The following is a 57671-nucleotide window of genomic DNA, read 5'->3' as shown; positions in this document are numbered from 1 at the left end:
TTCTGCATGGTTAAAATATTATTACCCAGCCGAATTTTACACTGCATTGTTGAACAGCCAACCAATGGGATTTTATAGCCCGTCGCAATTAGTACAAGATGCTCGCCGACATGGCGTCGAAGTATTGCCGGTGTGCGTCAATCATTCAAAATATCAACATCATCTCGTCTCACGTCCGAATGGCAGGCTCGGCGTGCAACTTGGTTTTCGCTTGGTGAAAGGCTTTAACGCAGAAAGCGCACAAAGGCTTATTGAGCGCAAACCACTTAATGGTTACCGATCGATTCAAGAAGTAAAGCAGATATTAAGAAGCCGAAGTGACATTGAATTATTGGCTTCAGCCAATGCATTTCAAGCCTTATCGGGAAATCGTTATAACGCTCGCTGGGCAGCAATGGATTCCTTATCTGACCTACCATTGTTTCACAAGGTCGAAGAACCCAATGTTAGCTACCAGACTCAACCCTCTGAATATGAAAATTTAATTGAGGATTACGCAAGCACGGGACTATCTCTTAGCCGCCATCCAATTAAATTATTAGAAGAAACGGGCAAACTCCCTCACTTTACCCGCATGAGGCAACTGACAGAGAAACCGCATAAGTCACTGGTCACAGTGGTAGGTGTGGTAACAGGAAGACAATCTCCAGGCACCGCCGCTGGCGTGACATTTTTTACGTTAGAAGATGACACGGGCAACATTAATGTGGTCGTTTGGCAAGCGACAGCACGAGCCCAAAAGCAAGCGTATTTAGGCGCTAAAGTATTAATGGTGAAAGGCATTCTTGAAAAAGAGGGAGAAGTCACACACGTTATTGCTGGCAAGTTGATGGATTGCACGCACTACTTGAACAATCTACAAAGTAAATCTCGGGATTTCCATTAGTACAGAGGAATTAAGGAGAGAAATGTTAAAAATCAGAGAGAGGTGCGCTCCCTCTGATTTCACTAGATCTAATCATGCACTTTTAGAAAGCATCTGGCGTAATCGGTCTTGAGCAACTTCAACCAGCAGATCCGGTTGGAATTTAGATATAAAGCGATCACAGCCTACTTTTTGTACCATGGCTTCATTAAAACTACCGCTCAGAGAAGTGTTCAATGTGATAAACAACTTAGACATACGTGGATCTTGGCGCACTTCATGGGTCAGTTTATAACCGTCCATTTCAGGCATTTCAGCATCCGTAATCATCATCAACAGCTCTTTTTCTACATCTTTACCTTCATCACACCAACGTTTTAAAACCGTTAACGCTTCTAGCCCGTCACGGCACTCGATGATATTCATACCCAATTGAGAAAGCGTATCGCGAACTTGATTACGAGCTGTAGAGGAATCATCCACAATCAGAACATTACGCCCGACCATTGCTTGGGCCAATTCTTGATCGAGAATGTCCTCCGAGATAGTCACGTCGTAATGTACGATCTCTGCTAAAACTTTTTCAACGTCAATAATTTCGACAATTTGAGAGGCATCCCCCTCTTTGATTTGCGTGATAGCCGTGAGGTAATTCGAGCGACCAGACGTGGAAGGAGGCGGCTGAATTTCAGTCCATGCCGTATTAATAATGTTTTTAACCGGACCGACTAAGAAGCCCTGCACCGTGCGGTTGTACTCTGTCACGATCAAATTTTCTTCTTCCGCTTCACCACGTAAAGCAGGAAAACCAATTGCGCCTCGTAAATCAATCACTGGTACCGCTTCACCTCGTAGAGAAGCAACCCCACGAATATTGTAGTGCGATCCAGGGAGCTTGGTTAACGGTGGAAGCTTGATGACCTCTTTCACTTTGAACACATTAATCGCAAATAATTGGCGACTATTTAAAGTGAACAGCAGAAGCTCTAGTCGATTTTCACCAACCAAGTTTGTACGCTGGTCAACCGTATTTAACACTCCGGACATACTACTACCTAAATTATGGATAATTCTTATTTTACTCGAAATCAGTACAGACACAGCAAGGTTATATAACCAAATAACCTTAAAATATTTGGCTTTTCGAGCACAGCTTTAAAGTACAACAGTTTTAGCGTATTACTTCTCTTTGCATCAGACGCAAAGTCACGCAGCACATTGAAAGCCATTTTGTTTATTTACTTGAGCTTTTTAGGAAATTACATGAATGGCGCAGATATAGCAATGCAACATAACTCAAATTCCCATTCTAGTAATAGGCGATCAAAAAGGGTGAGCCGTTAAGTCTCACCCTAAATCACCTACAAATGTAGTCTCAACAGCCAGGCACATCATCATGTTAAAAAGTACTTAACCTTCCACAACCTTCATCAATAGTTGACCATCGTACAACGCTTGCTTAATCAACGCGGCACCAGGCATTGTGGCTTGCTTATAGAAACGAGACTCCACCAGCTCAAGATCTTGGTGATAAACAGGTAAACTCTGCTCTTCGATACAGCGACGAACCGCAGGATAAAGCACATCTTTTGCTTGGTTAATCACACCACCGATCAAGATTTTCTCAGGGTTAAATAAGTTGATCACAATAGCAATTGCAGAGCCTAAGTAGCCTCCAAGTTTTTCAATCACATCGACGGCCAAAGGATCACCGTTTGCAGCGGCTTCACAAATGCTCTCAATACTCATTTCTTCTTGTTTAGCAAGAATAGAGTCTTCGCCATCAGCGATTCGTCTTACGACTTCTTCACGAATTGCCTGAGAACTGGCAACGGTTTCCAAACAGCCAATATTGCCGCAATGACAACGTTTTCCATTTGGGTCAATTTGAATATGCCCGAGTTCACCAATGTTACCGTGACGGCCTTGCAAAACGCGCCCATCCAGAATGATGCCCGCACCTAAACCGTGGTGGATAGAGATAAGAACGGAGTTGTCATTATCTTGAGAATGACCAAAAAGCTTTTCTGCTAATGCCCAAGCTCGCGTGTCATTGGCAATGAAAACTGGCAAGCCTGTTGCTTTGTATATCTCTGGTCCAAGAGCAAGATTTTCGACATTGTAATGAGGCATCTGCAAAACGACACCTTGCTCTGAGTTCACGAGACCAGGCAGCGTAAGGGCAATACTGGTAACCCGATCCAGTTGATCCGCGTAAGTCTGAAAAAATTCATCAATTTCGTAAAGCAGGCGCTCAAGCACATCGTCTTGATCAAGCTCGTGTATCTCGATTTTAGTATCGATCAGTACATCACCGCCTAACTCATGCAAAGCAATGGTTAAATAACCCCGCCCCAAACGCATTGACAAAAATTGCCAGCCTTCATTATTGACCTGCAAACCGACAGCAGGTCGACCACGACTCGTCGCTTCTTGTACTGTCGTTTCATGAATCAAGTGCGCTTCAATTAATTCTCGAGTGATTTTGGTGATACTAGCAGGAGCAAGCTCACTCTGCTTGGACAAATCAATTCGAGAAATAGGACCTTTTAGGTCAATTAGTTTATATACACGACCAGCATTGACCTGTTTGATATGATCAATATGGCCCGGTTGAGCCATGTACATCTTGCACTCCGAAATTCTATAACGGGACAATTTTTTTACTTTGCGAACTAATTGTGAAGTGAATTAATAAATCCCCGTGACAAGCATCACGTATAAACCTGTTTGTTTGTGTATTCAATCAAATAACGAAGAATCTACTCCTGTTAAATTGTTTGAAAAATAACTTATTTTTATTCACTAAATTATGAAGTAGTGCCTTTAAAGCAGCGCATTTTTATCAATAAGGCCATTGCCTGTCGAATATCTGTCTGTTTTACCGGGGTTACTCTTAATGTAAACATTCTGTGCATATACTTATATTCAAGTAGCTTTAAGGTGTGGGCTCAGCAACGAGGCTAACCTTGAGAGCGATTGCGTAAAGTAAGGATAGAGTTCAAGTTACCTTTACACACACATTCATCGGAGAATCTATGACTTCCAAATTAAGACGAACAAAAATTGTCACTACGCTGGGTCCTTCAACGGATAAGGACAATATACTTGAGGAGATCATCAAAGCCGGTGCAAACGTTGTCCGTATGAATTTTTCACATGGAACCAGTGAAGACCACATTCAACGTGCGAACAAAGTCCGTACCATTGCAGCAAGACTTGGGCGTCAGGTTGCTATTCTTGGTGACTTACAAGGCCCTAAAATCCGTGTATCAACGTTTAAAGACGGCCAAGTCATTTTGAATGTGGGCGATAAATTCACATTAGATAGTGATTTACCAAAAGGTGAAGGCAATCAAGAATCTGTAGGGTTAGATTATAAAGAACTACCGCAAGATGTTTCACCAAATGACATTTTATTACTCGATGATGGACGCGTTCAGCTGCAAGTTACCAAAGTAGAGGGTAATAAAGTGCATACCCGTGTGATTGTCGGTGGTCCACTGTCCAACAATAAAGGGATCAACAAAAAAGGCGGCGGATTGTCAGCCGATGCGCTCACAGAGAAAGATAAAGCCGACATTCTTACCGCCGCAGCAATTCAAGTAGACTACCTTGCTATTTCATTCCCGCGTAACGGCGAAGACATGCATTACGCTCGACGCTTAGCCAGAGATGCAGGCCTTGAAGCCATGTTAGTGGCTAAAGTCGAACGAGCAGAAACCGTCGCGACCAATGAGTCTATTGACGACATTATTCTCGCATCCGATGTAGTGATGGTTGCACGTGGTGACCTTGGTGTAGAAATCGGTGACCCTGAGCTCATAGGTGTCCAGAAAAAACTGATTCGCCGCGCACGCAGTTTAAACCGTATCGTGATTACTGCGACACAAATGATGGAGTCCATGATTACTAGCCCAATGCCAACGCGTGCTGAAGTGATGGATGTGGCCAATGCGGTTCTAGACGGCACTGACGCGGTGATGCTTTCTGGAGAGACCGCTGCAGGTAAATATCCTGTAGAAACGGTCAAATCCATGGCCGAAGTATGTGTGGGGGCAGAAAAAATGTCGGAGGCAAGTCTATCAACCTATCGCTTAGATAGAACCTTCGAAACCGCTGAAGAAACCATCGCAATGGCAACCATGTACTCTGCGAATCACATGGAAGGAATTAAAGCGATGATCTCGTTAACTGAGTCCGGCAGGACTGCGTTGATGATGTCTCGCTTAAGCTCTGGCTTGCCAATATTTGCCTTATCACGGAATGAATCGACACTAAATCGAGCAGCATTATACCGAGGCGTGACACCTGTATATTTCGAGTCAAAAAGTGATGCGGGTTTACCAACGGCTCAAGCAGCTATTACTAGCCTTAAAGAGCAAGGGTTCTTGCACAAAGGTGATTTAGTCATTATTACTCAAGGCGATGTAATGGATGTTGTTGGCTCAACCAACTGCATGCGCATTCTACAAGCGTAATAGTTATACCTAACCGGAGTTAACCACAAGAACCCGCAAATAAGGCTCCGAAAATGGAGCCTTATTTATATGCTTTGTATATTGCGCACATCGTGAACGTAAGAAGGTTTATGCACTCTCTCTACCATCAATTTCAACATCCAGCTGGTCATAGAGTTGAACTAGGTTAAACCCAGCTTGAAGCCCAAGTTGATAGTCATGCTCTAGTGACTCTTGGTCACTTAACAAAGAAGAAGAACGAAGTCCCTCTTTAGGCGCAACTTGTAAAATAAAAGTGTCGTCAGGTGGAGCAGATATAAAGGCCTGAGTGAGCTCAAATGTTTGATAATGAATCATCAGCATGTCGGCTAAACCTGAATCAAAATTCTCACCAATCAGATGACTTAAACGATACAAGTTATCGGCACCGAACAACCAACGACCTCCATTTAACAGCATTTTCCCTGCAAGCTTCGATTGATGTGCTGCATTAATTTTTTGTTGGAAGAACGACGCCCAATCCAGCTTCCACTGATTCACTTTTTGCTGCCATGATTGCTGTACTGAGTTGATAGACTCTCGATACCATTCGACAGGCACATCCCCCACTTCACTTTGGGCTCTCGCTTCAATCTCTGAAAACGGCTCTGTGCGAATGACAATAATGTTGCGAGCATTCTGACGCCACGCTTCTTGAACAGGGATAGAGGCAGACACGCCGCCATCAACAAACTTATTGCCATTTACGTCGACAGGTCCGTGGTACAACTTGGGAATCGCACATGTCGCTAGCATAGTGTTAAACCACGAGTCATCCAAGATTGGTAGATATTGATCTGATAGCGTCTCTATATTCGTTACCGCAGCAAACGCTCCTCGTTTTCCCAGTGCACTACGACCTAAATCAAGGTCAAGCTTGTATGGGAAATCTTGAATCCGTTCTAATGCCCACTCTAAACCTAAGTACTGCTGCTTTCGGATATAGCGAAACAGATTAAAAAATTCAGGAGACGTTGTCAGCTCGGTAATAAAAGCTTTGCCCATGCCATGTTGACGACACAAGTAAGAACATAAGTTAAGTGCTCCGGCAGAGGTGCCATAGAATTCATCGAAAGGATCGAAGTTGGAAAGTAAAAAGGCGTCTAAAACGCCAGCGGTAAAAATCCCTCTCTGCCCTCCACCTTGCGTGACTAAAGCAGTTTTACCATGCCTAAAGTGCTCATAAACTTTTACATCAAGCTCTGCATGGCTTTCTGTGATTATACCGCTGTTACGTATCATAGGCTCACGCCATTTTGTTAAAACGTTTGGTAAAAGTGGTTATCTTAAGCTGTTGTAATAGCAATGATGCCAAATGACAAAAGCACTGCAAAAACAGTCACCACAATGATTAATGCGGATTTTAGATCGTGTTCCATAAACACCTCCTTAATATGTAACAAATTAATAACACCGGTGTGAAATATGTTCAAGATTTGCTTAATTTAGTCGCGCAATTTTGACTAACCCATCACAATTAGCTTAGTCATAATAAGGAGATAGGGCATGAACCAAAGACTCAGCTGGCTAGTAGGAATCATGATGATGAGTACTGCTATCAATGCACAAGCGAATATCATCGTTACACCATACATAGGCTATACAGGAGGCGGCCAAGTAGAGGATGAAAGTGGTAATACATACGATCTCGACCCCGCAGTGAACTACGCTCTTTCAGTCGAGACTCCCTTAGAAAAAGGAAGGATCGGATTGTTTTACTCCAATCAATCGACGGAACTTGAAAAGCTGTCCAACTCAGCAGATATCCATTATCTGCACTTCCAAAGCAGCATGTACTATCCTGTCGCAGAAAATTGGCAAACCTATATCGGTGTAGGTTTGGGCGCTTCTTATGCCGATGTGGATTGGGTAGACAAAAAATACGGATTTTCGGCTAGCGCTTTTGCAGGGCTGGAATATGAATTTTCAAAGAACTTTGCATTAACAGCCCAACTGAGATGGTTAGGAACGGTCGTTGATAACGATACATCTGGCGCCTGTAATCTACCTAATGACGGCTCAAACTGTATCATTAAGTTCGATACTGATTGGATGAACCAATTCCAATCAAATGTCGGTTTTAGTTTCCGCTTCTAATTTTTATGCATGTTCCTCTGTAGGGCTCGTCACAAAGAACGCTGAACGAGTCCTGCACAGAGCCGATAAAGGACATCGTCTAAACACCATTGTTTGGCAAAGTAACGAAGCATCATCTAGATAGGTGCACAAAAGATAGCCGTACGCCCTAATTCATCAAAATAGTCTTAAACACCAAAGCAATTATTAGATCCCAGTCATTTATTCCAGACAAACAACCAACCACCCACACAAAACCACAATCAAACTCAAATTTAACAAGATTAAAACCAGACAACGCATCTGAATTAACATTTAGATTCTATTGCGCTAAGTATTATTAGAAGTTAGTCTGATCAGTGAAAACAGATAAATATTTCAGTTTTATCAAACACACATCAAAATTTTAAGATTAATAATCTACTTTCTCTTACAGTAGCCAGAATATAGCTCTATAAAATTATAAAAAGTTAGAATTAAGGATAGAAAAGCTGATGGATAACAGCGGTCCTTTCTTCCAACTGTTTGCGCAATTATTACTGTGTTACGTAGAGAGCTTCATTCCTCAGGGAGTCTTATAGGAGTCAAATATGAAGCGAGAACAATGGGGATCCCGGGCGGGATTCATCTTAGCAGCAGTTGGGTCTGCTATCGGTTTGGGAAACATTTGGCGTTTCCCATACATGGCCTATGAAAACGGTGGCGGCGCATTTTTTATTCCTTACATTTTTGCCATGATCACTGCCGGTATTCCATTTATGATCCTTGAGTTCAGTATGGGACAAAAATACCGAGGCTCGGCACCAAAAACACTTGCGAAAATTCATTCTAAATTTGAATGGCTTGGCTGGTTCCAAGTTGGTGTGGCTGCAGTTATTGCCGTTTACTATGTGGCTGTTATCGGTTGGTCGATTTCTTACTTTGGGTTGTCGTTCACTCAAGGTTGGGGAACCGATACCAACGCATTTTTCTTTAGTGAATACCTAAAGCTAGGTGACAACTCACCAACAGACTTAGGCAGTATTCAATGGAAGATTGCTTTATCCATGGTAATTGCTTGGGCAATTACTTACACCGCTATTGCCAAAGGCGTGAAATCAGGAATTGAACGAGCATCTAAAATTATGATGCCAATCCTATTCTTGATGGTGATTTTCTTAATCGGACGTATGATTTTCTTGCCAGGAGCTCTAGATGGCGTGAACTACATGTTCGAACCCGATTTCAGCAAAATTTGGGATGTGAAAGTATGGGCAGCGGCATATGGTCAGATCTTCTTTACGCTAAGTATCGGCTTCGCCATCATGCTAGCTTACTCTAGCTACCTACCAGAAAAGTCAGACATAACGAATAACGCGTTTATGACCGTGTTGATCAACTGTGGCTTCTCGATCCTAGCCGGCATCATGATCTTCTCAGTATTGGGTTACATGGCTCAAGAGCAAGGTAAGCCGTTAACAGAGGTGGTATCTGCAGGCGTTGGCTTGGCTTTTGTTACTTTACCTGCGGCAATTAACCTACTACCTGCCCCATATATTCTTGGTCCACTGTTCTTCTTTGCACTGGTGGTTGCTGGTCTAAGTTCGCATATTTCAATTATGGAAGCCGTAACTTCAGCCATTATCGACAAGCTGAAGTGGAGCCGTAAAAAAGCTGCAAATGTTGTGATTGGTATTGGCTTCGTTGTCTCTATGGCGTTTGCTACCAATGGCGGTCTGCTGCTACTCGATCTAGTAGACCACTTTGCAAACAACGTTGGCATCATGGTTGGTGGTCTGGTTGAGATTGTCTTGATGGCGTGGCTATTGAAGCGCGTGCCAGAAGTACGTAATTACGTTAACGAGCGCTCTGATTTCTCTGTTGGTCAATGGTTCGAGATCTGCTTACGCTTCGTTACACCAATCATGCTCGCCATTATCTTAGCGACCAAGCTATACGCCCTAATTACTGAAGGCTACGGTGGCTATGATCTAACTTTAGGCTGGGCACTTATCGCCGCACTCTTTATCTTTGGTCTAGTGATCAACGCAGTGAACCGCAAGGAGACAGCAAAATGACAATCAGCGCAATTATTATGATGGTTATTGGTTTAGGTATCACTTGGGGCGGCGCTGCCGTTTGCATCAAGCGAGCCATGGATAAACAATAGAACGTTAAGTTCCACATAAAAAACGCCGGTAGTTACCGGCGTTTTTTTATACATACATTAGTTCAATTCTAGAAACTGTACTTGATGCCAACGGCGCCGCCAAGTTGCAAGTCAGCACCTTTGTAAAGATCTAGCTCTGGGTGTATTTGACCATAAAGGTCCCAGCCGCGTGATAAATCCCAGTTCACACCAAGTGGTACTCTCACACCAAACTCGTCATCCCATTCATACCAGCCACCAACGCCGACATACCAAGTCACAGGCATGTTTTGATCGAATGTTCCACGCTTAGCGATGTAATCAAACGCCATACCATCGTTTCCGATAATGCCACGATATTTGTTATCTAACTCTACAACAACACTTAATTGTTGATCGACAGCCATACCAACTGATAGATCCGTTGGCTCGCTTGCCGCCATTGCCGTACTAGAAACTAGTCCCAAAACTAAAATGAATTTGTTCTTCATACACGTTATCAATTATTCAAAAAAACATTATTCGCTATTCAAACATAATGGCATATCAATATGTCAACGATGGGTAAGCTCGATGTATGAAAAAGCTGACAAAAGTAAAGATGAGTTTAGGATCACACTAAAAAGGAACTGTCAGTTAATAAAATAGGAACTAAAAAAGGAGGCCGAAGCCTCCTTTTATGCATTACTATGAATGACTGCGATTAACCGTGGTTACGAATCCACTCATCCATTTCAGTTTTTAGGTTATCAGACTTAGTACCGAAGATAGCCTGTACACCACCAGCTACAACTACAACACCAGCAGCGCCTAGTTGTTTTAGCTTGTCTTGGTCAACAGCTGCTGTATCTGCAACTGCTACACGTAGACGTGTGATACATGCATCTAGACCAGTAATGTTAGCTTTACCGCCAAACGCTGCAACCAGTTCACCGCCCATATCAGAGCCAGAAGTTACAGCTGCACTTTCCGTTTCATCTTCACGGCCAGGTGTTTTTAGGTCAAGCGCTGTGATTACACCACGGAACACTACGTAGTAAATTACTGCGTAAACTAGACCAACGGCAATCATTAGCACCATCTTCTGAGCGTTACCAGATAGAACTAGGAAGTCGATCAGACCGTGAGAGAAAGAAGTACCGTGTACAAAGCCTAGAGTGTTCGAAACGATGTATGCAGAACCAGCTAGTAGAGCGTGGATACCGTATAGTAGTGGAGCAACGAATAGGAATGAGAATTCGATTGGCTCAGTAATACCAGTTAGGAATGAAGTCAGTGCAGCTGACGCCATGATACCCATTACTTTTGCACGGTTTTCTGGTTTAGCACAATGAGCAATTGCGATTGCTGCAGCTGGTAGACCGAACATCTTGAACATGTAACCACCCGCTAGCTGACCGAAGCCGTTACCAGCAGCACGAGATGCTTCATCAGCAACTAGGTAACAAGTTAGTACACCATTTTGAGCTTCACCGGCAGCGTTAACACAAGAACCTGCTTCGAAGAAGAACGGTACGTTCCATACGTGGTGTAGACCGAATGGGATTAGAGAACGCTCAACAACACCGTAGATACCGAATGCTAGCTGTGGGTTTTGGTGTGCAGCCCAATCAGAGAATGCAGAAATTGCACCGCCAATTGGTGGCCAGATAACAGAAAGGATAACACCTAGGATGATCGCAGCAAAACCAGTGATGATTGGCACTGCGCGCTTACCAGCGAAGAAGCCAAGGTACTCTGGAAGTTGGATTTTGAAGAAACGGTTGAATGCCCAAGCAGCCACACCACCGACAAGGATACCACCTAGTACACCTGTATCGATTTTCTCAACACCCATAACGCCCGCCATTACACCTAGCGTTGCCGTCATGATGCCGTAACCAACGATAGCTGCAAGACCTGCAACACCGTCGTTGTTAGTGAAGCCTAGAGCTACACCTACTGCAAATAGAAGTGCCATTTGGCCGAATACTGAACCACCAGCTTGTTCCATAAGATTAGAAACGATCTCTGGAATAAAGCTTAGATGGGCAGCACCCACACCTAATAAAATACCTGCAACTGGTAAAACTGATACTGGAAGCATCAGAGCCTTACCAACTTTTTGCAGGTTAGCAAAAAGGTTCTTAAACATGTTTATGCTCCTGATAAATTTATAAGTATTATTTGGGCACTAACGGCACACCCCCGTAGCCTAAAGGTTAGCACCCAATGAAAATGTAACCACAACTGCATTATATTTTCCGGCTCTAAATATATATTGATGACCCTCAAACTTTCCACACAGTTACGAAATTTAGTTTCAAAACAAGTCTTGGATCACACCCAAAAACAGCCGATGAAAAGGTTTGCATTGCACTTATGTTGCTGTTTCATAAAGAATTAATTATTTATATAATTAATTTTAAGGCGTAAATAAAATACGCCTCAATGTTATTTTTAGTAACAAAATTACATTTGTGATTTTTGAATGTTATTAAATCAACATTTTTAGTAAACATTAAACTCGTGAGCGTATCTGTTGTTTTTATCAACAAAAAAGGAGCCTAAGCTCCTTTTTTATGCTCTTATTATTTTTTTATCGCAAAAAAAGATTTCGGAAGTTTTCGGTGGTTTTTTGTGCCACTTCAGAAAGAGAGCACGATTTGAGTTGCGCAATATAAGAAGCGACTTCGACAACGTAAGCGGGTTGATTCTCTTTGCCACGATGAGGGACAGGAGCCAAGTAAGGAGAATCTGTCTCAATAAGAAGCTTCTCTAAAGGTAGAGTCTTCACCACTTCTTTTAACTCTGTAGCTTGACGGAAAGTAACAATCCCCGAGATAGAAATATAAAACCCCAGCTCCAGTGCAGCTTCAGCAAATGGAAGATCTTCTGTAAAACAGTGGATAACACCACCACATTTCTCTGCCCCACCCTTACGCAAAATATCTAGAGTATCCGCACGTGCGTTTCTGGTATGGATAATTAAAGGTTTGTTGAGCTCCACTGCAAGATCAACGTGTTGCTCAAAGCGCTCTTTCTGTAACGCGGCCGTTTCGGGCTTGTAATGATAATCTAAACCCGTTTCGCCAATAGCGACGACTTTTGCATTCGACGCATGGTGGCGCAATACGTCCATCGAAAAGTCGCTTTCAACATCAAGTGGGTGCACACCGCACGAAGCATAAACATTGTCATAAGGCTCGATCATTTCCATCATTTTCGGGAAAGAATCCAGCGTTACTCCAACAGAAAGTAGTTCAGTTACGTTTGCTTGTTTAGCTTTGTTAATAACGTCTTCCACATTGATGTGGAGATCGTCGTAATTCAATTTGTCTAAATGACAATGAGAATCTACGAACATAATGCCTCTCGTGATTCAATTAACCAATTCATTGATAGTAGCTCAAGGTTCAGGCCAGGAAAGGCTTGCACCTGAGCTTTCAGGTTCATCAGCGCCTTCGCTGATGAGTACAAACCGTTATAGTTGTCCGGTTGAAACTTTGTCGCGCCCGGAAGCATTTGAGCTTCTGATACACCAAACTGCGCTTTCTGAGCATCTGTCAGTAAATACCATGCCCAGTCTAGTGATTGCTCTGAGTGTTTAGCGATTAAAGAAGCACACTCAGAAACGTCTGAAACAGGCGAAGACATTGCCTTAATAAAACTGCGTTCAAAAGCCAAGTAAGCTTCGAGATCGCCATTATTTAACGCATCCAATGTTTTTATTGGAGAGCCCATATTCAGTTTTAAGGCATAAGTAGGAACTTGCTTCGCCCCTTGTTCGTGCATCCATTGCATCGCTTGTTCCGCTGACGGAGGCGCAACAACCCAGTGTTGGCAACGGCTACGAATCGTTGGGAGCAGACGCTCCTGATTGTGGGTAACGAGCAAAAACAAGCACTTTGCCCCAGGCTCTTCTAGCGTCTTTAACAGCGCATTCGATGCCGACTCGTTCATAGAGTCCGCCGGTTCTATTACAAATAGGCGGTAACCATTAAGCTGAGATGATTCCTGAGCAAGACGGTTACAAGCGCGAATTTGGTCCACCGTTATCGCCTTTCCTTCTTTCTCTGGCTTGATCCAGTGTAAATCAGGGTGGTTTTGAGATTGATTTAGCTGGCAGCTATGACAAAAACCGCATGCTTCACTCGCGTAATTTTGGCAAAGAAGTGCTTGGCTAAAAAACTCGATAAGTTTTTCGATGCCCAAGCCCTGCTCGCTTTGTAATAAAAGCGCACCTGGTATTCTGTCCGACTCTAACCCTACTTTGAGGTTATCCCATATTGGCTGTAGCCATGGATAATCATTTAACATGAGTCACCTAAATTTACGTTTCACTTATTGACGATCTAGCCACTCGTTTAGAGCGTCCCGAATATCACGCGACACGCCTTCAATCGTCTGTTCTGCGTTAATGATAACGATGGAAGGATCGGCATGAGCAATCTCCAAATAACGCTCACGTGTACGCTCGAAGAAACTAATATCCATCTTCTCTATACGATCTAACTCACCACGCCCACGTGCACGCTCAAGCCCAACACGAGGGTCAATATCCATATAGAGAGTGAGAGCAGGTTTAAAATCACCAAGCGTTGTATCCCGGAGATTTTTCATTAACGATGCGTCAATCTGACGGCCACCACCTTGATAAGCTTGCGACGACATATCGTGTCGGTCACCAACCACCCACTGACCGTTTTCCAAAGCTGGTTTGATCACGTTCTCAACCAACTGAACACGTGCAGCGTACAGAAGAAGCAACTCCGTCATGTCCTTAAGTTCTTCGCCTTCGTGCTCTTCTTTCACCAGAGCGCGCATTTTTTCTGCTAGCGGTGTGCCTCCTGGCTCACGGGTATTTACGATATCCTCAATACCGGCCGCTTTTAGCGTATCTAAAACGGTTTTAATCGCAGTGCTTTTACCCGCGCCTTCTAGGCCTTCAACGACAATAAAGTTTGCTTTCATCATTTGTTCTTTCTTAGTTCTCTTAAATAGGCACGAACAGCACGGTTGTGCTCAGCAAGGGATTTCGAGAATACATGTCCGCCCTTTCCACTTGCTACAAAATATAAATAGTTGCTGCTTTCTGGATTCAAAGCCGCTTCAATAGAAGCTTCACCAGCCATCGCAATCGGTGTTGGTGGCAAACCATTGATGGTATAGGTGTTATATGGTGTCGGCGTACGCAAATCTTTCTTACGAATGTTGCCATCGTAGGCGTCACCCATACCATAAATAACTGTCGGATCAGTTTGTAACCGCATACGTTTGTTCAATCGGTTGATAAACACAGAAGCGACGCGCTCACGCTCAGAATCAATAGCCGTCTCTTTCTCGATGATAGACGCGAGAATCAAGGCTTCATATTTATCCTGTAATGGCAGCTTTTCTTGACGAGCTTCCCAGCTAGCGTCCAGTATTTTATTGAGTTTTCGATGCGCTCGTTTTAATAACTGGCTTTCACTCGCACCCGCTGTGTAATGGTAGGTTTCTGCTAAAAACAACCCTTCTAGCTTTTCTCTCTCAATTCCGAGCTTCGCAGCCATTTCTTTTTCTGAAAGATCGGTTAAATCATGCTTTAAATAAGGAGCACTTTTTAGTTGATCTACCCATTCAGAAAAGCGGCTGCCTTCAACAAAAGTGATCGCAAACTGGTATTCTTTTCCAGTATTCAGATGCTCCAATGTTTGCGAAAGTGACATACCAGGCTCAAGTTGGTAAGTACCCGCTCGCACTTGCAACAATTCTGGATATAAGTGAGGAATTAAACGGATGTACTCCGATGTTTCAATCACCTCATCTTCAACTAAGGCGCGCATGACATGATGAAAGCTTGTACCACTTTCTACAGTAAACAGCTGAGGTTGTTCCAATAGAATAGGCTTTTCAACGTATTGTTTAGCCTGTGAAATTATATAAAAAACAGCTGCTGCGCCTATCACTGCGATCAGCACAACAAAAGCCAACAGTTTTTTAATCACGTAGTTAAATTCCCTTGCAGTCGTTGAGTCAATTTTCCTATAGGAAATATAGTCTTAGAGTTCGATGTCACTATGCTGCGAATAGGTGCGACACCTAATATTGAGTTACACATGAAAGCCTCGTCAGCACTAAGCAAATCTGGAAGTATAAAACGCCCCTCGATGACTTCAATATGACTTACTTTAAGTAACTCAAGCACCTTACGACGCATTACGCCCGTAACGCCTGATAAGGTCAGCTCCGGCGTAAATACTTTATTACCTTTAACCCAAAAAAGGTTGGCCATTGTAGTTTCAATGACATGGTTTTGCACATTTAACGTTATTGCATCTGCAAACTCTGTATTGTCGATTTCAGCCTTGGCTAGAATCTGCTCTAAACGGTTGTTGTGCTTATGTCCCGCAAGTAAAGGTTGAATCCCTAGACGAGTATTGCAAACGCCCAAGTCCACACCTTGTTCTTGCCAAGATGAATAATGAGAAGGAAACGCAAAATTGGAAATCGTCACGATAGGGCCTTCAATCCCATTAGGGCTATACCCTCGCCCGCCAATACCGCGGCTAACGTGAATCTTCACCCCCGCTCGTGCGTCAGATAAAACCGCTTTGCTTGCCCAATCATGCACAACTTTCCAGTCAGGTGAAGAGATCTTCAAAGCGTCAAGGCAAGCACTCATGCGCTCAGTATGTTCCTGCCAGTAAACCAACTCTCCATTTTGGGTCAGGATGGTGGTAAAGCCTCCATCACCGTATTGGAATGAGCGATCACCTAGCTCTACATGCGTTTGCGGAACTCCATTTACCCAAAACATTCACATACCTTCAAATTAGCAGACAACAAATAAAACAAAACGGCTCAATGCTAAGCATCGAGCCGTTAGAATACAAGTTTCGCTTATCTAAATTAGGTTAGATAGTGTTACTCAGCGAACTTCTTGAAGATCAAAGAACCGTTTGTACCACCAAAGCCAAACGAGTTACAGATAGCGTACTCCATACCTTCAACTTTGCGCGCTGTATGCGGCACAAGGTCGATGTCTAGACCTTCTTCTGGATCATCAAGGTTAATGGTTGGCGGAACAATTTGGTCAACCAAAGACATAACCGTGATAATTGCTTCAACAGAGCCTGCTGCACCTAATAGGTGACCAGTCATAGACTTAGTTGATGATACAAGTACTTGCTTCGCACCTTCTTCACCAAGAGCACGTTTCACGCCCTTGATTTCTGCAACGTCGCCAGCAGGAGTAGATGTACCGTGAGCATTCACATAACCTACTTGGGTACCTGTGATGTTCGCGTCACGCATTGCCGCTTCCATCGCAAGTGCACCACCAGAGCCATCTTCGCTTGGAGAAGTCATGTGGTAAGCATCACCAGACATACCAAAACCAACCAGTTCTGCGTAAATCTTCGCGCCACGTGCTTTTGCGTGTTCGTACTCTTCAAGCACCATCATGCCAGCACCATCACCTAGAACAAAACCATCACGGCCTTTATCCCATGGGCGAGACGCTTTTTGAGGCTCTTCATTACGAGTAGATAGTGCTTTAGCTGCACCGAAGCCAGCCATGCCAAGAGGCGTAGAAGCTTTTTCTGCACCACCAGCAACCATCGCATCTGCATCGCCGTAGGCAATCATACGTGCTGCATGGCCGATATTATGCAGGCCAGTAGTACATGCGGTAGAAATCGCGATATTTGGACCACGGAGACCACGCATGATAGATAGGTTACCTGCAACCATGTTTACAATGGTCGAAGGAACAAAAAATGGGCTAACTTTGCGAGGGCCTTTGTCTACTAATGCAGTATGGCCAGTTTCGATAAGGTCAAGACCGCCAATGCCTGAGCCGATAGCAACACCAACTCGAGCCGCATTTTCTTCGGTAATTTGTAAGCCAGAGTTATCAAGAGCTTGAATACCCGCTGCAATGCCGTACTGGATGAAAAGGTCCATCTTACGAGCATCTTTTTTAGACATGTACTCTGTGCAATCGAAATCTTTAACAAGACCTGCAAAACGAGTTGAGAAGTTCGTAGTATCAAAGTGCTCGATATTTACGATACCACTTTGACCTTCTAGCAGGGCTTTCCAAGATGATTCTACTGTGTTGCCTACCGGTGACAACATACCCATGCCAGTGACAACTACACGACGCTTGGACACGATATAATTCTCCGGGAATTGAATATTTCTATGAGAGGATAGAAGAAGTTAGAAAGAACACAGGCGGTCTAGGAGACCGCCTGGGAGAGCTAATTACTGAGCGCTGTTTACGTAGTCGATTGCAGCTTGAACAGTAGTGATCTTCTCAGCTTCTTCGTCAGGAATCTCAGTGTCGAATTCCTCTTCTAGAGCCATAACTAGTTCTACAGTGTCTAGAGAATCAGCACCTAGATCATCAACGAAAGAAGCTTCGTTTTTAACTTCTGCTTCGTCTACACCTAGCTGTTCAACAATGATTTTCTTTACGCGTTCTTCGATGTTGCTCATTTTTCTTTTCCTTTACAGATTTCGCCTAATGCGATGATTCCGTAGTTTATTCGAACTATTGAAAGTTGCAAGGGGGTCCTTGCTGGTCAAACCACAAAATTAGCGAATTTAACCGAATTTCAATACATTTTTGACTTAAATCATGCACAAATCTTGCGCATAAGCATGACAAGTTCATGACAGTTAACTGCAACTATAGGCTATTTTTCACAATGTAAAATAGCTTATTTTGCATAAACTGTCGCATTAAACCATGTACATGCCACCATTTACATGCAAAGTTTCACCAGTAATGTACGCTGCTTCAGGAGAAGCAAGGAAAACTACTGCTGATGCAATTTCACGTGGGTCACCTAAACGACCTGCTGGCACGTTCGACAAAGTTGCCGCACGTTGGTCATCACTTAGCGCCTTAGTCATGTCAGTTTCGATGAAACCAGGAGCAACAGTGTTCACTGTTACACCACGAGACGCAACTTCACGAGCCATTGATTTAGTAAAACCAATCACGCCCGCTTTCGCTGCTGCGTAGTTAGTTTGACCAGCATTACCCATGGTACCAACAACAGAGCCTACGTTGATGATACGACCCGCACGTTTTTTCATCATACCGCGTAAAACCGCTTTAGACATGCGGTAGATAGGCGTTAGGTTGGTATCGATGATGTCGTTCCACTCATCATCTTTCATGCGCATCAATAGGTTGTCACGAGTAATACCAGCGTTATTCACCAGAATATCGATCACACCAAATTCTTCGTTGATCGTTTTTAATGTCGCTTCGATAGACTCGACATCAGTCACGTTAAGCGCTAAGCCTTTACCGTTATCACCAAGATACTCGCTGATAGCAGCCGCACCACTTTCAGAAGTAGCAGTACCGATAACCGTAGCACCTCGCTCGACAAGAAGTTCCGCGATCGCGCGGCCAATACCACGGCTTGCGCCGGTAACTAGCGCGATCTTACCTTCTAGATTCATCATGTTGTGTTTCCTTTTCTTATCGCAAATTTATCGCTTGATGGATTACTTCGCAGCGTCTAGCGATGCGATATCATTCACTGCTGCTGCAGTTAGCGTTTTCACGATACGTTTTGTTAGACCTGTTAAAACTTTACCAGGACCAAGCTCAAGAAGATTTTCTACGCCTTGTTCGTGCATCAGTTCAACTGTTTCAGTCCAACGAACTGGGCTATGTAGCTGACGAACAAGCGCATCTTTGATTTTTGCAGGATCTGTCTCAGCAACCACATCAACGTTGTTGATAACTGGCAGCTGTGGTGAGTTAAATTCGATAGACTCAAGAGCTACAGCAAGTTTTTCCGCTGCTGGCTTCATAAGTGCACAGTGTGAAGGTACTGAAACAGGAAGAGGAAGCGCACGCTTCGCACCAGCTTCTTTACATAGCGCACCAGCTCGCTCTACTGCGTCTTTGCTACCAGCGATAACGACTTGACCAGGCGAGTTAAAGTTTACTGGAGAGACCACTTCGCCTTGCGCTGCGTCTTCACACGCTTTTGCAATCGCATCATCAGCCAAACCGATAATCGCGTACATTGCGCCAGTACCAGCTGGTACTGCTTCTTGCATAAGTTGACCACGTAATTCAACCAGCTTGATGGCTTCTTTAAAGTCGATAACACCCGCACATACAAGTGCTGAGTACTCACCTAGGCTGTGACCGGCTAGGTTTGCTGGTTGCTCTAAGCCAAGTTCCTGCCATACACGCCAGATTGCAACAGATGAAGCTAGCAAAGCTGGTTGAGTACGGAAAGTCTCGTTTAAATCTTCTGCAGGTCCATTTTGAACAAGCGCCCATAGATCGTAACCTAGTGCGTCAGATGCTTCTGCAAATGTTTGTTTTACTACGTCATATTGTTCGCCTAGTTCTGCAAGCATACCTACAGCTTGAGAACCTTGACCTGGAAATACGATAGCAAACTTGCTCATGTTGTTTTCCTTTAAGCAAAGTAAAAAGAAATAAGATGCACCAAGTGCACCTTAAATTTTGAATTCTTGTGAAACTTAGAACTTCACAAGGGCCGAGCCCCAAGTGAATCCGCCGCCAAACGCTTCAAGAAGCAGAGTTTGACCGCGTTTAATACGACCATCACGTACCGCTTCATCTAGTGCTGTTGGCACCGTCGCAGCTGATGTGTTGCCGTGTTTATCAAGTGTAATCACGACTTGGTCTAGTGACATCGAAAGTTTCTTCGCTGTCGCTGAAATAATGCGGTAGTTCGCTTGGTGCGGCACTAGCCAGTCTAGTTCAGACTTATGCATGTTGTTGGCTTCAAGCGTATCTTTTACTAGTTTCGATAGCTGAGTTACAGCGACTTTGAATACTTCGTTCCCAGCCATATGAAGCCATTTATCCGCATCTTGCCCCCGCACAGGTACAGGTAGGCTTAGAAGCTCTCCGAATTGACCATCCGAGTATATGTGGGTAGAGATAATGCCAGGCTCTTGGCTAGCGCCTACGACAACGGCTCCGGCACCATCACCAAATAGGATAATGGTTGAACGGTCTGTCGGATCACACGTTTTAGACAAAGCATCTGAACCAATCACAAGTACGTTTTTGCACATACCAGATTTGATATGTTGGTCTGCAACAGATAATGCGTACACAAAACCAGAACAAGCAGCGGCTAAGTCAAAAGCTGGACAACCTTTAATGCCAAGCTTTGCCTGCACCTGACACGCAGATGAAGGGAAAGTATGGCTACTGCTCGTTGTGGCTACGATAATCAGGTCGATATCGTTTTTATCAATACCCGCCATATCGATAGCGTTTTCAGCTGCGTAGAATGCCATGTCTGCTACAGTTTCGTTTTCTGCAGCAATTCGACGCTCTTTAATACCCGTGCGAGCAACGATCCACTCATCACTTGTATCTACCATTTTCTCTAGATCTGCGTTTGTACGCACCTGAGATGGCAGGTAGCTGCCAGTACCTAAAATTTTGCTATACATGAAGACTAATAATGCCTCTCGAGTAAAACCGCTTCCAAACGATCGCTAATACGGCTTGGTACTTGTCGTTTGACCTCGTGTACTGCCTCGCCAAGTGCATTGACAATCGCAGATACATCCGCACTTCCATGGCTTTTTATGACAATGCCGCGCAATCCTAGCAAACTTGCGCCGTTATACTGGTCGGGGTTCAGTGTTTTTAGTTCATTAAACAGCCTAGAAAACAACTTTCTAGCTATCCAACCCTTTATCGTTGATGCCATTATGCTGGTTTTAATTTTTTCGATAAAAAGTTGAGCTGTTCCCTCACTGGCTTTTAAGCATACGTTGCCGACAAATCCATCACAAACAATGACGTCCGCAACATCATGCAAAATTTGATTACCTTCAATATAACCGACAAAGTTAATCGCATCGGTCTGAGAAAGCATTTCTGCGCAACGTTTGACTAAATCGTTACCTTTAATCTCTTCTGCGCCAATATTGAGTACAGCAACGCGAGGAGGACGACCCAAGTGTTCTTCAGCTAATGCACTGCCCATTACAGCAAATTGGAACAAGCTATCAGCATCGCACGATACATTCGCCCCCAGATCCAGCATCCAAGTACGCTTTCCGGTAATCGTCGGTAAAGCGGAAACTAAAGCAGGACGTTCAATGCCAGGAAGTAACTTAAGAATGAAACGCGATAGTGCCATTAATGCACCGGTGTTGCCACCACTAACACAAGCATCCGCTTTCTGCTCAGAAACCAAATCGATAGCCATACGCATAGAACTATTTTGGCTATTACGTAACGCCAATGAAGGTTTTTCTGAGTTCGAGATAACTTTCTCGCTGTGAAGAATAGTCAAGCGGGAACTGGTCGAGGTACCGAGTTGAGATAATTGAGACGTGATCAGAGGTTGATCACCAATAAGAATCACTTTTAGCTCTGGGAAATGAGACAGTGCCTGCACGGCGGCAGGCACTGTTACGCGTGGACCGAAATCCCCGCCCATTGCATCAAGTGCAACGGTAATACTTTGCAAAGGTTCAACCTTACTTGTTGATAACCTTTTGACCACGGTAGTAACCTTCAGCAGTTACGTTGTGGCGTAGGTGAGTTTCACCAGAAGTCGCGTCTACAGATAGAGCAGCTGTAGTTAGCGCATCGTGTGAACGACGCATACCGCGCTTAGAACGAGTTTTACGGTTTTTCTGTACGGCCATTGACCCTACTCCTATACTATTGGGTTAAAAACCTGAAGAAGAATCGGCTACCACACCTATTACTTTTTCAGACTTTTCAAAACGTCGAATGGATTCGGTTTTTCTTCCTCAATTTCTTCAGGAATCTCACCAAAAACCATGTTATTTGAATCAACGCTACAATCCGCTTCATCGTGCATCGCAATTTGAGGTAATGCTAAGATGAACTCGTCTTCAACAAGTTGTATGAGGTCTAATTCACCATATTCATTTAGATCTACCAAATCATAAATTTCTGGTGCTTCCTGTTCTGTTTTCTCACCGTAGTAAGGAGTAGAAAGGAATTCAACTTCGCACTCATGTGCGAATACCTCATTACAACGCTGACACTCTAAATCGACTTCGATGTTAGCTTTACCAGAGATAACAACGAGTCGCTGTTCATCCATCCCAAATGACAATGAGACTTCTGCGTCGCGTTTTACGCCTTCAGTTGTTTCCACTAAGCGCTTGAAAAGACTAGCTTGGATGATGCCATCGTAATCCAATCGTTTCTGTGCAGCTTTAGCTGGGTCAACCGTTCGCGGTATTTTTACCTTTTGCATAGGGCGCGAATATTATCTTCCAAATCAAAATTAGTCAAAGAAAAAGGCAAAAAAGTTGTACTTTTTTACGCTTAACATACAGAGCATTAGCCAGAATCATTTTTGATCTATTATCCTATTGGAAATGCTCCCACGAATTGTAATTCAAAATGAAAAATTACCAACTGGTTTTAGCCTCAACCTCCCCTTTTCGTAAACAACTGCTTGAAAAGCTCTCACTACCATTCGTTTGTTTATCACCTGATTGCGATGAAACACCTTTTGACCAAGAAACGCCAACTGAACTTGTGCAGAGACTGGCCCAAGAGAAAGCAATATCTTGCCAGACGGATAAAGCAAGTTTAGTTATCGGCAGTGACCAAGTTTGTGTCATTAATGGTGAAATCGTTGGCAAGCCTTTAAATAGAGATAACGCGATAAATCAACTTTTGGCTCAAAGTGGAAAAGTCATCACTTTCTATACTGGTCTTGCGGTACATAACACCGTGACAAACCATACAGAAGTCGGCTTTGATTCTTTCGAGGTGCACTTTAGAGATTTAACGCTTGAACAAATCGAACGCTACGTCGACAGGGAAGAACCTTTTTACTGCGCAGGCAGCTTTAAAAGCGAAGGCATGGGAATTTGTTTGTTTACGAAATTAGTTGGTAAAGACCCGAACACACTTGTCGGACTACCATTGATTGATTTGATTGATATGTTGCATGTTCAAGGACTCGATGTCCTTTAACCCAAATACGATAAAAGGGAGCCACAGGCTCCCTTTTGCATCCGCGAGGAAAACATGGTTACGCGTTTCTTAAACCCGCCAACACTTTTTCTAGTTTCGGTTCCATCGGTGCGTTGATTTCCATCCACTCATCATTTGATGGGTGTTGGAACTTGATGTTTGCCGCGTGTAGGAACAAACGATCTAAACCAACTTGACCTGTGTAAGCGTCAAAGCGACGATCACCGTAGCGATCATCCCAAGCGATTGGGTGACCAGTGTATTGCGTATGAACTCGTATTTGGTGAGTTCGACCAGTAATCGGACTCGCCTGAATCAATGTAGCTTGTTCGAACTTTTCCAAAATCTTAAAACGCGTTTCTGACGGCTTACCATTAGGGTTAACACGAACAATACTGTTCACTTCGTTTTTGAGCAGTGGCGCGTTCACAACCTTACAACTGCTTTTCCATTGCCCCATGACAAGAGCTAAGTAAAACTTCTTTACTGTCTTTTCACGAAACTGGGCTTGCAAGTGACGAAGTGCAGAACGCTTCTTAGCAACCAGCAAAATCCCTGAAGTATCACGGTCAATACGATGCACAAGTTCAAGAAAGCGAGCTTGAGGACGCAGAGCCCTAAGCGCTTCAATCGCACCAAACTTTAAACCACTGCCACCATGCACAGCGGTGCCAGATGGTTTGTTTAGAATCAACATATGGTCATCTTCGAAGATAATCATATTTTCCAACTCAGCGACTTTGTTAAGTTTCGTACTTGGTGCGACATCGTCATCTTTTTTCTCGACGGTCACCGGTGGAATACGAACGAGATCGCCTGCTTTTAACTTGTACTCTGCTTTTATACGCTTTTTATTTACGCGCACTTCGCCCTTACGCACAATTCGGTAAATCATGCTTTTAGGAATGTCTTTTAATTGGTTGCGCAAAAAATTATCAATGCGCTGACCCGCCATATCTTCGTCGATGTCGACGAACTGGACTTTTGTTCTTATTTCGTTCATGGGCGGTATTGTAAACTCAATTTCGTGCGACTTCACATTATTCTTGTCGTAAAAGAAACACTCGGTGGCACATACTGGTCTAAATTTCGCCAAGCTTTTGTTTAAATTATTAAAACTCTCAATCAAGTTCTCAATTTGTTTTCTGTCCTGAACAGTTTGCACATCTCAATTGCTTATGAAACAGCCAGTTATAAATTAGAAATTTTGAGTTTAGCGGCAAATTTTCTATCGTTTGCGTGAAAGCAGATTGCTGATAGCCACGCGCACTGCTATAGTTCACAGCTGCTAAGGAAGGTTTGGTTACATTTTATTCATTACCAATCATTTATCCTCAAGCAATGTGAGTAGATCGTTGAAGGTCGAGTGCAGCATTGGCGTGAGACACATCGAATTCAACACTCTTGCCACCCTACTCCTCGCATATTCACGTTGAGTACCTACCGCCCAAATAGCGGGTCACAAGTCTACGTTTCCAACAGAAACCACAAGAGGCTTGTGATGACTGAAGTGCCCGAGAGCATCCCCTTCCAGCCGGGAGGCTGCAAAATACAAGCCATGGGATCAGGCACCGTGAAAGAGCGAAAAAACAGTGGCAAGTCGACAAGAAAGATATAAAAGAAAAGACAACGAGAATTTTCAATGAAAAGAATGTTAATTAACGCAACTCAAAAAGAAGAGTTGCGTGTCGCTCTGGTTGATGGCCAGCGACTTTTCGATCTTGATATCGAGAGTCCAGGTCATGAATCTAAAAAAGCGAATATCTACAAAGGACGTATCACACGTATCGAACCAAGCTTAGAAGCCGCATTTGTTGATTACGGCGCCGAGCGTCACGGTTTCCTCCCTCTCAAAGAAATTGCCCGCGAATATTTCCCTGAAGGTTACACCTACCAAGGTCGTCCAAGCATTAAAGAAGTGCTAACGGAAGGCCAAGAAGTTATCGTTCAAGTGGAAAAAGAAGAACGTGGAAGCAAGGGCGCAGCTCTTACTACTTTCATTTCTCTTGCTGGTAGTTACCTTGTTCTGATGCCTAACAACCCTCGTGCTGGCGGTATTTCTCGTCGAATCGAAGGTGACGAGCGTACTCAACTAAAAGCCGCATTAAGTACTTTGGAACTGCCTCAGGGCATGGGCCTAATCGTACGTACTGCTGGCGTTGGCAAGAGTGCTGAAGAACTTGAGTGGGATTTGAATGTACTACTTAACCACTGGGGTGCAATCAAAGGTGCAGCGGACTCGAACCCTGCTCCATTCTTAATCCACCAAGAAAGTAACGTTATCGTTCGTGCAATCCGTGACTATTTGCGTCGTGATATTGGCGAAATCTTAATTGACAGCAACACCATCTACGAACGTGCAAAAGAGCACATTCAATTGGTGCGCCCTGATTTCCTTAACCGCGTTAAGAAATATGAAGGCGAAGTTCCACTATTCAGCCACTACCAAATTGAAAGCCAAATTGAATCAGCTTTCCAACGTGAAGTGCGTCTGCCATCCGGTGGTTCTATTGTTATTGACCCAACCGAAGCACTAACGTCTATCGATATCAACTCTGCTCGTGCAACCAAGGGCGGTGATATTGAAGAAACAGCCCTAAACACGAACCTAGAAGCAGCCGACGAAATTGCTCGCCAGTTACGTCTACGTGACTTGGGTGGCTTAGTGGTTATCGACTTTATCGATATGACACCTGTTCGCCACCAACGAGAAGTAGAAAACCGTCTACGTGAAGCCGTTCGTCTTGATCGCGCTCGTGTACAAATCGGTCGTATTTCTCGCTTTGGTTTGTTGGAGATGTCACGTCAACGTTTAAGCCCTTCTCTAGCAGAAGCAAGCCACCACATCTGTCCTCGCTGTAGCGGTACTGGAGTCGTTCGCGACAACGAATCTCTAGCACTTTCTGTACTTCGTTTAATCGAAGAGGAAGCACTGAAAGACAATACAGCGCAAGTTCTCGCAGTTGTACCTGTGCCAATCGCTTCTTACTTGTTGAACGAAAAACGTCGTTCAGTTAACCATATCGAACGCATTCAAGAAGTGAAGATTACGGTTGTTCCAAACTCTGACATGGAAACGCCGCACTTCGAAGTTATCCGTGTTCGTGAAGGTGAAGAGTTCGATCTGATTTCTTACCTACTTCCTAAAAAACTGGAAGCAATGAAAGAAGCGGAAGGTAAAGAGCCAGCGGAAGTTGACGTAAAACCAAAACGAATTGAAGAGCCAGTTCTTAAAGGCTTTGCGGCTCCGTCTCAAACCGCACCTGCACCAGCAGCTAAACCAGCTCCTGAGGCGAAGAAGAAAGAACAAAACGTTGAACAAGAAGAGAAACCTGGATTGTTCAGCCGTCTGTTTAAAGCACTTGGTAGCTTCCTATTCGGTGGTTCTGAAGAAACAAAAGAAGAACAGAAACCTCAGGAAGAGAAAAAACCAAATCGCGATAATCGACGTAACAAACGTGATCGCAACGATCGTCGTCGCAATAACAACCAGCGCGATAATCGTGATAACCGCGACAATCGCGATAACCGACGTCGTCGTAAGCCTCGTGATGAGCAGGCTAATGAGCAAAACGAAGCTCAACAACAAACAAATAAACCGCAAAACCGTAACCAAAAGCGTAAACCTAAAGCTCAACAGGCAGATAAAGCCCAAGAGCAGAAAGCAAACGCAAAAGTAGCGGAAAAAGGTCTGCAGCTAGCAGCGGAAGCTCGTACTGAAACAAAACCAGAAGAGAGCAAACCGAAGCAGCAAAATGCGAAAGCAGAAAAAGTGAAAGAGCGCCGCCAACGTCGCAAATTGAACAAGTCTGTACGCGTTAAGGACCAAGAAGCTATTGAGAAGAAAGCCGAAGAAACAACGGTTAAGACTCAAGAAACGGTTGAAGCTAAAGTTGAAAAGCCAACAGAAGCAGCGGTAGAGGCACAGCTAGACAACAAGCAAGCAGAGTCTAAGCAACGTCGTAATCGTCGTTCGCCACGTCACCTGCGTGCAAGCGGCCAGCGTCGTCGCCGTGGCCGTGATCGCCGCCCTAACCCGTTCCGCCTACGTAAGGGAGGTGTCGCTTCTCCTGAAATGGCTATGGGTAAAGTAATGCCACGTTACATTCCGAAACCAGCACCTAAGAAGGAAGAGCGAGTTAAGGAAGAAGCTGTAGCAGCAGTACCTACAATCCAAGGTGGCTTTGCGTGTCCAGAAATGGCAATGGGTAAAGTGATTATTCGTCGCGAGCAACCTGTCGTAACAGATGCGCCAGTTGTTGAACACAAGGTTCAAGAAACCGTTGAAGCGAAAGTGGAAGCTCCAGTAGTAGAAGCACCTGTTGTTGAAACAGTAATCGCAGAAAAAGCTGAATCGGCAGTAGTAGAAACAGCATCGGTAGAGCCTATCGTTGAAACTCCTGTAACTGAACATGCTGAACCGGTTGATGCCATTGTAGAAACGGCACCTACTGAAGAGCCTATCGTTGAAGCAGCAAAAGAGATTGTAGCCGAAGCGCCAGTAGATAAACCAGAGCCTAAAGTCGAAGCCATTAAAGTTGCTGCTAAGCTAAACGCTAGCGCACCGATGACGAAAGCACCTGGCCCTCAAGAGCTACGCGAAATCACGGTTGCAGCAGCACCGTTCAAAACCGAACGTTACCAAGCTAAAGGTGCGGGTAGCCAAGTGGCTAAAAACCGCGCATCAGCAGAGATGACAAAGCCTAACTTTAACTAGGCTAAATCATTACGTTCAACTGCTTAACGGCATAAATAAATTAAAGGCTACCATCTGGTAGCCTTTTTTATCTTCATATTTGCCCAATAAATTGTTCATATAAATACCAATTCGTGATCACATTTGTACGCCATTATTCGTATCATTCTTGAACTTAATCACACTTTTCGGTAGCATGCGCCGACTCAAGTTTTCGACACCATTCTGATGCTGCTCTTTTAATACTACGGTTTACACTGCAATGTTTGATTAGAAATCAACCACTCAGTGGCTTGTGCAAATACGAATATGTGTCGGGTTTAACTCATTGCAAAGAGAACTTAAAAACAAACATGTTCGAATTTCCCCAATTTTCTAAGCACTCCGTAAAAAATGATGTGCTATCAGGCTTAACCGTTGCGCTAGCATTGGTTCCTGAAGCTGTCGCATTTGCGTTCGTCGCAGGCGTAGATCCGATGGTCGGTCTTTACGCTGCATTCATCGTTGGTCTTATTACTTCCATTTTCGGTGGTCGTCCCGGCATGATCTCTGGTGCAACAGGTGCCATGGCAGTCGTAATGGTTTCGCTTGTCGCGACTCACGGTGTCCAGTACCTATTCGCAGCCATCATGCTCGCTGGTATACTTCAAATTGCCGCTGGTATGTTTAAATTGGGTAAGTTCATCCGTATCGTGCCTCACCCTGTGATGATTGGTTTTGTGAACGGTCTGGCTATTGTTATCTTCCTAGCTCAGTTGGGTCAGTTTAAAGCGCCAGATATCAACGGCATGCTTACTTGGCTACCACAAGACCAAATGCTACTAATGCTTGGTTTGGTTGCGCTAACTATGGCAATCATTCACTTTCTACCAAAAATCACAACGGCTGTACCCTCTTCACTTGTTGCAATCGTAACGGTGACTGCTTTAGTGGTTGGTTTGGATCTGGAAACTCGTACTGTTGTTGACTTCCTGCGTACAATGTCTGGTGATGAAGCGGCAACACTCGCAGGTTCACTACCAACCTTCTCTATTCCGGCGGTGCCATTTACGCTAGAAACTCTACAAATCATTCTTCCATACGCGATCATTCTAGCGGCCATTGGTCTAATTGAATCTCTACTAACACTGACAGTTTTAGATGAGATGACGAATACTCGTGGTCAATCTAACCGCGAATGTATCGGTCAAGGTATGGCAAACATGACGTGTTCTGTGTTTGGCGCAATGGGTGGTTGTGCGATGATTGGTCAGTCGATGATCAACGTAAACTCAGGTGGTCGCGGCCGTCTATCTGGTATCGTTGCGGCTATCGCTCTATTGATGTTTATCTTATTCGCTTCTTCGCTAATTGAAATGATCCCACTCGCTGCTCTGGTTGGTGTGATGTTCATGGTTGTCATTGGTACATTCGAATGGGCAACATTTAAGCTAGCACGCCGCGTACCGAAGCAAGACTTCTTCGTTATTGTTCTTGTGACCGTCGTTACTGTTCTTACTGACCTTGCTGTTGCCGTAGCGGTTGGTGTTATCGTTTCTGCATTAATGTTTGCATGGCAACACGCTAAGCACATCTATGCCGACACGTGCTTAAACGAGGAAGGTTCAAAAGAGTACAAGATTCACGGCCCTATTTTCTTTGGCTCTGCGGCTAACTTCCTGGAGTTGTTTAACGCGCCTGAAGATCCAAAAGATGTGATTGTCGATTTTGCAGACTCTCGCGTGACAGATCACTCTGCAATTGAAGCCATTGAAACACTGGCTGAGCGTTACAATGCTCAAGGTAAAACGCTGCACCTTCGTCACCTAAGCCCAGATTGTCGTAAACTTTTGGACAAAGCTGGCAGCTTGGTTGAAATTAACGTGAAGGAAGACCCAAGCTACAAAGTCGCAACCGACATACTAGCGGGTTAACACGAATAAAAAGGGATGAGCTGAGCTCATCCCTTTTTCTATTGTCTTCAAGCACGGCGATTATAGCTTCTTCAAAATTGCGTCTGATGCCTCTTCGATTAAATCAAGCACCAGTTCAAAGCCATCTTCCCCACCATAATATGGGTCCGGGACTTCGTCGTAACCTGACTCAGAATGACTTAAAAATAACGATACTTTGTGTCGATACTTCAACGGACAAATATCCAATAAATCGGCCAAATTTGCTTTATCTGCGGCTAATATAAGATCAAACTTTTCAAAGTCATCAATGGTGACTTGGCGCGCTTGCATTCCTTTAAAAGAATAACCTCGCTGCTTTCCTGCTGCCATCGCTCTTGAATCCGGTCGGTTTCCTGCGTGGTAGCCAATTGTACCTGCCGAATCAACCTCTACTTCAACGCCTAGCTTTTGAGCTTTCGCTCTTAACACTGCCTCTCCAGTTGGTGACCGACAAATGTTTCCCATACAAACAACAAGTATTTTCTTCATTTTATTCCCTGAATTATCGGTGGTTTTTCTTCACGATATGTTGGTCTATCATAGCGAGATAAATCAATGAACCCAAATTAGCTTGGGCACAGCACGAAAAGGAATTGAGGAAGTATTATGTCTATCGAAGAAAATAAAGAAGCACGCCATAAAGCTCGCCAACAAAAAGTCAAAGAACAGGTAGACGCAAAAATCGCTGCTGCTCAAGAGGAAAAAGGTCTGCTACTGATCATTACCGGAAATGGTAAAGGTAAATCGACATCAGGATTCGGTACGATCGCACGCGCAGTGGGTCATGGTTTGAATTGTGCTGTCGCGCAGTTTATTAAAGGTACTTGGGACAACGGTGAGCGCAACCTACTTGAGAAACTCGGCGTTGAATTCCAAGTAATGGCAACCGGCTTTACGTGGGAAACTCAAAACAAAGCCGCTGATACCGAAGCAGCGCAAGGCGTATGGCAAGAATGTAAGCGCATGCTGCAAGACGACTCTATCGATGTCATCTTATTTGACGAGCTAACTTATATGGTGAGCTACGGCTACATCGACTTAGACGAAGTGGTCGAAGCACTGAGCAACAGACCTAAAATGCAGTCGGTTATTATTACTGGGCGTGGCGCACATCGAACCCTGATTGAAATGGCCGATACCGTTTCTGAAGTGAAAAATGTAAAGCACGCATTTGAATCTGGCGTAAAAGCCCTCAAAGGCGTCGATTGGTAACACTCGCAGAGTAATTTAAAAAGGGTTGGCAAAATGCCAACCCTTTTGATTTTCACGCACGGTTAGTTGAAAAGATTCTTCAATAAACCATCGACCGCATCTTTGGTTTTCTCGTCTTTGATTTTGTCCGTTAGCTTCTCCACGCCACGATCGATTTCTTTTTGAGCTTTCTGCTTCAGAACATCATCGAATACGAGCTTGAATTTAGGATCTGCCCACTTACCAGACACATTGATTGGAATCGTGATGTCTTTCAGCTCATCTATATCTTTACCGCCCTGGCCTTCTAGGCTGCCTACAACTGACGTGCTGATAGTAAAGTCGACTGTTTCATTGATGTAGTTTGCGGTACCTTTACCACGAACACGTAACAATGGAGACTGAGCTTGCATATTATCCGTTGATACAACACCTTTGTTGAGTTTCAATGTCGCCGTCATCGCACTGAAGTCTGTTTTCTTAGCTACATTGGTGCCTTCAACTTTTTGCCCTTTAAATTTCGCATAGTTTTCACGAATCAACTGAGCAACGTTGATGCCATTCACCGCACCGTCAGCAAAATTGATAACAACCGTACCAGATAGATTCTTCTTGATACCGGTAGGCGTGAGACTCTTACCTGTAACATTCACATCAATGTTACCTGTCCCTTCAAGTTTGTCGTTTTCAGCAACGTCTATAAGTAGCGGTTGAACTTTCACGCCTTTGATTGACTTTTTAACACTGTAAGTCGCTGGTGATTGGCGTGCATCTAACTTCGCTGTCGCTGAGATTGAGCCTTGGTACAACTTCGAACTAAAAGATGTAAGCTCAAACACGCCACGATTTACAGTGAAGCTCGTTTTTACCGCTTCCATCTTCGCATTTGCCGCTTTGAATTTGTCGATGGTAATGTCACCCTTTACATCTAACGTTTTCAACGCAGACAAATCAGGCTCAACCTCAGGTCCGGCAGGAGCACTCTCGCCACCAGAAGCAGGCTTATTACCTTCGGCAGCTTGCTTATCTAACCCTAAGAACTCATCAAGATCGATATTGGGGCTATGGAGAGCAAAGCGTACTTTAGGAATATCACCGAGTGCCACATCAGCCTTACCATCTAAGGCGATAGCATTCGCTGTTAACTTCTCTAGAACAAAACTCAGATGGTTTTTCGTTAGGTCGAAAGACAGATCAGACACCATGTCGACTTTCATCGGGGACTGAGGTAAAGCATCACCCTCAAAAGTCGATTTAAGAGTTAACTTATCCAACTGTACTTTGCTGATAGCCTTGTCCACGCTAAGTTGACCAGCACCCTGCATATCTAACTTCATACCACCAGCGTCACCCTTAATGGCATAAGTCAGGTTATTTACTTTATCGAATTCAAACGTGTCTAAACCGATCGTTGCCGATTCAATTTTATTGGCAGGGTCAGAGTATGTCGCATCAAAGTTGATGTTCTTTAGCGCGTAGTTTGCCAAACCTTTTTCTAGCTTAAAGTCTGCCTGACCTTTCGCGGTGAACTTTTGGTCGTTCATTTCGCCCTTCACGCCAAAATCAGCCGTTGTCCAGTTGTCAAAAGCGAATTCGGAAAGGTTTAATGAAATATCATAAAGTTTGGTGTAACTACCGGCTTGCTTATCCTGCATTTCTAATGAACCGTTAGAAACCGTAACGCCAGCAAGATTAATACTCCAATCAGAACCAGAAGTTTGCGTTTCACCATTTTGCGTAGGCGCAGCATTGTTCTCTTGTTCTGCTTGTTGTGTTTGGGCTTTCGTCAATGCATCAATATTCTTGCTGCCATCTTTCTTGGTTTCAATGTAGAACTCAGCACCATCAAGCGTGACGTTTCCAATTTCAAGCTGTTGACTAAAAAGTGGCATAACAGAGATGTCTACACCAACGGTATCAACTTTGAATAAATTGGGTTTACTAAAGCCTTGTGGGTTTCGCAACTCTGTATGTCCCAACTCAAAGCCAATCGATGGGAAAAATTGCCAACTGATATCCCCTTCAATCACCAACTCTAATCCCGTTTGCTTTTGCGCTTGCTCAACAATAAGGGGTTTAAACTGATTCGGATTGACGAAGATGGTTAACGCTAAAATTGCGACCAAAATGACCACAATCGGTATTGCTAGAATTAAGAGCAGTTTCTTCATTTGTTTTTCCTTGCTCGAGTGTTTTTACAATTATAAGCGCAGACTCCATTTACCGCTGACAGTTCCACAAAAGCGTGAAAAATGTCTGGTTTTAACCTGCAACTGACTAATTTAAAAACAAAAAAAGAAGTGGCACTTAAGGTGCCACTTCTTCTCTTAAAAATAAAGCGATATAGCCGTCTATAGGCTTAAGCTTTCAAAAGTCTTGCAATGTGAGCTTTTAATACATCAATTGCGATACGGTTTTTACCACCGCGAGGAACAATAATGTCCGCATATTGCTTAGAAGGTTCGATAAACTGCATGAACATCGGACGTACTGTTTGTTGGTATTGCTTAAGAACAGACTCCATAGTTCGGCCTCGTTCTTCCACATCACGCTTAACACGGCGAAGCAAGCAAATATCTAACGGTGTGTCCATAAATACTGTCGCATGCATCAAATCACGAAGACGAGGGTCTGTAAGAAGAAGGATACCTTCTAGAATGATCACCTTTTTAGGTGTCATTGTGGTGGTGTTAATTGTTCTTGTGTGCTCAGTGTAGCTGTACTCAGGCACTTCTACTGCTTCACCACGTACCAATTTTTCTAGGTGCTCACACAGTAGGTCGTGGTCCAACGCACTCGGGTGATCGTAGTTCGTCTTTACTCGCTCTTCCATGCTTAGGTGGCTTTGGTCGTTGTAGTAGCAATCTTCCGTGATGACACCGATTTGATGATCGCCTACTTTCGCGCGAAGCTCATTATAAATAGTGCTCGCGATCAGACTTTTTCCAGAAGCAGAAGCGCCAGCAATACCTACGATGACGCATTGATTATTATCAGACATTAGTTTGCACCCGATGATGATTTCTAGTCACATAAAAAGATAAACTGCCTGATTATAGGGAGTTCACCCCATAGTTACTAGTTGGAATTAGGGTTTAGTCATAAGTTTCTGCCTGCTCAGAGGATTAACCTCCGAGCAAACGTTAAAATGTGCAATTATCAACCAACAGGCATAGTAAACTTAGTTCACCATTGTAAAGCTAATCGCATCTGGTTTTGCTTTGCCTTGCCAAAACATCGTGCTACATACGCGATCGGCAAGTTGCTTATAATACCCTGCATGCTCACTTTCTGGGCGTCTTGCTACCGTTGGCACGCCAGCGTCAATATCTTCTCGCATAGAGATATGAAGCGGAATTTGTCCTAACAATGCTAAGCCAAATTCTTGCGACATTTTTTCAGCTCCGCCCATACCAAAAATATGCTCTTTCGCGCCACATTGACTACAAATGTGATAACTCATGTTTTCCACAACACCAATAACCGGGACATGGACTTTGTTAAACATTGCCGCTCCCTTCCTTGCATCGGCAAGGGCTAAATCTTGCGGTGTTGTGACTAGCACGCTACCTGTTACCGGAATTTGTTGTGACAGAGTCAATTGAATATCCCCCGTACCTGGCGGCATATCAATCACCAAATAATCCAAATCTGGCCAATCTGTTTCAGTTAATAACTGCGACAACGCTTTTGAAGCCATTGGACCGCGCCATATCGCCGCTTCTGATTTATCCACCAAATAACCGATAGAATGAGTATAGATGCCGTGAGCAAAAATGGGTTCCATCCACTTGCCATCACGAACTTCTGGTTTAGCATCTTCTTGCCCCAACATCATAGGTACAGACGGACCATAGATATCTGCATCCAACAATCCCACTTTCGCCCCAGATTGAGCAATCGCCAACGCTAAGTTAACTGCGGTAGTAGATTTACCAACGCCACCTTTCGCAGAACTGACGGCAACGATGTTCTTAACACCCTTAACCGAGTTAGCCACTTGAGTTTCTAAAGCTTTAACTCCAAGGCGAATATTAAATGGGAATTCAGCCACTTTACCCGAGGCTTGCTGCTGTTTAATCCAGTCATGCAGTACGGTTTGAAGCTCATTACTTGCGAATGGCAACGTTATATCAATAGAACCCTGTGTCGTAATCGAAATTGCGCCATGAATATCTGCCCAGTTTTCCACCAACTGTGGATGTTGGAATTGGTTAAACCAGTGACAAAAATCTTGTTTTGAAGTGAACTGATGCATAAGCCCTCCTTTTAGATGTCATGCTACCACCGTCCAGGCTCAACCAGAACCCCAAAAAAACTAAGGCATTCCGCAGTTTGACACCTTGGAGTTAGTCAGTTCATGGGGTAGTATTATCCATCAAAATTTATTTATACCTATCAAGAAAAGCGAATATTAAGTATGGCAAACGATCCAAAAAACTTTCCGTCAAGGAAAATGCTGGTAACTTGTGCCCTTCCGTACGCTAACGGTTCGATCCACCTTGGTCATATGCTTGAGCATATCCAAGCGGACATTTGGGTTCGTTACCAACGCCTACGCGGCAACACTGTAAACTTCATCTGTGCTGACGATGCTCACGGCACGCCAATCATGCTTAAAGCGCAACAGATGGGTATTACTCCTGAAGAAATGATTGCCGCAGTTAGCGAAGAGCACCAAAAAGACTTCGCTGGATTTGATATCAGCTTTGATAACTACCACAGCACACACTCAGATGAGAACCGTGAGCTAGCGTCACACATTTATCTTGAGTTGAAGAAAAATGGCTTTATCTCTAGCCGCACTATCTCTCAGCTGTTCGATCCAGAAAAAGAGATGTTCTTACCGGACCGTTTCGTAAAAGGTACCTGTCCAAAATGTAAGTCTGAAGACCAGTACGGTGACAACTGTGACAACTGTGGTGAGACTTACAGCCCAACAGAACTGATCAATCCTAAATCTGCGGTTTCTGGTGCGACGCCAGTAATGAAAGATTCAGAGCACTTCTTCTTCGACCTGCCTCAGTTTGAGAGCATGCTAAAAGAGTGGACTCGCTCTGGCTCGCTACAAGCTGAAACAGCGAACAAAATGCAAGAATGGTTCGAATCTGGTTTGCAGCAATGGGATATCTCACGTGACGCACCATACTTTGGCTTCGAGATCCCTGGTGAGAAAAACAAATTCTTCTACGTGTGGCTAGACGCGCCTATCGGCTACATGGGCTCTTTCAAAAATCTATGTGACAAGCGCGACGACCTAGATTTCGACGAGTATTGGAAAAAAGACAGCTCAGCAGAGCTGTACCACTTCATCGGTAAAGACATCGTTTACTTCCACAGCCTATTTTGGCCAGCAATGCTAGAAGGTTCTGGCTTCCGCAAGCCTAACAACGTATTCGTACACGGTTACGTAACCGTAAACGGCGCGAAAATGTCGAAGTCTAAAGGCACGTTCGTAAAAGCAAGCACTTACCTAGAGCACCTAGACCCTGAGTGTCTACGTTACTACTACGCTGCGAAGCTAAACAGCCGTATCGACGATCTAGATCTTAACCTTGAAGACTTCACTCAGCGCGTAAACGCTGACGTTGTTAACAAGATCGTTAACCTGGCATCTCGTAACGCAGGTTTCATCGCGAAACGTTTTGAAGGCAAACTGTCTGACAACTTTGCAGAGCCTGAACTTTACAACGAATTTGTTGCTGCTGCTGACCGTATCGCTGAGCTTTACGAAACGCGTGAGTTTGGTCGTGCAATCCGTGAAATCACGGCATTGGCAGACAAAGCTAACCAATACGTTGATGAAAAAGCACCGTGGGTTGTAGCAAAAGAAGAAGGCAAAGATCAGGAACTACAAGACATCTGTTCTGTCGGTATCAACCTGTTCCGCGTACTGATGACTTACCTGAAACCAGTAATGCCATCGCTAGCTGCGCGTACTGAAGCGTTTCTAAACCAAGAGCTAACTTGGGAAAACATCGCTGCTCCACTAACAGGCCACGAGATCACTAAGTTCAAAGCACTGTTCAACCGTATCGATCCGAAGAATGTTGAAGCGATGATCGAAGCATCTAAAGAAGATGCGGCGGCAGAAATGGCGGCGAAAGAGAAAGCAGAAGCGGAAAAGAACAAGGCTAGCGAAACTGAGCTAGACAAAGAGCCAATCGCTGAAGAGATTGAGTTCGACGCTTTTGCAGCAGTAGATATGCGTATCGCTCGTATCATCTCTTGTGAAGAAGTGCCAAAAGCAAACAAACTGCTTAAGTTCCAACTGGACATCGGTGGTGAAACTCGTCAAGTGTTCTCTGGCATCAAGTCAGCGTACAAACCTGAAGAGCTAGAAGGCAAACTAACTGTAATGGTTGCAAACCTAAAACCTCGTAAGATGAAGTTTGGTATGTCTGAAGGTATGATCCTAGCGGCAGGCCCTGGTGGTAGTGACCTGTGGATCCTTGAGCCACACGAAGGCGCTCAACCAGGGATGCGTGTAATGTAATGCTCTTCGCATAATAGAAAGGCTTAACTATTTCAGTTGAGCCTTTTTTACAACAAGATAAAATTACTTAATGCAACCTATACTCTTCCGGTCCCCAAGTAATGGTCGCGCCACACACAAGGAAAAGTACAAAACTGATGCTTACAACATACGCAAGTATTCTATCAAACGTTGTTGCGTATTTTAGTATTAGTTGGTCATCCACTAGTGATAATTTGACTGGCTTTCCTCGCATCAATACTGATGCGTACATGGGAAATCTAAAACCCCGCCCATTTCTGTCCCAACCAATAGGGTCATGACCATCCCGCAACATTTTTTTCTCAATCCGCTTTACCGATACACGAATGAAAAGCAAAGTACTAACTAACCAAGTACATCCGATAATCATATTTGCAATATCAAAATCAGACACGTTGCTCCCTTTATCAGGATTTGGCTTTTCAACTAGGCTTATATTCACCGTTCTACAGAGCCCTGCGCTTAACTGGTTTTCACTCTGTACTCTTCAGGCCCCAACCCCATAACTGCTCCCAAAGCAAGTGCCATCACGAAGCTTATTGTGACAATATACGCAAGCACTCGGTCAAAGACTGTCGCGTACTTTAGAATAAGTTTGTCTTCTACCAGCGATACTTTCGTAGGTTTACCTCGCATCAACACTGAGGCGTACATGGGAAACCTAAAACCCCACCCATTTCTGTCCCAGCCAATTGGATCATGACCATCCTGCAATATTTTTGTCTCAATCCGCTTTGCTGATACACGAATAAAAACCAATGTGCTCAGTAACCATGTCCAACCAACAATCATCACTATAAGATCGAAACAAAACACAATTACTCCTTTAAAACCAATTTACTTTAGAGCTAGTTTCATAGGTTTTTTCTGCTAAACCTTGCCCAAACCAATCACCCATTTTTGCAGCCGCATAACCAGCCCCTAAACCAACACCTATTAATACTACTACTCCAAATGGGCCAGCAGCTAAAGCGATTCCCATTCCAGATGCAATCACTTTGGATGTGGTCCAAATGCCAGCAGCGTTGCTCGCACCAAACCCAGCAACTTCCATTGCCGCTCTTTTTTGCCAATTTTCTCCGTTATTCTTGGCATTTCGAACATTGTTAAAGCGAACACCAGCATCAATCATGATAATCTTTTTACCTACAATACTAGAGCTTTGTTCAAGAACTCGAATTGAGCGGATGTTAGCTATAGATGTTAAATGTAACTTAGTTATATCCCTACCGCTTCGCGCGATATTGACAGCCCTATTCGGGTTGCTCCAAATGTTACCGCGGCTACTTTTAATTCGCCCTGCATGATGGGCAAGTTCTTTTGTAAATTTTGCATTCAAAGAACTATGAGCTTCTTTAACTCTATATCCAAGCTTCACAAGCTCCTTTTTCTGCGCACCATTTCGTGAGGCTGTACGTACATCTAGTAAGGCATTTTGATATTTGAGCAAAGCTTTCCCGAAATTACTCAATCTGACTTGCTTTTCATTAACAGCAGTAGCGGCAGCACCTACTGCAGTATACTCATCGATTTTCCCCCCCATAGTATGATTAGTAGCATCTAAAAAAGGCTTAATCTCTTTTTCATAGAGGAGGGCTACCGCTTGTAAGTTTTCATCGCCAAACTCACTTGTTAGATTGGCTACATTTCTTTTGGTTTCTTGTGACCAACTTTTTACAGTATCAAGAGCACAAGCTATATCAGGTCTCTCGCTACGCAACTTAGCTATGTTGATCACAGAGCCTTCGTTCAGTATGAAAGGAGTACCTGCGGGAATAAAACTACCAAATATATGTGGGTTGTCCTTACGAAACTGAAGGTACCTATCCTCATCATTTGTATCGATAGGGAGCGTTATCTTTGAGTGAGTACTGAAGCATAGGTCGAATTTATTAGACAAATTAATTACCTCGAACAATCAACAAAATAGACAACTTATATCATATGAAGTGTTCGAATATTTTAATTTCTAAACATTGTGACTTGAATCATACTAAAAAGTAATCAATATGTAACTCACAAAGAATAACGCGTACACCAAGCATCGACACCGAATAATCAAACATATTCACAAATTTGGTGAATCCATGCACCAACAACGACCATTCAAAAAGAACATTCAATATAACCAATTGTTTAAATTGAGTTTTTGTTTGGCATCAAAACTGCAGTCTTCCTTGTTAGGTCCAAACACTAACAAGGAGTTGGTTATGTTTGTTTTGATTTCCACACTATTGTCCATCGCTATTTTAGCCGGAATATATCACTTATCTTCTAAACGAGAGCAGCAACATGCGCGCAAATATCAGCTGTTAACATTGTTGCGAGATGTTGTTCACCTTCTGAGACACCACCGAGCTGCTACTCACTACTCGCTTCAATTCCAACAAAACGATCAACAAAAATTGGACGCTCTTCATGATGCTCTGACTAACAAGCTGCATCTTTTAGTCGAAACATCACGGTTTGAAAACAAACCCATGTATCGCGTATTACAGATTAAAGTAGGGAAACTACTTGAACAATGGAATGACCATAGTGTTGCAAGAAACCAGATGGAGCATGGTAAGTTAATTCGTCATTGCTTGTTTTTGATGGATGAAGTAACCATCGCATGGCTAGCGGTTGAACAAAGAGATGACTTACATAATGAGTATCACATGAACTGGCAAAACATTATGGATAGCTTGGAGACCCTGACTCAGTTACGAATCAGCATTCAAGATTTAGGAGAGCAAGGCGGAAATGAGCGTTTCAAAAATTATGCATCGGTCATGATGCGTAAGCTAAACCAACTAGCGGTTATCGCTCCACTTAGCATTACCTCTCCTGCTTCCACGCGCTCAATACAGACGCTAAATGAATACGTGACAGGGAGTCATGTCGACTTAACAGAAGCAGAGCTTTATGGCGTCACATCGGACTTGTCATTGACCATCTTCAATACTTACGACCATGTCCTTTCAGATGTCGTAGAGTCATTATATCTACCGTTACCCAGACTCTCACTAGCAGGATAAACGTTCCATACCTTATTATTGGTGCTTGGTTCGTCGCCGACTTATAAATAAAAACAAAAAACCGCAGGCCTAAGGCACTGCGGTTTTCGTTTATTCAACTTGTCAGCGCTTAGCTGTCGTCTTCCGTGAAGTTCGTTGGTAATTGCTTTTTCATTTCGTTCCAGATCAACGCACTTTCCATACCATAATGACGAATCACTACTGGTAGTTGCTCACGCTGGCCACTTTCACAAGTTTCGAGCAATTGATGGTAAAACTTCAGAGCTAGCTCACGAGAAGCTGGATTTGAGAAGTAGTAGCTACCGACACGATCGTAGAGCTTCTTCAAACCATTAAAGATCAAACCGTAAATTTGATTTCCTGAATGGAATGCTAGGCGCTGGAAAAGCATATAATCGTAAAAGTTGAACGTTTTAGCAATCAAGATTTCTTGACGCTTCGCTTCATCTTTCTCGTTATCTTCTTTCACATTCTGCAGAACTTTTTCAGCATACGGCGAAGAAGCGATGAATTCGTCCCAGGAAGCCGCATTCATTAAAGCTTCACAAGATTCGATTACGTTCTTAATTGTACGCTCAGAGCTCTCTTTGTTCGCTTTAAATGCATAGCGCATAAAGATAGGACTGATGTTAGTACGTGCCGCAAGCAGATCTTCTACAATGTTTGTCGCATTATCAACGTCTAGCGTCATTAAAGTATCCAAAATATGCAGACCAGAGGTCTCCATAAATTGGTTAACTTTCGTAGGTTTGCCGTGCTGGATAGTCAGCCATCCATCACGGGCTAGTCGTTGAAGAACCTCTCTTAAAGTCGTTCGAGTAACACCAATCAGTTCGGACAGCTCGCGCTCAGCAGGTAAAATTGAGCCTGGAGGAAAACGGCCGTTCCAAATGCTCTCGATAATATATTTTTCTGCGAATCCCGCAGGGCTTTTCGCCTTTATGACCATTCTACTTTTTATCCAATATTGATTTCTGAGGGTCGATACTACTCATCATACCACTACTTAGCGGTTTGAGAAAATTTACGATCAATAGTGGAAACGACTCCATAACATAGAGTTAATACTCTATATGTTGTGTCAATTTAAGAGGCTCTAACATGCGAGCGAAAGCAGTAAAATATGAATTTTCATTTAATTAAACAGCTCACAAATCTCGGAGAAATAAAGACAACCGTGTCACATTTTTATATTCAAAATATGAAAAATTACTTTGTATATCACAGTTAATATTCTTTCTTAATTTGCCTTTTCTCGTCACTGACCGTCATTTAAAATCCAAGAGGATTTTTTTAAGACTTTCATGGTATAGTAACGCCGTTTTGATCGCGTTATTACATTTAAAAAGTCATTTTAGTCGGTAGCATCACGTTTTGTTATTGACTAATAAATGCCTGAGTGTAGAGTTTGCGGTCGAAAGTGAGCGGTGCTTGAGTTCAGGGGAAGTAACTTGGCAAGACTACAATAAACAAAGGATTGTTGTTTTACTAAGTTATTGTTTTTAAAGACTAGTTAATAAGTCTAACAAACAGATACTTAAGCACTATTGTAGTGTCTATTCATAATTTTGTTATAAAGAGAATTATCATGCCGATATCGCTCGGAAACGCTTTTATCAAGAACTTCCTTGGTAAAGCGCCTGATTGGTACAAAGTTGCCATTATAGCCTTCTTAATAATTAACCCGATTGTATTCTTCCTAATAAACCCATTTGTAGCTGGATGGTTGTTGGTCGCTGAATTTATTTTCACGCTAGCAATGGCATTAAAATGCTACCCATTACAACCTGGCGGTTTACTTGCTATTGAAGCCATTGCTATCGGCATGACTAGCCCTGCGCAAGTTAAGCACGAATTAGTAGCAAATATCGAAGTACTGCTACTTCTGGTATTTATGGTTGCGGGCATCTACTTCATGAAGCAGCTATTGCTGTTCATTTTTACCAAAATTTTACTTGGCATTCGCTCTAAAACCCTACTATCACTCGCGTTCTGCTTTGCTGCGGCATTTTTGTCTGCATTTTTGGATGCCTTGACGGTTATCGCCGTTGTTATCAGCGTGGCGATCGGCTTTTACTCTATCTATCACAAAGTAGCGTCTGGTAACCCTATCGGTGACCATGACCATACACAAGATGACACGATCACTGAACTAACGCGTGATGACCTAGAAAACTATCGTGCCTTTTTGCGCTCTTTGTTGATGCATGCTGGCGTAGGTACTGCCTTAGGTGGCGTAACCACGATGGTTGGTGAACCTCAAAACTTAATTATTGCAGACCAAGCGGGTTGGTTATTTGGTGAATTCCTAATCCGTATGTCTCCAGTGACACTACCTGTATTTTTCTGTGGTCTCATCACTTGTGCTTTAGTTGAAAAGCTTAAAGTGTTTGGCTACGGCGCGAAGCTTCCTAATAACGTTCGTCAGATCCTCGTCGATTTTGACCGTGAAGAGCGTAAAACGCGAACAAATCAAGATGTCGCAAAACTCTGGGTTCAAGGTCTTATTGCGGTTTGGTTGATCGTTGCACTCGCTTTGCACTTAGCGGCTGTCGGCTTAATTGGCCTTTCTGTGATCATTTTAGCGACCGCATTTACTGGTGTCATTGAAGAGCACTCCATGGGGAAAGCGTTTGAAGAGGCCCTGCCCTTCACTGCACTGCTTGCAGTATTTTTCTCGATCGTTGCCGTAATCATTGACCAAGAGCTATTTAAACCAGTCATCGATGCGGTGCTTGCCGTTGAAGATAAAGGTACCCAGCTAGCTCTGTTCTATGTGGCGAATGGCTTATTATCTATGGTGTCGGATAACGTGTTCGTTGGTACGGTTTACATCAATGAAGTAAAAACTGCACTCATTGAGGGTCTCATTACTCGTGATCAGTTCGACTTACTGGCGGTGGCAATCAATACTGGTACTAACCTGCCTTCTGTTGCAACGCCAAACGGTCAAGCGGCATTCCTATTCTTACTCACATCGGCTCTCGCTCCATTAATTCGTCTGTCTTACGGTCGAATGGTTATCATGGCGCTGCCTTACACCGTCGTTCTTGCGATTGTCGGTCTGATGGGAATCATGTTCTTCCTAGAGCCTGCAACCGCTTCTTTCTACGAAGCTGGTTGGATTTTACCTCATAGTGGTGATCTGACTCCCGTAGTATCCGGTGGTCACTAAAATTTGAGTTGATTAGGAAACTTATCCACGATAAAAAGCTCTGAGTATTCAGAGCTTTTTCTATTTCAGACAGGAACAAAAACGTGACTATTTTAAATTCACTTAACCAGTTTTCAAAGGGACGTTTATCGTGGCTACTGCTTCTGCTATTCGTCGTTTTCTTTGAAGCATGTGCCCTCTATTTTCAGCACGTCATGATGCTTGCACCATGTGTCATGTGTATTTATGAAAGAGTCGCGATGATGGGAGTGGGCGTCGCTGCAATGGTTGGTATATTGGCACCCAAGAACCCAATTTTCCGCTGGCTAGGTTTGATAGGCTGGGGATTAAGTGCTTACAAGGGTTTGTTACTTGCGATGCAGCACGTTGACTACCAGTTTAATCCATCACCATTCGCGACTTGCGATTTATTCGTCACATTCCCTAGCTGGGCTCCGCTCAATCAGTGGGTTCCTTGGATGTTTGAAGCATATGGTGATTGCTCTAAGGTTGTGTGGCAGTTCCTTGATTTATCAATGCCACAATGGTTAGTCGTAATTTTTGCAGGCAATTTAATCGCTTTGGCATTAATTGTAATTGCACAATTCTTCCCTGCAAAACGCGTTAATCCAATTCGTTAATCCTACTGACGCGTAAAAATTAACAAAAAGCCGACCATCTGGTCGGCTTTTTGTTAAGTGGATAGCGCGGCGATTCGCTTTAGCCGCGTGATTGACCACAGCACTGCTTGAATTTTTTTCCGCTCTCACAAGGACAGGGATCATTGCGCCCGATACCTTTGAATGGGTTTAGGCTTTGAGCTTTATTGCCTACCATCAACTCATCCGCGCCCAGCGCGACTTCACCGACCATTAAATCAAGCTGGTCGACTAAATCTGTCAGGGCCGGTGGCGTTTCAATACCTGCGTCGCGCATCTGTTGCTGCGTTGCTGGCTCATCGATAGCCAGCATCAAAGTGGTCAGTAATGCTTGCAGCATACGCTGTAATCCATCATTGAGCTCAACGTCCTGCCACTGTTCTTCAATCATTGGCCAAACAGACATAAAGCCTTCGGCAAAATCAGCAAGTTGTTCGGGATCTTTGCCTGTTAGCTCTAGCACGGAATATTCGTTTCGTTGAATTCGGTTATGCTGCTTGTGAATTTGCTCTTCCACAGCTGGTTGAATCGCTTTGAATCCCTCACCTAATAGCGGCTCTAACCACTTTTCAGGAGCGAGTGGTTTTGTCGTCAGATTCGCAGCTAACACTGCGCCTTCGATAAATAGGCAAGATTCATCGACGTGAACTTCACCTTTTTCAATCAATGTGTATTGCATGACATCTGGTTTCCCATAAATTTGGCGGCATTATACCTCAGAGCTCAAAAGCACGTAACCTAACGTTGTGTGTTTGACTGCATTGGGCGCTTCGACTCTTTTAATGACAAACTTAACTTACATCGCTACAATCGCCCTCCTTTTTACCACCAAACTGTATTAGGCAAGCTATGCGAGTAGTACTAGGCCCAATGGAAGGCGTTTTAGATCATTTGATGCGCCAAATCCTGACCGAGATAAACGACTATGACCTGTGTGTTACGGAGTTTGTTCGCGTAATCGACCAGCTATTACCCGATCATGTATTTCACCGTTTATGCCCGGAGCTGTTGCAAGGTTCTCAGACTGCATCTGGTGTGCCAGTACATGTGCAATTGTTGGGACAAGAACCAAACTGGATGGCTGAGAACGCAATTAAAGCGGCAAATCTTGGCGCCAGAGGTATTGATATAAACTTTGGTTGCCCAGCCAAAATGGTCAACAAAAGTAAAGGTGGTGCTGCTCTACTTCAGCATCCTGAGCTCATTCACCGTGTGGTTAAAGCTTGTCGAGAAGCCGTTCCAGAAGCCATTCCCGTAACTGCAAAAATTCGTCTTGGCTGGGAGAACCCTGAAGATTGCTTTGAAATTGTCGATGCCATTCAGTCTGCTGGCGCAAATGAATTGACCGTACACGCACGTACTAAACAAGGTGGTTATAAAGCTTCTGAGATAAAATGGGATTACATCAACCAAATTCGCGAACGTTTCGATATCCCACTGATAGCGAATGGTGAAATTTGGAATTATGAAGACGGTCAACGTTGCATTGAAACGACTGGCGTTAACTCTTTGATGGTGTGCCGAGGCGCTTTCAATATCCCTAACTTAGGCAATATGGTAAAACATAACCACCAGCCAATGTCATGGCCCGAGGTGGTTGAGTTGCTCATCTATTATTCCAAGTTTGAGATGAAAGGCGATAAAGGCTTGTATTACCCAAACCGCGTAAAACAATGGTTCTCTTACTTACGTCAGGCTTATCCTGAAGCAAAAGACCTATTTAGAGAAATCAGAACGTTCAACAAAGCCGCACCAATTGTTGAGCATATTCAACGCTACCGCGATGACTTAAACTCTCAGGTTGCATAACTCCCGAACACAAAAAAGGACGAATATCTCGTCCTTTTTTGTACCTAAATCCTAGTAACAGATCTTATTTTTGCCGGTACTTTTGGCTTGATATAACTTTTCATCCGCCGCTTTAAACAATTCATCAAAGTTTTCTACTCGGCTCTCTTTACTAAACACCACACCGCCAGAGATCGTAAAGCCTTCTTTCGTTACGCGTGTCGAGCGCTCATCTATGGCTTTTTTTACTCTGTCTAAAATGAGTTTAATGCCTTCTGAATCTTCGTCATAAATCGCTAAAACGAATTCTTCGCCACCAAACCTTGAGGCAACATCGGTATGGCGAATATTTTCACGTATACATTTTGCAACAAGCTGAATTGCAGAATCACCGACATCATGACCATAGGTGTCGTTGATCTTCTTGAAGTTATCAATATCGAACACTGCCAAAGCAACCTGTTTTTTTGTCATCTTATTACGCCACACGGTTTGCATACCTCGACGATTCAATAAGCTGGTCATTGGGTCTCTTGCTGCCAGTTCTTTAAAGTAACGTCGCTCGCTATGCATATTCACATAGAACAAGACGACGGTACTCAGCACGTAAATAAATAGTGCGACAATAAGGCTGTATTTTTCAAAAACCGCTAGGTTCTTAGCTTCATCCCAAAGGTTGTACTCGTAGTACATGCTGTGATTCGCACTCAATCGCTCTAATTCGACTGGTTTGATTCGTGTACTGTTTGAAGGAATGGATTGTAAATTGGAAACCAAATGAAACTGACCAACAAGACCTAGCGACGAAGCCATGAGCGTATTGATGTCAAAATCAATAGACAAAACACCTTGATGTTCTCCTTTCTCATAGACGGGTACCGTCATACTAATGACTTGACCTTCCATCGAGTCCAACACAGGCCCTGGTCCAGCCAAGGTAATGTTCACTTTATCTTGCGCGGTTTTTTGCCAAAAAGGTCGGGCTTTTAGCGTTGACAAAAGCTCTCTTGTGAAATTTTTTGCGTAGGTATCGGGTGAGGAGATAACGTAACCGCGCTTGTCAATGTAATGGATTCCAACAATGTGCGATTCAATATCGTGCAGAAATGACAATGACGGCGCAAAACCCGCCTTTTGTTCAGCTAACTGGTTAATCGTTGAACCTTGCTGACATAAGCTTTCGTCCCCTACGATCATATAATCAAGGTCAACCGCAGGTAACCCTTCACTATAAACACTTTCGAGTAATAACACATCTATAGGCCAAAGATAACAAAGCCCTTCTTTGACTAAAGAATTATGTTCTTCAAACAGTGGGTTAGCGTAATTAGTATAGTTGGTGAAGCTGTAATCTAAAGCCGTGAGTACTTTAATATCGCGAGACATTGCACGCTCGATACGCGAATACTCAGAATCGATATAGCGGTTAACCGCATCATAGTAATTTTTCGTTGTCACGAGTAAAACCACTACAAATAACGCCAGAGGAAAAAAGATGACAAATGAGAGGCTAAATCGCCTTTGGTTTACCATTGAGTACCATGCATATGAAAGGTCAATAGTCTCTTATGACTGCTATTAAATTGATACTCGTTATCTGGTGACGCATGCAATGCAGCACCAGATAACAAGAGACCAAACAAATGTGTGCGCGCTGTTTGAGACCGTTTATATATTAAAGGAGTTTAATCAATATAGAGTGTGGTGTCACTTTAGTCGCCATAATTTGCAGCTCTGTGCCGACATATTGACAGAGATATGACCTTTATAATCAACCTGTTCTGTGTCATCTAACAACGATATAACTTGGCTAACCTCCAAGCCCAGTTGCCACATAGGTAAATCGATTGAACATTCATTACCACTGAGATTAATCATAACAACGACTGCTTCACGACCCAGTACACGTGCGTACGCCAACTGGTTGTTAGTGCAATGCAGCCATTGAATACAGCCCGACTGTAAAGGCTTACATTGTTTACGTATCTTGATCCATTGTTGGTAAAGCGATAGCCATTGTGAACTTTCGATTTCATTCCAAGGAAAACAACGACGATTATCCGGGTCTAGACCTCCTTCTAGACCGACTTCACTCCCGTAGTAAATACAAGGCGTGCCAACGTAAGTCATAAGCATTGCTAGCGCGATGTTCATTTTACGCTTATCACCATCAACCAGTGTGATAAACCGAGCAGTATCGTGACTATCGAGTTGATTTAGCTGCGATAGCTGATTAGAAAATGGGATTTTTGCTCTGGCTTCGTCCAACCATACTTTAAACTCCAAACCATCAATGTTGATTGGATCGTACATAATGTCTTGTCGTGCGATAAAAGCTCGGACTGGATGAGCAAAACCGTAGTAGTTCATCGCCCCATCCTCTTGATCACCTTGCAACCACTGCGTTGCTTCAAAAAAGTGCTCACCTAACACATAAGCATTCGGGTTTACTGACTTAGTTGCATGACGAAACGCTGCCACATAATGAGCATCGTTTTTCGCGCCTTCCCCTTCGCCAAGCATATGGATTACATCAAACCGCCAGCCATCAACCAAGTACGGTGGCTTCAGCCAATACTTGATGACAGACTCTTCACTTTGGTAGATGTAGTCGCGCACCTGTTCATTTTCAAAGTTCAGAACCGGTAAGTTACCAATGCCTTTCCAACCCATGTAGTGATTGGTTTCGCCTTCGAAAAAGTAGTAATCACGGAACTTTGACTGCGGATTGCCATACGCTCCTTCTCCTTTTTGTTCGATATCAAACCAAGGATGATGCACTGACGTGTGGTTAAACACCGCGTCTAAGACAATCTTCATATTCTTACCACGGATTTTCTCACACAGTTCAGCAAACTGATCATTGGTGCCGAACATAGGGTCAACAGTGAAGTAATCAGTGGTGTCGTATTTATGATTACTTGGTGAAGAAAAGATCGGATTAAAATAAAGCGCAGTAACGCCGAGCTGTTCAAGATAGTCCAACTTTTGCTCCACACCTTTGAGGTCGCCGCCAAAGAATTCACGCGCCCCGGTATTTTGGTGAGAGCCTACCGCGTCTCCCCACCCCTTGACGACCGATGCAGAATCATACTGAGCATAAGCGTGGCGAATATCGGACTCACTTTTACTAGCAGAAAAACGGTCAGGAAAGATTTGATAGAAAACTTGCTCTTGGACCCAGCTTGGTGGTTGATGGTTTACATTCAACTTAAAGTGGAACTCTTTGGGTGGAATACGCTTTTGTACGCCTCGTGCATCGAGCCAGTATTGTTGTCCGTCTTTGAGGAGCTTAAACACATAATGCGTGACATCTCGATCTTGATTTGGTCGAAACGATGCCTCCCATAGTAATAATTCACCAGCCGTTCCTACTTGAGCCATGTCGACCAGATATTCTTCGTTGTCCGGCTCAATACGCACATAGACGGAATCAAAATCCAATGTCTCGGTTTTCAGTCTGACTGTAACTTGCTCGTCATTAAAAGCTAAACCATCAATAGTTTGACTATGAAAAATAAATGGCAGGTTCATTATGGGCACTCCTCGTCATCGGATATGCCACTATGTTATTGAAGAATTAGAGACAAGAAATCCTCCTTGCGAGTTGACATATCAGCCAATTTTCTCAAGGAGGATCACACTTAGTAGGCGTAGTGACTTGTCGGATACCGCTTAGTTCAACAAAAGACTGTCATCTGCCAGCTCTTCACCACGCACTTTGGAGAACATATCCAACAAGTCTGGTACTTGCATGTTAGCGCGCTGCTCTCCAGCCACATCAAGCACAATTTCACCTTGGTGAAGCATTACGGTCCTATCGCCACATGCTAATGCGTCTTTCATCGAATGCGTCACCATCATCACGGTTAAATCGAACTCATCGACAATACGTTTAGTTAAGTCGATAACAAACGCCGCCATACGAGGATCAAGCGCAGCCGTGTGTTCATCAAGCAACAACAACTTACTCTCCGATAACGTCGCCATCACAAGGCTAACGGCTTGTCGTTGTCCACCAGACAGCAACCCAATGCTATCGCCCAAGCGGTCTTCTAAACCAAGACCGAGGATGCTAATTCGCTCTTGGAACAGCTTACGACGTTTGGTAGAGAGCGCCAACCCCCAGCTGCGTTTTTTACCACGCATGTGCGCTAGAGCCATGTTCTCTTCTATCGTCAGTTCACCACAAGTCCCGGCCAATGGATCTTGAAACACTCGGGCGCATTGCGTCGCACGTTGGGCAACCGTCTGCTTGGTGACGTCTTTGCCATCAATGATAACCTGACCACCTATCATCGGCGTCTCACCTGTCACCGCACCAAGCAACGTCGATTTTCCTGCGCCATTAGAACCAATCACGGTAAGAAATTGATGCTCTGGAACCTCTAAAGAGACGCCTTTCAATGCACGATTTTCCAAAATCGTCCCAGGGTTGAACGTGACCTGAATATTATTTAGTTCGATCATAATGCCTCCCCAGAACCATTTTTTGATGCCGCTTGTTTAGCATCAGTAACGCGTTGTTTCGCTCTCATGCTCTGTTTTAGCTTTGGAGCAATAAGCGCCACAGCCACCAATACTGCGGTAACCAGGTTGAGGTCTGAAGCTTGTAAACCAAACATGCCAGAGCTCAAAGCGAAAGCCACTGCAAGGCGATAAAGTACCGAACCGATGATGACCGCAAACACCGCAACCCAAATCTTGCGCCCGGGAATAAGGGTCTGCCCCAAAATCACAGCTGCCAAACCAACGACAATGGTGCCCACGCCAGAGGTCACATCCGCAAAGCTGTTCGTTTGTGCAAACAACGCGCCTGCGAATCCCACAAACCCGTTGGATAAAGCCAAGCCAAAGTAGGTATAAAAGCCAGTGCTCGCCCCTTGCGCAGAAACCATACGCGCATTCACACCCGTGGCTCGTAAACCAAGACCAAAGTCGCTGTTCAGCAGGCGAATGACAAAGAAAGCGGAGAGAAGAACTAAGACCCCAACAACCAGAGGGCGAATAAACATCGCATCGCCCAATGCTTCAAACGGAGTGAGAATAGTATCCTCTCCAAGCAACGCCATATTAGGTTTACCCATAATACGAATATTAATTGAAAATGCAGCGATCATGGTAAGAATGGAAGCTAACAGGTGTAAAATACCACACCGAACAGCCAGAAAAGCGGTTACCCACCCCGTCATACTACCAGCTATCATCGCCATTATTGTCGCAAGCCAAGGATTAATACCTGCGACAATCGCCGTTGCAGCCACCGCCGCTCCCATTGGAAAGCTGCCATCCACACTCAAATCGGGGAAATCGAGAACACGGAACGTAAGATACACACCCAGAGCGACTAGGCCATAAATCAAGCCAATTTCGAGTGCGCCAAAAAAAGCAAATGCAGACATAACTGCTCCTTTCTGCATGCTCAGGCTGGCTAATACCAACCTGAACTTAAGACTTCTAACGTATACTCCCCTTCTTCTCTAGCAGAATGCTTTACACGAGAAATCTGGAGAGTATCAGTTTTGGGGCAAGCCTCTATCAACCAACGTGACAGGCTTAACCCCAAAAAGCGTTACTTATTGCATGCTTGTCGCACGTTCAATCACAGAACTTGGCAGCTTGATACCGAGCTTAGATGCTGCGCTTTCATTAATTACAAGGTCAGAGCCCGTCGCGACTTTTACATCCAGCTTGCCTGGTTCTTGACCATCAAGAATCGCCGCCACGTAATCCGCGGTTTGTACACCAACCTGGTAGTAGTCAAAACCTAAGCCTGCAATAGCACCCTTTTCGACATACGACGTCGCGCCACCAAATACAGGTTTCTTCGCTTGATTCGCTGCCACAATCATCCCTTCAATCGCACTTGCAACTGTATTGTCTGTTGGGGCGTAAAGAATGTCTGATTTCGCTGCAATCGCTTGAGTCGCAGACTGAACATCAGCACTTTTTAGTGCGGTCGCTTCAACCACTTGTATGCCTTTTGCTTTTGCGCTTTCTTTTAATAATTCAACTAAAGTCACGGCATTAGCTTCACCGGGATTAAATACAACCCCGATGCTTTTCACCTGAGGAAGAATTTCTTGGATGAGATCGACATGCTGAGCAACGGGTGAAAGATCAGACAGGCCAGTTACGTTTTTGCCTGGTTGTTCCATCGACTTAACCAATTTCGCACCAACCGGATCTGTTACCGCAGTAAAGACAACAGGAATAGAGCGAGTAGCCGACACCAAAGCTTGTGCCGAAGGTGTCGCGATGCCAACTAACACATCAGGATTTTCACCGACGTACTGACGGGCAATTTGCACCGCAATCGCTGGATTACCCTGTGCGGTCTTATAATCAAATTCTAGATTTTTGCCTTCTTCGTAGCCTTTCGCTTTCAAACCATCAAGCAATCCTTGGCGCGTCGCGTCTAACGCCGGGTGTTCGACAATCTGTGAAACTGCGACAGTTGCAGTGGCGGCCAGTACATTGGTAGAAGAGAAAATAGCAGTAGCTGATAGAACGGCAGTGGCTAATAAACGTTTCGTTTTCATCATAACTCCTTGATGTGACTTCGTCCTTGTTTCACGAGCTTTCAATATGTGTATCGACTCGTGAATTCAAATGTTTGAAGGCGGTATTGTTGTGTTCATATAACTGTGCACTTCTTGCGCATCTTGTTTTTATTATTACTACTAAGTCTTAGTAAAGAAAAGAAAGATTTAACACTAAAGCAACATTTGTGATCGGGGGGACTTCTTCATCCGGAAAGAATCTTTGGTAAACAAAGCTTCGCTCGCTTCATCAACGACCGTCAAAGTAGGTAATAGAGGCAGGATCAAAAATGGAGCGGCCAGTGCACACTCCATTTCAAACAATTTAAATTAGAACCAACGCTCTAATGACGATTTATCGAGCTGGCGAAACGCTCGGTTCAGTATTATCGCAAGCTCTTTGTAACGAGGGCGAGCTTTGACAGGCTCTAATGCAAAACCTGTTTCCACAATTTTTTGATGCAACTCCCGATACCAAGAGGCCAAAGAAGGCGGCAATTTCGTGTTGGATCGAGCACCAAGCCACCAAATGCCTTGAAGTGGCAAGCTAATCGCAAACAAGGCAACAACAATGGATTGAGGTAACGCGTGGTAATTGTTGAATGCCATTTGAGTGAGTACGCTGATCGCAGCAACGGCCGGCATGACTTTAATGCCAAAGCGAGTCGCCTTAATGATACGCTGTTCCGGAAATATGGCGCTTAGCTCTTTACGAACTGGCCAGATCTCCATGTAATTCTGGCCATCTTTCAGGCTATGGATCAATCCGACTTTATTACTCATACCGCTCTCTCACTAAAAAATAGTTGAACATTTCAACTGAAGGTACAAAAAATTGATGAAAGTTAATATTCTTTCAAATTTTTTTTGTTATCATTGCTTATTATCGCTATCCTTTGCAGACCCTCAATCTCATTGTTGCTGTTATTTACAATTTAAGCAACTCCGAGATATCTATCTGCACGGATCGCATCATAGTGATGGAAGGGTTCATCACTATTTCTTTATATGGAATTAGAACAATTTTTGACCAGGATTAGTACGCAGCCTTCTGGGTATCGGCTATTCTTGTGATTAATTTTTCATTCTTTAACTGATTTTTTTATCAGACGAATAACAGGTAGTCATACATGTCTAAGCTAGTTTTAGTTTTAAACTGCGGTAGTTCTTCTCTTAAATTTGCCGTTGTTGATGCCGAGAACGGCGACGAGCACTTGTCAGGTCTTGCTGAGTGTCTTCACCTTCCTGAAGCTCGCATCAAGTGGAAACTTGATGGCAAGCACGAAGCTCAACTAGGCAATGGTGCAGCTCACGAAGAAGCACTAGCGTTTATGGTAGAAACTATTCTTGCTTCTAAGCCAGAGCTTAAAGCTAACCTAGGCGCAATCGGTCACCGTATCGTTCACGGCGGCGAGCAGTTCACTCAATCTGCACTAATTACTGATGAAGTTCTAAAAGGTATTCAAGACGCTGCAACATTTGCACCTCTTCATAACCCTGCTCACATCATCGGTATCGAAGCGGCTAAGAAAAACTTCCCAGAGCTGAAAAACGTTGCTGTATTTGACACTGCGTTCCACCAAACTATGCCTGAAGAGTCTTACCTATACGCTCTTCCATACAACCTATACAAAGAACACGGTATCCGTCGTTACGGCATGCACGGTACTTCTCACTTGTTCATCACTCGTGAAGTTGCAGGCCTACTAAACAAACCAGTTGAAGAAGTAAACATCATCAACTGTCACCTAGGTAACGGCGCATCTGTATGTGCGATCAAGAACGGTCAATCTGTAGACACTTCTATGGGTCTTACTCCACTTGAAGGTCTGGTAATGGGTACTCGCTGTGGCGACATCGACCCTGCTATCGTCTTCCACCTACACGACGCTCTAGGTTACTCTGTTGATCAAATCAACACGATGCTAACTAAAGAGTCTGGTCTTCAAGGTCTAACTGAAGTGACTTCTGACTGTCGTTTCGTTGAAGACAACTACGGTCAAAAAGAAGAAGCAACGCGCGCAATGGACGTGTTCTGTCACCGTCTAGCTAAATACGTTGCTGGCTACACTGCTTCAATGGAAGGCCGTCTAGACGCAATCACTTTCACTGGCGGTATCGGCGAGAACTCTGGCCCTATCCGTGAAATGGTTCTAAACCGTCTTGGCATCTTCGGTATCGAAGTAGATAGCGAAGCTAACCTTAAAGCTCGCTTCGGCGGCGAAGGCGTTATCACGACTGAAAACAGCCGTATCCCTGCAATGGTTATCTCTACTAACGAAGAGCTAGTCATCGCTGAAGACACTGCTCGCCTGACAGGTCTTTAATTGAATTCCTGGCTAGCCACTCGGCTAGCCAGATTTTCAATCAAACGAATTTCTTAGGGGCTCAACTCCTATTCTTCGAGCTTCATGGAATAAGAGTTGAGCTTTTATCCCCCAAATAGCTAAAGGTACTCTACGAATGTCTCGTACTATTATGCTTATCCCTACTAGCGCAGGCGTTGGCCTAACAAGCGTTAGCATGGGTGTTCTTCGCGCTATGGAGCGTAAAGGCGTTAAAGTTTCTTTCTACAAGCCAATCTGTCAGCCACGTTCAGGTGGTGATCAGCCAGATCTGACTTCAACTATCGTTGGTCGTAACAGCGATATGAAGATCGGTGAACCAATGGCGATGTCTGTTGCTGAAAGCCTAATCGGTAACGACAACATGGACGAGCTGCTAGAAACCGTTGTTGAACGTTACAACCAAATCAACAAAGACGCAGACGTTACGCTAATCGAAGGTCTTGTACCTACTCGTAAGCACCCATTTGCAAACCAAGTAAACGCGGAAATCGCGGCAACACTTGGTGCAGAAATCGTGCTAGTTGCGACTCCAGGTACTGATAACCCTGCGCAACTGAAAGAGCGTATCGAAGTAGCATGTTCTAACTTCGGCGGCACTAAAAACAAAAACATCTCTGGTGTTATCATCAACAAACTAAACGCTCCTGTTGACGAAGCTGGCCGTACTCGCCCTGACCTATCTGAAATCTTTGACGATGCAGACAGCGCAAAACAAAACGAATTGAAAGTGATGGAAATTTTCAACACTTCTCCAATTCGTGTACTAGGTTGTGTGCCATGGAGTATTGATCTGATTGCGACTCGCGCAATCGACATGGCTAAGCACCTGAAAGCAGATATCATCAACGAAGGTGACATCAACACTCGTCGCATCAAGAGCATCACTTTCTGTGCACGTTCTCTGCCAAACATGATTGAGCACTTCAAACCGGGTTCTCTACTTGTTACTTCTGCAGACCGTCCTGATGTTATCGTTGCTGCTTCTCTTGCTGCAATGAACGGTGTGGATATTGGTGCAGTACTGCTAACTGGCGGTTACGATATCCCTAGCGAAATCGAAGGCCTATGTAAACCAGCATTCGACACTGGTCTACCTATCTTCAAAGCACAAGGTAACACTTGGCAAACGTCTCTAAACCTGCAGAGCTTCAGCATCGAAGTACCTGCAGACGATAAAGAGCGTATCGAGTTCATCAACGAACACGTTGCTGGCCACATCGACGGTAACTGGATCGAGTCTATGACTGAAGGCACTCAGAAGTCTCGTCGTCTAAGCCCACCAGCGTTCCGTTACCAGCTAACTGAACTTGCTCGTAAAGCAGGTAAGCGTATCGTTCTTCCAGAAGGTGACGAACCACGCACAGTTAAAGCAGCAGCGATCTGTGCTGAACGCGGCATTGCAGACTGTGTACTTCTAGGTAACCCAGATGAAATCCGTCGCGTAGCGGCTCAACAAGGCGTTGAGCTAGGTACTGGTGTAACCATCATTGATGCAGATGCTGTTCGTGAAAACTACGTTGCTCGCCTAGTTGAGTTGCGCGGTGCGAAAGGCATGACTGAAGTTGTGGCTCGTGAGAAGCTACAAGATTCAGTATTCCTAGGCACAATGATGCTTGAGAACGACGAAGTTGACGGCCTAGTTTCTGGTGCTGTTCACACTACGGCGAACACTATCGTTCCTCCGTTCCAAATCATCAAGACGGCACCAAATGCGTCTATCGTATCTTCAGTATTCTTCATGCTTCTGCCTGATCAAGTACTGGTTTACGGTGACTGTGCAATCAACCCAGATCCAACTGCTGAACAGCTTGCTGAAATCGCTATCCAATCTGCTGACTCTGCAGCAGCATTCGGTATCGAACCACGCGTTGCAATGATCTCTTACTCTACTGGTGAATCTGGTAAGGGTGCAGACGTTGATAAAGTACGTGAAGCAACAAAACTGGCTCAAGAGAAACGTCCTGATCTTATCATTGACGGTCCTCTACAGTACGACGCTGCTATTATGGAAAACGTTGCTGCTTCTAAAGCACCAAACTCTCCAGTTGCAGGTAAAGCGACAGTATTTGTATTCCCAGACCTAAACACGGGTAACACGACTTACAAAGCGGTACAACGTTCAGCTGACCTAGTATCTATCGGTCCAATGCTGCAAGGTATGCGTAAACCTGTAAACGACTTGTCTCGTGGCGCGCTAGTAGACGACATCGTGTACACCATCGCTCTAACAGCTATCCAAGCAGACCAAGAAGCTAAATAATCGCTTCTAACATCTAGTTGGATAT

General features: G+C 44.0%; 51 protein-coding genes (1 of these 51 only partly in view). 16 read left to right on the top strand and 35 right to left on the bottom strand.

What is annotated here, in order from left to right; translation table 11 throughout:
- A protein-coding gene (locus R7127_RS05395) for an error-prone DNA polymerase (RefSeq protein ID WP_172563543.1) crosses the window boundary here: on the top strand, positions 1–886 show its end. Its footprint begins 2189 nt before the window's first position; the window shows 886 of its 3075 coding nt (coding positions 2190–3075); its start codon lies off the left edge, out of view; it ends in the stop codon at positions 884–886.
- A 72-nt stretch (positions 887–958) separates the two neighbouring features.
- Here the strand turns inward: R7127_RS05395 and R7127_RS05390 are convergent, their stop codons facing one another.
- Together R7127_RS05390 and R7127_RS05385 are read right to left on the bottom strand one after the other, a co-directional pair.
- The gene (locus tag R7127_RS05390; RefSeq protein WP_005372976.1) at positions 959–1912 is read right to left on the bottom strand and encodes a chemotaxis protein CheV; all 954 of its coding nucleotides are present in this window, start codon (positions 1910–1912) and stop codon (positions 959–961) included.
- A 363-nt stretch (positions 1913–2275) separates the two neighbouring features.
- Positions 2276–3493, bottom strand: a complete 1218-nt coding sequence (locus R7127_RS05385; RefSeq protein ID WP_005372973.1) for an ROK family protein — start codon at positions 3491–3493, stop codon at positions 2276–2278.
- Between the two features lie 410 nt (positions 3494–3903).
- On the opposite strand from R7127_RS05385, the gene pyk reads away from it, so the two are divergent.
- Positions 3904–5346 carry a pyruvate kinase gene (pyk, locus tag R7127_RS05380; RefSeq protein WP_005372972.1) on the top strand — a complete coding sequence of 481 codons (1443 nt, stop codon included), beginning with the start codon at positions 3904–3906 and terminating at the stop codon, positions 5344–5346.
- A gap of 108 nt (positions 5347–5454) precedes the next feature.
- Here pyk and R7127_RS05375 read toward each other — a convergent pair whose 3' ends face one another.
- Both R7127_RS05375 and R7127_RS05370 read right to left on the bottom strand, forming a co-directional pair.
- A complete protein-coding gene (locus tag R7127_RS05375) occupies positions 5455–6606 on the bottom strand; it encodes a patatin family protein (RefSeq protein WP_005372971.1) in 1152 nt (383 codons plus the stop codon).
- Positions 6607–6650: 44 nt separating this feature from the next.
- Positions 6651–6743, bottom strand: a complete 93-nt coding sequence (locus R7127_RS05370; RefSeq protein WP_005372970.1) for a YnhF family membrane protein — start codon at positions 6741–6743, stop codon at positions 6651–6653.
- 127 nt (positions 6744–6870) lie between these two features.
- Between R7127_RS05370 and R7127_RS05365 the strand changes: the two genes are divergently transcribed.
- The 3 genes from R7127_RS05365 (at position 6871) to R7127_RS05355 (ending at position 9589) form a co-directional block, all read left to right on the top strand.
- Positions 6871–7461 carry an outer membrane protein gene (locus tag R7127_RS05365; RefSeq protein ID WP_318148303.1) on the top strand — a complete coding sequence of 197 codons (591 nt, stop codon included), beginning with the start codon at positions 6871–6873 and terminating at the stop codon, positions 7459–7461.
- Positions 7462–8030: 569 nt separating this feature from the next.
- Positions 8031–9497 (top strand): sodium-dependent transporter, encoded by a 1467-nt coding sequence (locus R7127_RS05360; protein ID WP_005372966.1) that lies wholly within the window; start codon positions 8031–8033, stop codon positions 9495–9497.
- Complete coding sequence (locus R7127_RS05355) at positions 9494–9589, top strand: MetS family NSS transporter small subunit (RefSeq protein WP_005372963.1); 96 nt, start codon at positions 9494–9496, stop codon at positions 9587–9589. Before R7127_RS05360 ends, R7127_RS05355 begins: the two co-directional genes overlap by 4 nt.
- A gap of 68 nt (positions 9590–9657) precedes the next feature.
- Here R7127_RS05355 and R7127_RS05350 read toward each other — a convergent pair whose 3' ends face one another.
- The 15 genes from R7127_RS05350 to yceD form a co-directional block, all read right to left on the bottom strand.
- Positions 9658–10059, bottom strand: coding sequence for a hypothetical protein (locus tag R7127_RS05350; protein WP_005372960.1), 402 nt, complete (start codon positions 10057–10059; stop codon positions 9658–9660).
- A gap of 212 nt (positions 10060–10271) precedes the next feature.
- Complete coding sequence (gene ptsG / locus R7127_RS05345; protein WP_005372959.1) at positions 10272–11702, bottom strand: PTS glucose transporter subunit IIBC; 1431 nt, start codon at positions 11700–11702, stop codon at positions 10272–10274.
- A 444-nt stretch (positions 11703–12146) separates the two neighbouring features.
- A complete protein-coding gene (locus R7127_RS05340; RefSeq protein ID WP_005372957.1) occupies positions 12147–12914 on the bottom strand; it encodes a TatD family hydrolase in 768 nt (255 codons plus the stop codon).
- Positions 12905–13867, bottom strand: coding sequence for a DNA polymerase III subunit delta' (locus R7127_RS05335; RefSeq protein ID WP_206970740.1), 963 nt, complete (start codon positions 13865–13867; stop codon positions 12905–12907). Before R7127_RS05335 ends, R7127_RS05340 begins: the two co-directional genes overlap by 10 nt.
- A gap of 24 nt (positions 13868–13891) precedes the next feature.
- A complete protein-coding gene (tmk, locus tag R7127_RS05330; RefSeq protein ID WP_206970741.1) occupies positions 13892–14524 on the bottom strand; it encodes a dTMP kinase in 633 nt (210 codons plus the stop codon).
- A complete protein-coding gene (gene mltG / locus R7127_RS05325) occupies positions 14521–15537 on the bottom strand; it encodes an endolytic transglycosylase MltG (RefSeq protein WP_005372950.1) in 1017 nt (338 codons plus the stop codon). The genes tmk and mltG overlap by 4 nt, the downstream gene beginning before the upstream one ends.
- A complete protein-coding gene (gene pabC / locus R7127_RS05320) occupies positions 15534–16349 on the bottom strand; it encodes an aminodeoxychorismate lyase (RefSeq protein ID WP_104975488.1) in 816 nt (271 codons plus the stop codon). The genes mltG and pabC overlap by 4 nt, the downstream gene beginning before the upstream one ends.
- 107 nt (positions 16350–16456) lie before the next feature.
- The gene (fabF, locus tag R7127_RS05315) at positions 16457–17707 is read right to left on the bottom strand and encodes a beta-ketoacyl-ACP synthase II (RefSeq protein WP_005372948.1); all 1251 of its coding nucleotides are present in this window, start codon (positions 17705–17707) and stop codon (positions 16457–16459) included.
- Positions 17708–17800: 93 nt separating this feature from the next.
- Positions 17801–18034 carry an acyl carrier protein gene (gene acpP, locus R7127_RS05310; RefSeq protein ID WP_004406112.1) on the bottom strand — a complete coding sequence of 78 codons (234 nt, stop codon included), beginning with the start codon at positions 18032–18034 and terminating at the stop codon, positions 17801–17803.
- Between the two features lie 246 nt (positions 18035–18280).
- The gene (gene fabG, locus R7127_RS05305; RefSeq protein ID WP_025767222.1) at positions 18281–19015 is read right to left on the bottom strand and encodes a 3-oxoacyl-ACP reductase FabG; all 735 of its coding nucleotides are present in this window, start codon (positions 19013–19015) and stop codon (positions 18281–18283) included.
- Positions 19016–19060: 45 nt separating this feature from the next.
- Positions 19061–19984, bottom strand: coding sequence for an ACP S-malonyltransferase (fabD, locus tag R7127_RS05300; protein WP_005387313.1), 924 nt, complete (start codon positions 19982–19984; stop codon positions 19061–19063).
- Between the two features lie 75 nt (positions 19985–20059).
- Positions 20060–21010 (bottom strand): beta-ketoacyl-ACP synthase III, encoded by a 951-nt coding sequence (locus R7127_RS05295; RefSeq protein WP_017821385.1) that lies wholly within the window; start codon positions 21008–21010, stop codon positions 20060–20062.
- 5 nt (positions 21011–21015) lie between these two features.
- Positions 21016–22041 (bottom strand): phosphate acyltransferase PlsX, encoded by a 1026-nt coding sequence (gene plsX / locus R7127_RS05290; protein ID WP_318141836.1) that lies wholly within the window; start codon positions 22039–22041, stop codon positions 21016–21018.
- A 10-nt stretch (positions 22042–22051) separates the two neighbouring features.
- Positions 22052–22222, bottom strand: coding sequence for a 50S ribosomal protein L32 (rpmF, locus tag R7127_RS05285; protein ID WP_005396978.1), 171 nt, complete (start codon positions 22220–22222; stop codon positions 22052–22054).
- A 59-nt stretch (positions 22223–22281) separates the two neighbouring features.
- Entirely contained in the window at positions 22282–22806 is a 525-nt protein-coding gene (gene yceD, locus R7127_RS05280) for a 23S rRNA accumulation protein YceD (RefSeq protein WP_005387307.1), read from the bottom strand.
- 149 nt (positions 22807–22955) lie between these two features.
- Here yceD and R7127_RS05275 point away from each other — a divergent pair, with 149 nt between their 5' ends.
- Entirely contained in the window at positions 22956–23537 is a 582-nt protein-coding gene (locus tag R7127_RS05275) for a Maf family protein (RefSeq protein WP_005380845.1), read from the top strand.
- Positions 23538–23595: 58 nt separating this feature from the next.
- Here R7127_RS05275 and rluC read toward each other — a convergent pair whose 3' ends face one another.
- Positions 23596–24540: a 23S rRNA pseudouridine(955/2504/2580) synthase RluC gene (rluC, locus tag R7127_RS05270; protein WP_021033985.1), complete on the bottom strand. Its 945-nt coding sequence runs from the start codon at positions 24538–24540 to the stop codon at positions 23596–23598.
- Between the two features lie 639 nt (positions 24541–25179).
- Between rluC and rne the strand changes: the two genes are divergently transcribed.
- Both rne and R7127_RS05260 read left to right on the top strand, forming a co-directional pair.
- Positions 25180–28254: a ribonuclease E gene (gene rne, locus R7127_RS05265; RefSeq protein WP_170890428.1), complete on the top strand. Its 3075-nt coding sequence runs from the start codon at positions 25180–25182 to the stop codon at positions 28252–28254.
- A 332-nt stretch (positions 28255–28586) separates the two neighbouring features.
- Positions 28587–30146, top strand: a complete 1560-nt coding sequence (locus R7127_RS05260; RefSeq protein ID WP_005380840.1) for a SulP family inorganic anion transporter — start codon at positions 28587–28589, stop codon at positions 30144–30146.
- A 60-nt stretch (positions 30147–30206) separates the two neighbouring features.
- On the opposite strand, the gene R7127_RS05255 is transcribed toward R7127_RS05260, so the two are convergent.
- Positions 30207–30656 (bottom strand): low molecular weight protein-tyrosine-phosphatase, encoded by a 450-nt coding sequence (locus R7127_RS05255; protein ID WP_025767219.1) that lies wholly within the window; start codon positions 30654–30656, stop codon positions 30207–30209.
- 117 nt (positions 30657–30773) lie between these two features.
- On the opposite strand from R7127_RS05255, the gene cobO reads away from it, so the two are divergent.
- Positions 30774–31379 (top strand): cob(I)yrinic acid a,c-diamide adenosyltransferase, encoded by a 606-nt coding sequence (gene cobO / locus R7127_RS05250; RefSeq protein ID WP_005380837.1) that lies wholly within the window; start codon positions 30774–30776, stop codon positions 31377–31379.
- 62 nt (positions 31380–31441) lie between these two features.
- On the opposite strand, the gene R7127_RS05245 is transcribed toward cobO, so the two are convergent.
- The 3 genes from R7127_RS05245 to apbC form a co-directional block, all read right to left on the bottom strand.
- Positions 31442–33529: an AsmA family protein gene (locus R7127_RS05245; protein WP_017633849.1), complete on the bottom strand. Its 2088-nt coding sequence runs from the start codon at positions 33527–33529 to the stop codon at positions 31442–31444.
- Positions 33530–33717: 188 nt separating this feature from the next.
- On the bottom strand, positions 33718–34359 hold the full coding sequence (udk, locus tag R7127_RS05240) for a uridine kinase (RefSeq protein ID WP_005380833.1): 642 nt from the start codon (positions 34357–34359) through the stop codon (positions 33718–33720).
- Between the two features lie 180 nt (positions 34360–34539).
- The gene (gene apbC, locus R7127_RS05235) at positions 34540–35616 is read right to left on the bottom strand and encodes an iron-sulfur cluster carrier protein ApbC (RefSeq protein WP_054574796.1); all 1077 of its coding nucleotides are present in this window, start codon (positions 35614–35616) and stop codon (positions 34540–34542) included.
- A 162-nt stretch (positions 35617–35778) separates the two neighbouring features.
- On the opposite strand from apbC, the gene metG reads away from it, so the two are divergent.
- Complete coding sequence (gene metG, locus R7127_RS05230; RefSeq protein WP_033905755.1) at positions 35779–37854, top strand: methionine--tRNA ligase; 2076 nt, start codon at positions 35779–35781, stop codon at positions 37852–37854.
- 67 nt (positions 37855–37921) lie between these two features.
- On the opposite strand, the gene R7127_RS05225 is transcribed toward metG, so the two are convergent.
- From R7127_RS05225 to R7127_RS05215, 3 genes are all read right to left on the bottom strand, one after another.
- Positions 37922–38269 (bottom strand): hypothetical protein, encoded by a 348-nt coding sequence (locus R7127_RS05225; RefSeq protein ID WP_172563540.1) that lies wholly within the window; start codon positions 38267–38269, stop codon positions 37922–37924.
- Between the two features lie 68 nt (positions 38270–38337).
- Complete coding sequence (locus tag R7127_RS05220) at positions 38338–38691, bottom strand: hypothetical protein (protein WP_053306622.1); 354 nt, start codon at positions 38689–38691, stop codon at positions 38338–38340.
- Positions 38692–38701: 10 nt separating this feature from the next.
- Positions 38702–39775: a hypothetical protein gene (locus R7127_RS05215; RefSeq protein ID WP_172563539.1), complete on the bottom strand. Its 1074-nt coding sequence runs from the start codon at positions 39773–39775 to the stop codon at positions 38702–38704.
- Between the two features lie 310 nt (positions 39776–40085).
- Here R7127_RS05215 and R7127_RS05210 point away from each other — a divergent pair, with 310 nt between their 5' ends.
- On the top strand, positions 40086–40895 hold the full coding sequence (locus tag R7127_RS05210) for a hypothetical protein (protein WP_017821380.1): 810 nt from the start codon (positions 40086–40088) through the stop codon (positions 40893–40895).
- Positions 40896–41004: 109 nt separating this feature from the next.
- Here the strand turns inward: R7127_RS05210 and fadR are convergent, their stop codons facing one another.
- Complete coding sequence (gene fadR / locus R7127_RS05205; protein ID WP_005380824.1) at positions 41005–41844, bottom strand: fatty acid metabolism transcriptional regulator FadR; 840 nt, start codon at positions 41842–41844, stop codon at positions 41005–41007.
- A 639-nt stretch (positions 41845–42483) separates the two neighbouring features.
- Between fadR and nhaB the strand changes: the two genes are divergently transcribed.
- Together nhaB and dsbB are read left to right on the top strand one after the other, a co-directional pair.
- Positions 42484–44070: a Na(+)/H(+) antiporter NhaB gene (gene nhaB, locus R7127_RS05200; protein WP_005380822.1), complete on the top strand. Its 1587-nt coding sequence runs from the start codon at positions 42484–42486 to the stop codon at positions 44068–44070.
- An 83-nt stretch (positions 44071–44153) separates the two neighbouring features.
- Positions 44154–44690 (top strand): disulfide bond formation protein DsbB, encoded by a 537-nt coding sequence (gene dsbB, locus R7127_RS05195; RefSeq protein ID WP_017821379.1) that lies wholly within the window; start codon positions 44154–44156, stop codon positions 44688–44690.
- A 79-nt stretch (positions 44691–44769) separates the two neighbouring features.
- On the opposite strand, the gene R7127_RS05190 is transcribed toward dsbB, so the two are convergent.
- The gene (locus R7127_RS05190) at positions 44770–45387 is read right to left on the bottom strand and encodes a YecA family protein (protein WP_017633855.1); all 618 of its coding nucleotides are present in this window, start codon (positions 45385–45387) and stop codon (positions 44770–44772) included.
- A 170-nt stretch (positions 45388–45557) separates the two neighbouring features.
- Between R7127_RS05190 and dusC the strand changes: the two genes are divergently transcribed.
- On the top strand, positions 45558–46517 hold the full coding sequence (dusC, locus tag R7127_RS05185; protein ID WP_017633856.1) for a tRNA dihydrouridine(16) synthase DusC: 960 nt from the start codon (positions 45558–45560) through the stop codon (positions 46515–46517).
- Positions 46518–46568: 51 nt separating this feature from the next.
- On the opposite strand, the gene R7127_RS05180 is transcribed toward dusC, so the two are convergent.
- From R7127_RS05180 to yfbV, 6 genes are all read right to left on the bottom strand, one after another.
- Positions 46569–48029, bottom strand: coding sequence for a sensor domain-containing diguanylate cyclase (locus tag R7127_RS05180; RefSeq protein WP_318148302.1), 1461 nt, complete (start codon positions 48027–48029; stop codon positions 46569–46571).
- Positions 48030–48203: 174 nt separating this feature from the next.
- Positions 48204–50030, bottom strand: a complete 1827-nt coding sequence (gene malZ, locus R7127_RS05175; protein WP_318148301.1) for a maltodextrin glucosidase — start codon at positions 50028–50030, stop codon at positions 48204–48206.
- 141 nt (positions 50031–50171) lie between these two features.
- Positions 50172–50966, bottom strand: a complete 795-nt coding sequence (locus tag R7127_RS05170; RefSeq protein WP_005387275.1) for an ABC transporter ATP-binding protein — start codon at positions 50964–50966, stop codon at positions 50172–50174.
- Positions 50963–51898, bottom strand: a complete 936-nt coding sequence (locus R7127_RS05165; RefSeq protein WP_012841584.1) for an ABC transporter permease — start codon at positions 51896–51898, stop codon at positions 50963–50965. The genes R7127_RS05170 and R7127_RS05165 overlap by 4 nt, the downstream gene beginning before the upstream one ends.
- A gap of 174 nt (positions 51899–52072) precedes the next feature.
- Complete coding sequence (locus tag R7127_RS05160) at positions 52073–53038, bottom strand: ABC transporter substrate-binding protein (protein ID WP_005380811.1); 966 nt, start codon at positions 53036–53038, stop codon at positions 52073–52075.
- Positions 53039–53368: 330 nt separating this feature from the next.
- Positions 53369–53821, bottom strand: coding sequence for a terminus macrodomain insulation protein YfbV (gene yfbV, locus R7127_RS05155; protein ID WP_005380809.1), 453 nt, complete (start codon positions 53819–53821; stop codon positions 53369–53371).
- A gap of 347 nt (positions 53822–54168) precedes the next feature.
- Between yfbV and R7127_RS05150 the strand changes: the two genes are divergently transcribed.
- A complete protein-coding gene (locus R7127_RS05150) occupies positions 54169–55365 on the top strand; it encodes an acetate kinase (RefSeq protein ID WP_005380807.1) in 1197 nt (398 codons plus the stop codon).
- A 136-nt stretch (positions 55366–55501) separates the two neighbouring features.
- Entirely contained in the window at positions 55502–57646 is a 2145-nt protein-coding gene (gene pta / locus R7127_RS05145) for a phosphate acetyltransferase (RefSeq protein ID WP_005380805.1), read from the top strand.
- The last annotated feature ends 25 nt before the right edge of the window (positions 57647–57671 follow it).

The organism is Vibrio sp. 1159 (assembly GCF_033340395.1).
Taxonomy (GTDB): domain Bacteria; phylum Pseudomonadota; class Gammaproteobacteria; order Enterobacterales; family Vibrionaceae; genus Vibrio; species Vibrio alginolyticus.
The sequence above is the reverse complement of the archived record's forward strand: the minus strand, read 5'-3'. Positions and strand labels throughout refer to the sequence as shown.

What these genes read in the sequence shown, in the direction of transcription:
- ptsG (WP_005372959.1), bottom strand. Translation starts at nt 11,702, where the DNA reads ATGTTTAAGAACCTTTTTGCTAACCTGCAAAAAGTTGGTAAGGCTCTG.
- tmk (WP_206970741.1), bottom strand. Translation starts at nt 14,524, where the DNA reads ATGATGAAAGCAAACTTTATTGTCGTTGAAGGCCTAGAAGGCGCGGGT.
- nhaB (WP_005380822.1), top strand. Translation starts at nt 42,484, where the DNA reads ATGCCGATATCGCTCGGAAACGCTTTTATCAAGAACTTCCTTGGTAAA.
- R7127_RS05160 (WP_005380811.1), bottom strand. Translation starts at nt 53,038, where the DNA reads ATGAAAACGAAACGTTTATTAGCCACTGCCGTTCTATCAGCTACTGCT.
- rluC (WP_021033985.1), bottom strand. Translation starts at nt 24,540, where the DNA reads ATGAACGAAATAAGAACAAAAGTCCAGTTCGTCGACATCGACGAAGAT.
- yceD (WP_005387307.1), bottom strand. Translation starts at nt 22,806, where the DNA reads ATGCAAAAGGTAAAAATACCGCGAACGGTTGACCCAGCTAAAGCTGCA.
- R7127_RS05335 (WP_206970740.1), bottom strand. Translation starts at nt 13,867, where the DNA reads ATGTTAAATGATTATCCATGGCTACAGCCAATATGGGATAACCTCAAA.
- rpmF (WP_005396978.1), bottom strand. Translation starts at nt 22,222, where the DNA reads ATGGCCGTACAGAAAAACCGTAAAACTCGTTCTAAGCGCGGTATGCGT.
- R7127_RS05355 (WP_005372963.1), top strand. Translation starts at nt 9,494, where the DNA reads ATGACAATCAGCGCAATTATTATGATGGTTATTGGTTTAGGTATCACT.
- R7127_RS05390 (WP_005372976.1), bottom strand. Translation starts at nt 1,912, where the DNA reads ATGTCCGGAGTGTTAAATACGGTTGACCAGCGTACAAACTTGGTTGGT.
- R7127_RS05255 (WP_025767219.1), bottom strand. Translation starts at nt 30,656, where the DNA reads ATGAAGAAAATACTTGTTGTTTGTATGGGAAACATTTGTCGGTCACCA.
- R7127_RS05170 (WP_005387275.1), bottom strand. Translation starts at nt 50,966, where the DNA reads ATGATCGAACTAAATAATATTCAGGTCACGTTCAACCCTGGGACGATT.
- R7127_RS05365 (WP_318148303.1), top strand. Translation starts at nt 6,871, where the DNA reads ATGAACCAAAGACTCAGCTGGCTAGTAGGAATCATGATGATGAGTACT.
- pyk (WP_005372972.1), top strand. Translation starts at nt 3,904, where the DNA reads ATGACTTCCAAATTAAGACGAACAAAAATTGTCACTACGCTGGGTCCT.
- R7127_RS05350 (WP_005372960.1), bottom strand. Translation starts at nt 10,059, where the DNA reads ATGAAGAACAAATTCATTTTAGTTTTGGGACTAGTTTCTAGTACGGCA.
- fadR (WP_005380824.1), bottom strand. Translation starts at nt 41,844, where the DNA reads ATGGTCATAAAGGCGAAAAGCCCTGCGGGATTCGCAGAAAAATATATT.
- dusC (WP_017633856.1), top strand. Translation starts at nt 45,558, where the DNA reads ATGCGAGTAGTACTAGGCCCAATGGAAGGCGTTTTAGATCATTTGATG.
- metG (WP_033905755.1), top strand. Translation starts at nt 35,779, where the DNA reads ATGGCAAACGATCCAAAAAACTTTCCGTCAAGGAAAATGCTGGTAACT.
- R7127_RS05375 (WP_005372971.1), bottom strand. Translation starts at nt 6,606, where the DNA reads ATGATACGTAACAGCGGTATAATCACAGAAAGCCATGCAGAGCTTGAT.
- R7127_RS05210 (WP_017821380.1), top strand. Translation starts at nt 40,086, where the DNA reads ATGTTTGTTTTGATTTCCACACTATTGTCCATCGCTATTTTAGCCGGA.
- R7127_RS05370 (WP_005372970.1), bottom strand. Translation starts at nt 6,743, where the DNA reads ATGGAACACGATCTAAAATCCGCATTAATCATTGTGGTGACTGTTTTT.
- R7127_RS05165 (WP_012841584.1), bottom strand. Translation starts at nt 51,898, where the DNA reads ATGTCTGCATTTGCTTTTTTTGGCGCACTCGAAATTGGCTTGATTTAT.
- pta (WP_005380805.1), top strand. Translation starts at nt 55,502, where the DNA reads ATGTCTCGTACTATTATGCTTATCCCTACTAGCGCAGGCGTTGGCCTA.
- fabG (WP_025767222.1), bottom strand. Translation starts at nt 19,015, where the DNA reads ATGAATCTAGAAGGTAAGATCGCGCTAGTTACCGGCGCAAGCCGTGGT.
- acpP (WP_004406112.1), bottom strand. Translation starts at nt 18,034, where the DNA reads ATGAGCAACATCGAAGAACGCGTAAAGAAAATCATTGTTGAACAGCTA.
- yfbV (WP_005380809.1), bottom strand. Translation starts at nt 53,821, where the DNA reads ATGAGTAATAAAGTCGGATTGATCCATAGCCTGAAAGATGGCCAGAAT.
- R7127_RS05295 (WP_017821385.1), bottom strand. Translation starts at nt 21,010, where the DNA reads ATGTATAGCAAAATTTTAGGTACTGGCAGCTACCTGCCATCTCAGGTG.
- R7127_RS05275 (WP_005380845.1), top strand. Translation starts at nt 22,956, where the DNA reads ATGAAAAATTACCAACTGGTTTTAGCCTCAACCTCCCCTTTTCGTAAA.
- R7127_RS05245 (WP_017633849.1), bottom strand. Translation starts at nt 33,529, where the DNA reads ATGAAGAAACTGCTCTTAATTCTAGCAATACCGATTGTGGTCATTTTG.
- R7127_RS05150 (WP_005380807.1), top strand. Translation starts at nt 54,169, where the DNA reads ATGTCTAAGCTAGTTTTAGTTTTAAACTGCGGTAGTTCTTCTCTTAAA.
- malZ (WP_318148301.1), bottom strand. Translation starts at nt 50,030, where the DNA reads ATGAACCTGCCATTTATTTTTCATAGTCAAACTATTGATGGTTTAGCT.
- R7127_RS05385 (WP_005372973.1), bottom strand. Translation starts at nt 3,493, where the DNA reads ATGTACATGGCTCAACCGGGCCATATTGATCATATCAAACAGGTCAAT.
- R7127_RS05340 (WP_005372957.1), bottom strand. Translation starts at nt 12,914, where the DNA reads ATGTTCGTAGATTCTCATTGTCATTTAGACAAATTGAATTACGACGAT.
- apbC (WP_054574796.1), bottom strand. Translation starts at nt 35,616, where the DNA reads ATGCATCAGTTCACTTCAAAACAAGATTTTTGTCACTGGTTTAACCAA.
- cobO (WP_005380837.1), top strand. Translation starts at nt 30,774, where the DNA reads ATGTCTATCGAAGAAAATAAAGAAGCACGCCATAAAGCTCGCCAACAA.
- udk (WP_005380833.1), bottom strand. Translation starts at nt 34,359, where the DNA reads ATGTCTGATAATAATCAATGCGTCATCGTAGGTATTGCTGGCGCTTCT.
- R7127_RS05180 (WP_318148302.1), bottom strand. Translation starts at nt 48,029, where the DNA reads ATGGTAAACCAAAGGCGATTTAGCCTCTCATTTGTCATCTTTTTTCCT.
- R7127_RS05360 (WP_005372966.1), top strand. Translation starts at nt 8,031, where the DNA reads ATGAAGCGAGAACAATGGGGATCCCGGGCGGGATTCATCTTAGCAGCA.
- rne (WP_170890428.1), top strand. Translation starts at nt 25,180, where the DNA reads ATGAAAAGAATGTTAATTAACGCAACTCAAAAAGAAGAGTTGCGTGTC.
- R7127_RS05190 (WP_017633855.1), bottom strand. Translation starts at nt 45,387, where the DNA reads ATGCAATACACATTGATTGAAAAAGGTGAAGTTCACGTCGATGAATCT.
- pabC (WP_104975488.1), bottom strand. Translation starts at nt 16,349, where the DNA reads ATGTTTTGGGTAAATGGAGTTCCGCAAACGCATGTAGAGCTAGGTGAT.
- fabD (WP_005387313.1), bottom strand. Translation starts at nt 19,984, where the DNA reads ATGAGCAAGTTTGCTATCGTATTTCCAGGTCAAGGTTCTCAAGCTGTA.
- R7127_RS05260 (WP_005380840.1), top strand. Translation starts at nt 28,587, where the DNA reads ATGTTCGAATTTCCCCAATTTTCTAAGCACTCCGTAAAAAATGATGTG.